The organism is Streptomyces sp. SudanB52_2052, from assembly GCF_964272415.1.
GTDB lineage: Bacteria > Actinomycetota > Actinomycetes > Streptomycetales > Streptomycetaceae > Streptomyces > Streptomyces olindensis.
Map to the genome: position 1 here is coordinate 7,894,531 of NZ_OZ186796.1, position 56,161 is coordinate 7,950,691.

Below are 56,161 nucleotides of genomic sequence, written 5' to 3' on the forward strand. Positions count from 1 at the left end.
CCTTCATCCCGTACGACCGGCTGCTGCACAACGGCCGCGTGGTCGCGGGCAAGGCCGTCCGCATCGACACCGCCGAACGACAGGTCGCCCTCGCCACCGGCGAACGGCTGCCGTACGACGTCCTCGTCATCGCCACCGGCGCCGACTACCCGGAACCGGCCCGTTTCTCCGGCACCACCACCGAGGAGGCCGCCAAGTCCTTCGCCGAGCACCAGCGCAACATCGCCACGGCCGAACACGTCCTCGTCGTCGGCGGCGGCCCCGGCGGCGTCGAACTCAGCGCCGAGATCCGCCTCGCCCGGCCGGACGCCCGGGTCACGCTCGCCCACTCCGGGCCGGCCCTGCTCCACTCCACGGGCAGCGAGCGGCCGGGCCGCAAGGCACTCGCCTGGCTGGAGTCCCACGACGTGGAGGTCCGGCTCGACTCCTTCATGTCCCCCGGCAACGACTTCGGCACCTATCGCGACGCCCGCGGCACCGTCATCGAGGCCGACCTGTCCTTCTGGGCCACCGGCACCACCCCCAACACCCTCTGGCTCCGCCTGGCCGGGCACGGCGACTGGCTCAACTCCGCCGGACACGTGAAGGTCGACCGGATGCTCCGGGTCGAGGGGAAGCTCGACGTGTTCGCCGTCGGCGACGTCAACGACGCCACCGAACTCAAGATCACCCCCGCCGCACTCGCCCAGGCGGACCTCGCCGCCCACAACATCCGCGCGTACCTGCAGAGTTCCGGCAGGCACCGCAAGGAACCGCGCCTGTACCGCCCGGTCCACCGCACCCCGCTCATCGTGCCGTTCGGCGCGGCCGACGGGCTGACCATGCTGCCCGTGCCGGGCGGCGAGTCCGCGGTCCTCGGCAGCCGCACCACCACCCTGGCCAAGGCGAAGACCCTCATGACGCCCTATATGCGGCGTCAACTCGGCTACACGGCCGCCTGATCCGCGACCGGCTCCCTCCCGCACCCACCCCCGTCGTTACCCGCGAGTTCCGCCTGGGGTAGGGTCCCCACCGTTTCCGGCTACCGACTGATGGTGTGCCGGTACAGGGCGTGTCGGAGGGTGGCAAGACGATGGAATCCCAGTGGGGTGACGGCGGATCCGTGGACCTGGACGACACGTGGCTGGAGTCGCTGAATCCCGAACCGCTGCTGACCCGCGACTACGAGACGCGGCCCGCGCTCGTGTACGAGCGGCTGCGGCAGCAGCACGGCCCGGTCGCGCCGGTCGACCTGCTGGGGGTGCCCGCCTGGCTGGTCCTCGGGTACCGCGAGGCGCTGCAGGTCCTCCAGGACGACGACGGCTGGCCCAAGGGACTGGAGAACTGGCGGGCCCGCTCCGAGGGCCGGGTGCCCGCCGACTGGCCGCTCGGACCGTCTCTGGAGGTCAACCACATCCTGATCCAGGGCGGCCCCGGCTACCGGCCGCTGCGCACCGCCTGGGACGTGGCCCTCAAGCCGTTCCAGGACCCACGCCACCCCCAGGCCAAGCGCCTGAAGTCCGCCGTCACCGCCTACGCCGACGAACTGATCACGCTGGTCGGCGAGGGCGGCAGGACCGGCGTGGCCGACCTGTCCGCGCAGTTCTCCCGGCCGCTGCCGCTGATGGTGGCCAGCCATCTGCTCGGCTTCCCCGGCTCGCAGGGCGACGACGCGCTGATGGACATGTGGCGCGTGCTCGACGCGGGCCCGGACGCCGAGGCCGCGCTGGAGCGCCTGCTGGCCACCCTGGCCGAACTCGCCGCGCTGAAGCTGGAGAAGCCCGGCGACGACTTCCCCTCCTACCTCCTGGCCGCGCACCCGGACCTGTCGCTCGACCACCTGGCCCGCGAACTGTTCATGCTGCTCGGCATGACCTCCGACCACGTCGGCATCCTCATCTCCAACACCGTCGTGGAGGTCATCTCGGGCGAGAGCAGCGTGCGCGCCAGCCTGTCCGCCGGCATGGTCCGGGAGACCATGAACCGCGTGGTCATGCGCAAGCCGCCGCTGGTGAACTTCGTCCCGCGCTTCGCCGCCCGGGACACCCCGCTCGGCAACTACACGATCCACGCCGGCGACCCGGTGTGGGTCTCCTCCGCCGCCGCGCACGCCGACCCGCTCTTCGCCGACCACGTCGCCTCCGGCACCACCATCAGCACCCGGGCCCACCTGTCCTGGGGAGCCGGTCCGCGCCAGTGCCCGGCGCGGGAACTCGCCTCGACGGTCGCGGCGGCCGGTGTGGGGCGCCTGTTCGAGCGGTTCGACCACCTCGACCTCGCCCTGCCGGCCGACCAACTGCCCTGGCGCTCCTCGCCGTTCATGCGCGGACTGCGCTCGCTGCCCGTGCGGTACTCCCTCGCCTCGGCGCCGCCCGCGCGGCCGGTGACGGACGACCCCGCGCCGGAGGTCGCCCAGGAGATCCTGCCGGACCGGTCGGCCCGCCAGCGGTCCTCGCTGTGGCGCTACCTGACGGGGCTGATCCGCGGCGGGCGCTGACCGCGGACCTGGTCGAGAACACCCGGGGCACCCCGTCGTTCCTCCCGGCCCCGGGGTGACGATCTCCCGCCGCACGCGTGACGAACGGAGGTGTTCCGCGGCAGATCGACTCTGCCCGCCCGGGCCAAAGGCCACAGCGACAGCTTCGACCAGGCCCGATGTCCGGCCCCCGACGAATGGGTACGGTCCGACCTGGAAAGCTGGGTGGTCCTCACCCCCGACGGCCTGGTGCTCCCGCCGCAGGGCTGGAAGATCCACGTGTCGGCCACACCCGGCACGGCCCGCGACGTCCTGGCCACCGTGTGGGACTACTGCGTCCCCGCCCGTATCGCCGGCTCGAAACGGTCCTCCACGAGCTGGGCCCCGTCCTGGCGGGCCGTCCGGGCCCCTACATCCTCAGCGACCTGCGCTGGGGGGACGGCCCGCTGTACGCCGGTACGGAGGCTTGGTCACCGCCGCAGGCGTGCTGCTGGGCCTGGCCGGCCTGACCTCGTGCTGGTCGCCCTCGTCCTGCCTCCGCTGCTGTTGGGGCCCGCCCTGTTCGCCGCGGCGCTGTGGGCGACGGCCGCGCGGCAGCGCGAGGTCATCCTGGCGGACGAGCGTGTCGCCGAGGCCACGGGCGCCCTGACCGGCGGGCTGCGGGACGTGGTGACCTGCGGCGCCGAGGACCGGGTCGGGGCGACGGCGGGCGCGCACGTCGACGACGCGGCACGCGCCACCCTGTCGCTGGCCCGCCTCACCGCGGTACGGACCGCGGCGCTGGGCATGAGCGGCTGGGTGCCCCTCCTGCTGATCGTGGTCGCGGCGCCCTGGCTGATCCGCAACGGCGTGACGGCGGGCGCGATCCTCGGCGCGGTGACCTATGTGTCGCAGGCCCTCCAGCCGACCCTGCAGGGCTTCGTGCAGGGGCTCGGCAGCAGCGGGCTGTGGCTCCTGGTCACGGTCGGCCGGATGGCGGAGGTAGCGGCGGAGTCCCGGCCCGAGGCGGCGCAGGGCACGGCCGGGTCCCGCCCCGAGCCGGCACAGGCCGCCATGGCGTCCCGCCCCGGGAAGCCCGCGGCCGGCCTGCCGGTGGCCCGGCCCGGTGCGTGCCGCGTGGACGTGCGCGGTCTCACCTTCGCCTACGCCCGGTCCGCGGACCCGGTGATCCGCGACCTGGACCTTCTCCTGCGACCCGGTGAGCACCTCGCCGTGGTCGGCCCGAGCGGCGCGGGGAAGTCCACCCTGGCGGCCCTGATCGCCGGGGTGCTCGAACCGCAGGCCGGGCAGGTACACCTCGATGACCTGCCCCTCCGTGCTCTGGTCGGCCGCGGCGAGGGTCCGGACCGGCACCGCGGCCTGGTCCCCCAGGAGGCGGACGTGGAGTCGGCGGTGCGCGCCGTGGGCGCCGCGCCCCTCGTCGTGCGCCTCGGCGGCTACGACGCGCCCCTGGAACCGAGGCGCCTCTCGGCCGGTGAGCGGCAGCTCGTCGCCCTGGCCCGCGCCCTGCTCCCGGCGCCTCGGCTGACGCTGCTGGACGAGGCGACCTGCCACCTCGACCCGCTCGCCGAGGCCGTCGCCGAGGACGCCTTCGCCCGCGGCCCGGGCACCCCGATCGTCGTCGCCCACCGCATCAGCTCCGCGCTGCGGGCCGACCGCGTCCTGGCCATGGACGGCACGCGGATCGCCCTCGGCACCCACGAGGAGCTGAGCCACGTCCTCGCTCTACCGCGACCTGGTCGGCCACTGGGGCGCGGCCGGCGCGTCCCCGGGCGGCGGTGCCCGGTCGTCGCGGCCGACGGCCGGGGCGGTGGCACGGGCCGGGATGGCCGCCGTGCTGCGAACGACCGCGGAGCGCATCTCGGGGCCCGCGCGAACGTCCCGTAAGGCCCGCACGTGGCCCCGGGAGACCCGCACCTGGCCCCGGGAGACCCGCACGTGGCCCCGGGAGCTCTTCCGCGTGATGGCGGTCAGATGGTTACGCACCGTCGCCACGGACAGTGACAGCCGCTCGGTGATCTCCCGCGTCCAGCGCCACCGGCGCGAACTCCGGGTCGATGAACCGCTGCCCCCTGACCAGCTTGCGGACACCGTGGACCAGGCGGTCCGCCGGGGCGTTGGTGCAGATGACGTCGGCGGCGTGCAGACCGAGCAGACGGCGCAACCGCTCGGGTGTCGTCGAGGCCATCACCAGCAGCACCCGGCGCTCCGGGAGCCGGGCCATCAGCTCCCCCCGTGCGGCGAGTTCCTCGCCCTCGCTGGAGTCCACGTCGATCACGACCACGTTCGGGCGGCACGACGGGGCGCGGGCGAGAACCTCACCGTTGCCCTCGGCTTCGGCGACGACCTCGATGTCGTCCTCACGTGACAGGAGAGCGGCGAACGCTCCCCGCACCAGGCGGGTGTTCTCGACGAGAAGAACGCGGATCAATGTCGCTCCCACTCGGCTGTGCGGCCCCCGTACCCGCTCCGACGTGCTCCGGCCCTCTGCACCTCCTAGATCGGATTATCACCTCCATGTCGGGAATTTCAGGCCCACGTTGATCGAGTGGTGACGTCGGGAGCGCGGGCATACCGTCGAACGGTGGACACCGCAGGCAGCAGCCCGCAGCCGGCCTCACCACAGACGACCACCACCAGGGAACCCGGTGGTGGCGGAAGCGCGATGGCGCTCTTCGTCCTCGCCTCGTGCCAGCTGATGGTGGTCCTCGACATCACCATCGTGAACATCGCACTGCCGCACATCCAGAGCTCGCTGGACTTCTCCACCACGAGCCTGTCGTGGGTGGTGAGCGCCTACACCCTCACCTTCGGCGGCCTGCTGCTGCTCGGCGGCCGGGCCGGCGACATCCTGGGCAGGCGGCGGGTCTTCATCTTCGGCGTGCTGCTGTTCGTGCTGGCCTCCCTGCTCGGCGGGTTCGCCCAGAACTCCGGCCAACTCCTCGGCGCCCGCGCCCTGCAGGGCGTCGGCGGCGCCATCGCGTCCCCCACCGCCCTCGCCCTGATCAGCACGACCTTCCGCGAAGGACCGGAACGCAACCGCGCCTTCGGGGTCTTCGCCGCGGTCTCGGCGGGCGGCGGCGCCATCGGCCTGCTCGCGGGCGGGATGCTGGTGGAGTGGCTGAACTGGCGGTGGGTGCTGTTCGTCAACGTGCCCATCGGCCTGCTCATCGTGCTCGCCACACCCAAGTGGATCAGGGAGTCCGAACGCCACCCCGGCCGCTTCGACCTGAGTGGCGCGCTCACGTCCACCGCGGGCATGGTGCTGCTCGTCTACGGGTTCATCAGGGCCGCGGACGACGGCTGGCGGGACGCGCTCACGCTGGCCTCGTTCGCCGGGGCGGTCGTGCTGCTCGCGGCGTTCATCCTGATCGAGCGGCGCTCCAGACAGCCCATCACGCCCCTGCACATGTTCGCCGACCGTAACCGCGCGGGCACCTACGGCATCATGCTGTGCCTGGCAGCAGCGATCTTCGGCATGTTCTTCTTCCTCACGCTCTTCGTGCAGAACGTGCTGGAGTTCAGCCCCATCGAAGCCGGCCTCGCCTTCCTGCCGGTCAGCGCGGTCATCGCGATCGGCGCCGGACTGGCCTCGCGGTTCCTGCCCGTCTACGGGCCCAAGCCGTTCATGGTGCTGGGCGCGATCCTGGCGGCGACCGGACTCGCCTGGCTCACCCTGACCGACGTGCACTCCACCTACGCGGGCAGTGTCCTCGGCCCGATGCTCGTCTTCAGCCTGGGCATGGGCATGGAGTTCGTGTCGCTGACGCTCATGGCGCTGTCCAACGTGCCCACCCCCGAGACCGGCGCGGCCTCCGGGCTCCTCAACGCCACCCAGCAGGTCGGCGGCTCCCTCGGCCTGTCCATCCTGGTCACGATGTACGGCACGGCCAGAGCCAACGAGGCGGACAAGCAGACCCCGGCCTTCCTTCAGCAGGCCACCCCGGCCGAACGCCTGCGGTTCCAACGCACCGAACAACTGCCTAAGCCTTGGTCCGACGAGGTCTTCACCGCCGGCGTCTCGGCCGCGTTCATCATGGCGGCCGTCTTCACCGTCGTCGCCGCCCTGATCGCCCTGATCGTCATCCAGGTCCGTCCCTCCGACCTGGAGCGCCTGAAGGGCGGGGCGGGCCCCGGCCCGATGTGAGGCCCGCCCCGGCCGTCCGGCCCCGCCTACCCCCCGATCCTGGCCGCGATGACCGGAGCCAGCCGGTCGGCGATGACCCGGTGCCCCCGGTCGTTGGGGTGCACCGAGTCCGTCAGGTCACCCGACCCCAGCCAGCCGGTCGTGTCGACGAAGGAGACCCGGGTGTCACCCCCGGCGACGGCGGCCCGCACGGCGGCCTCGGTCTGCGGGACGTACCGTCCGCGGAACGTCTCCAGCGCGAAGATCCACGCCTGCGGGTAGGCGGCCCGGACCTTGCGCAGCAGACTGCTGTACGCCGACTGGAACTGCGTCGAACTCACCCCGTGCCCCACGTCGTTGGTGCCGAGGTTGATGACGACCGCGTCGGCCCGGTAACGGGAAAAGTTCCAGTCGGGCGTCGCCCCGTTCGGGTTGAGCTTGGTGAACTGCCGCTCCAGCCCCACACAGCCGTCCGCCGCCACCAGGCACGCGCCACCCTGCGCGATCTGCGTGTGCTCGGCACCCAGCCGCTCCCCGATCAGCCAGCCGTACGCGGTACGGGCGTTCTGCGAGGTCGTGGTGCCCACGGTGATCGAGTCGCCGACGAACTCGATCAGCCGGGCCGGTGAGGGAGGGGCGAAGGTCGTCGCGCCGCTGTCGAGGACCAGCCCCTGGAAGACGGCGTCGCCCTTGTAGGAACCCGCCACCACCTGGTAGTTGACCTGGAGCGTGTGGTTGCCGGAGGCCAGGGGCGTCGGGGTCAGGTCCACCGTCCCCTTGACGTCGTCGTAGAACCTCACGGGCCCGTTGTCGATCCGCGCCCACAGGTCGATCGTGCCCCGCTGCTTCAGCTTGACCGTCCGTCCGGTGAAGCCGGCCCGGTAGTAGGCGCCGGCCCAGTACGGGGTGTACGCGGTGGCGGAGCCGGTGGTGTCCCAGCGGCCGACGAACTTGATGTTCGGATCGCCGGGCTGCCCGGGAGCGGCGGCCTTCGCGGTGGCGCCGCTGCCCAGCCGGGCGGCGAGGACCGGGGCCAGACGCTCGGCGAACCTGGTGTGGCCCGCCTCGTTGGGATGCCCGTCGCCGTCCTCGTAGTGGGTGCCGTCGGTGAGCCAGCCGGTGGTGTCGACGTAGTGCACCCGGGAATCGCCGGCCCCGTTGCGGGCACTGACGGCGGCCCTGGTCTCGGTGACGTAGCGCTTCTTGAGCGTCTGCACCGCGAAGAGGTGCGCGGTGGGGTACTTGGCGCGCACGTCCCGCAGGAACGCGGTGTACGCCGACCGGAAGTCCGGGCCGGGGACGCCGTGCCCGATGTCGTTGGTGCCGAGGTTGATGACGACCGCGTCGGCCCGGTAGCGGGAGAAGTCCCAGGGGGTGTCACCGGTGCTGCCCGTCCTGAAGAACTGCGCGCTCAGTCCGGTGCAACCCGATCGCGCGACCAGGCAGTACCCGGACCGGGCGATCCGCGTGTGCCGCATCCCCAGCCGCTCGCCGGTCTTCCAGGCGTACGAGTCCAGCGCCAGCCGGTCGGTGAGGGCACCCGCGGTGATGGAGTCGCCGACGAACTCCACCACCCCGGACGGGGTGTTCGCCGCGACGGTCCGCGCGCCGGAGTCCAGGACCAGGCCCTGGAAGACGGTGTCGCCGGAGCGGTAGGACAGGCGCAGGGTGTGCGTGCCGGGGGACAGCGGCTGCGGGGTGAGGTTCACCGTGCCGCGCACGCCCGCGTGGAAGACGTCGGGGCCGCCGTCGATGCTCGCGTAGAAGTTGACCGCGTTCCTGGCCCGGACCTTCACGGTGGTGCCGGTGAAGCCGGTCTGGAGATAGGCGCCGCTCCAGTGGGGCACGGCCGCGGTGCCCGAGGAGACGTCCCAGCGTCCGACGTACGTGATGTTCGGATCGGACACCGAGCCGTCCCCGGCCGCGGCGTGCGCGGGCGAGCCGCCCGTCCACGACAGCAGGCAGGCCAGGAGCACGGCCGTGAGAAGGGCGGGCAGGACGCGTCCGGGGGAGGGGTGGGGGGAGGTCTGCACGGGGTTCCCTTCACGTGGGGGTGGCTGGGAGCGCTCCCATGAGCAGCCTCTCGAGAGAAGCAGTGAAACGGTTCAGCGTCAAGTGGTCCTACAGGGGCTGGAGTTGAGGCATCAGGGCGCCGCCCGGCAGCGCGACGGGCGCGGCGGCCGACGCGCTCCGGCCGGCCCGCCCGCGGTGCTCGCCGGTCACGGCCGCGGTCGGGGAGACGTCTTCAGCGCCTCGGCCAGCCCCGCCGCGTCCGTGCCGAGCTTGCGGTACACCGAGGAGAGCAACTGCCGCACACCCTGCTCGGTCAGGTGCAGTTCCTTGGCGACCACCCCCACCGGGTGCCCCTGCGCCGCCCTCTCGGCCGCCTTGCGCTCCTGGGCCGTGAGCGTGTCCGTCTGCGGGTAGCGCAGCGGCAGCGGCCGCAGACCGGCGGCGGACAGTTCCCGCCGGGCCCGCGCCGCCAGCCCCTCCGCACCGCAGTGCACCGCGCCCTCCAGGCCCTGGTACAAGCGGTCGGCGGCGTCGTGCAGCCGGCCGTTCCGGGCCAGCGCGGCACCGTGACCGACCAGGGCGCGGGCCAGTTCGTACGCCGCCGGTGACCGCTGCAGGTGGTCGACGGCCTCCGTGTGCAGATCGAGAGCCGCCTCACCGCCCGTCACCTCCGCCCGGGCGTGCAGCGCCTGGCCGATCACGGATGCGGCACCGAAGTCCCGGGCCCGCTTCACGGCGTCCTGCGCGTGGCGTACCGCCCGGTCGGGAGCACTGCGGGACAGCGCCGAGGCCAGGCCCAACTGCCAGGTGCACCAGGCCGGATTGCGCCACTCCCGGCTCTCCAGCCACTCACCGACCTCCGACAGCAGGTCGGCGGCCTCGTCGGACCGGCCCTCCGCCAGGAGCAGTTCGGCGTACACGGTGCGGGGGTCGGGATAGATCACGGCGTTCGGGATGTCGCCCCCGTAGCCGTACTTGTCGGCGAGCCGGCGTGCCGCCAGGGTCCGGCCGCGGGCCAGCAGTGTCTGGATCAGGATGCCCACGGCGAACCACTGCGCGGGTACCGCGCCCTCCACCCGGTCGGCGATGCGCAGGCCCTCCCGCACCAGGTTCTCCGCCTCGGCCAGGCAGCCGCGGCGGTAGCGGATGTACCCGGAGAGCGCCTGCCCCAGGGCCAGGTGGGAACCGCGCCAGCCCTTCGACTCGCACTCCGCCATGCCCCGCGCGAAGAGTTCCTCGGACCGCCGCGGCTGGTCGCAGTACATGAACACCAGGGCGACCGAGACGGGGACCTCGAAACCTTGGTTCTCGTGGGTCCAGCTCAGTCCACCGCGCAGGGCCTTCTCGGCGTACGCGAGGACCTTCTGCCGGGGCTCGCCGCACATCATGGCGTCCCAGGCCCGGATCCCGAGGATGTACCGCTCCTCCAGGCCACGGCCGGGCAGACGGTCGGCCAGTCGGGCGAGCGCCCGCGAACGGCCGGACGAGTCCGGCTCGTCGGTGCGGAACGCGCTCCAGTTGAAGTGGTCGGCCTGCAGCCGCAGCCGGACCCTGGGGTGGGCGGTCCGCTGCGCCTCCTCTGCCGCCACCCTCGCGGCCTCCGCCATCCGGTCGGTGTGGGCCAGCGCCTGGGTCAGCCGGTACACCATCGGGGCCCGCAGCTCGGGTTCGATATCGGGCTCGGCCAGCGCCTCGCGCAGATGGGCGACGGTGGCGGTGGGCTTGATGAGGAAGGTCGCGGAGGCCAGTTCGTGGAGCAGCACGGCGCGCTCCTCCGGCAGCGGCGGTTCCTGCAGGGCCCGGGTGAGCAGGCGCCGGGCCGCCTCCGGGGCACCGGAGTGCAGTGCCTCACGGGCGGCCTCCCGCAGGCAGGTGACGGCCTCGGCGTTGCCCTCGCAGGGGACCTCCAGCAGATGCCGGGCCGCGGCGGCCGGACCGAGTCCGGCGGCCCGCACGGCCTCCGCGGCCGCGTTGTGCATCCCCTCCCGCAGGCTGGTCCCGATGGACCGGTAGATCGTGGTGGCGATCAGCGGGTGGACGAACTCCAGGCTGTCCCGGGACCCGTCGCCGTCGGCCAGGATCCGGGCGGCACGCAGCTTCTCCGTCGCCTCGGCCGCCGCCGTGCTGCCGATCGCCGCGATGGTGGACGCCAGCTCCGGCGAGATGGCCTGACCGAGGACGGCCGCCGCGTAGGCGAAGCGGACCGTGGTCGTGCCGAGTCCCTGCAGACGCTCGATCAGCCCGGGCCCCTTCACCGCGGCGGCCAGGTCGCGCATGGCGGGCAGGTCCTCGCTGGTGCCCTTCAACTTGCGCTCGCCGAGCCTGATGGCGAGTTCGACGGCCTCGAACGGGCTCCCTCCGGTGACCTCCCGGCATTCCTCGCAGAACGCGTCCTCGGCCTCCTCGCCCACCTCGTCCCTGACGATCCGTGCGACGGCATCCGCACTGAGCGGTGCCAGGGTGAAGGGACGCTTCCCCAGATCGGCCGCGGGCGCCTCGAGGGAGGCCGCCTCGCGCGGCAGCTCGTCGGGCCGGTAGGCCACGACGATCAGCATCGACAGGTCGACGGCCCGGGGAGCGAAAGAGGCGAGCCAGCTCAGCGACTGGACGTCCGCCCAGTGCAGGTCGTCCAGGATCAGGACCACCGGCGCCTTCTTCACGGCGAGGCGCGTCATCACCCAGTCGAGACCGTCACGCACCCCGGTCGGGTCCGGCACGTGGCCGCTCGGCATCGCGACCAGACCCAGCGCGGCGGCGACGATGTCGTACCAGCCGCCCAGGAAGGTGCGGAGTTCCTCCTCGTCCAGCGGTGCCAGCACCGGCTGGACGAGCTGGCGCACCACGTGGAGCGCCAGCTCCTGTTCCTTCTCGCCGCCCCGGCCCGACAGCACGGTGAACCCCTCCGCCGTCGCGCGGACCCGGGCCTCGGTCAGCAGGGCGGTCTTGCCCATGCCGGCCGGACCGGTGAAGGCGAGCAGACCCCCGCGCGGCGCCTGGGGCATGCCGTCGACGGTGTCGCGCAGCCGCGCCAGGGCCGAGTCGAGCGCCCGGAGCTCCTTGCGGCGCTCGAGCAACGGCCTGGACTCGGGCAGGGATTGCCGCAGCTCATTCGCCATGTGCCGTACCGCTTCCTGTCGTCGGCCATCGGGAGGCAGCGCGAGCGTACGCCTCCCGACGGGTGCCTTGACCGGATTCCGGAACGGGCACGACAAAGAAGGGTGAATGGCCTGCTATTACGGTGTGGAGCGCTGAACCGGCGGGTATCGTGGCCCGAATTGGGGCCGTCCTGCCTGCCCGCGGCCGCGGTCGCCGGGCTCCCTCACCGCAGGACCGGGGCCGTCCCCGCGTCCGCGTAGCGCGGGACGGTGCGGGACCAGTAGTAGCAGCCGCGGATCCAGCCGGCCATGCCTTCCACGTAGCCGACGCCCGAAGGGCTCAACTCCGGTTTGATCTCGTCGAAGAGCCTCTCGAACTCGTGGATGGTGTGGTTGATCTGCCGGATGGCCAGGGTGACGGCCACCGGCAGGGGGCACTGGTGCGCCCGCTGGTAGGCGAGGGCCAGGTTGATCATCTCGCCGGACCGCTGCTCCTTGACCGCGGAGAAGAGGTCCGGGATCCACACCGCCGCGTCGGCCGACAGCCGGCTCAGGCGCCGCATGAGCGGATGATGGAGCTCCGCGGCGGTCAACTCGTGGGGCTGCGCGGCCTCGCACAGCGGGTAGAAGGGCTCGACGCCCGCGGTGAGGGAACGGATCGACGTGCAGAGTCCGGACCGTATGGGCGAGGGATGGGTCTGCGCCACCGATTCGTACAGCAGCCCGTGCACGTACTCGCGGCTCTTCCACGCCCAGCGCGCGGCCTGCGCGGGCGTACACCGCTCGCGGATCTGCCGGTAGAGGTCGGACAGGGCCGCTCCCAGCGGGGTGCTGGGGAGCGCGCCGTCCCGCAGGATCGCGATGCTCTCGCACAGCATGGGCAGCAACTGGCCCGGCCGGTGCCGGCCGACCTCCTCGGCGCGGTCGTCGAACACGAACTGGTAAGCGATCTGATGGGCGACGAGCTGGAGGATCCCGGCATCGGTGTCCGGGCTGTTGTAGGACGCGAGTTCGGCGGGGCGCGTGTGGGCGATCATCGCCGGCACCCCGGGTTCGCCACTCAGGCCGGTCAGGCGCAGCCAGGCGTCGACGCCTGCCGCGGCCTCGGCCTCGTGCGGATTCCGCCGGAACGGGAAGGGCATGTACAGATGAGCGTCGATCAGCTCCCCTATGTTGGATGCCGGATTTCCGCTCTGTGCGACGGTCGCGATTTCCTCATGCGTGGTGGACACCGTTGTCACCGTCCCTCCCGGCTTTCTCGGCTCCGGACGCGGCAGCCGCGGCTTCGGGCACCTGGGCGACGGCATGCGGCGCCGTGCCGTCCGGCGCGTCCGTTCGTGGGGCGCAGATCATCGTCAGGGACCGGGGTCCCAGGGTCGCGCCGGGGCGCGGCGGTGCGACGCGCCCGGAGGGGTGACGCAGCCTCCAGCGGCCGGTGATGGCCGCGAGGGCCACCGTCATCTCGGCCATGGAGAACAGGTCACCGATGCACTTGCGGCTGCCCGCCGCGAACGGGATGAGCGCCCCGTGGGGACCGGGGGCGGCCTCGCCCTCCAGCCAGCGCTCGGGCAGGAACCGGTCGGGCTCGGGGAACGACGCCGGGTCGTGGTGCAGGAGGTACGGGCTGTAGAGGACGGTGGCTCCCCGCGGCAGCCGGCGTCCGGCGAACTCCGTCTCGCGGGTCGTGACCCGTGTGAAGAGCCAGCCGGGCGGGGAGTGGCGCAGCGTCTCGGTGACGACCGACCGCGTGTAGACCAGACGGGGCAGATCGTCGACGTCCGGCAGCCGGCCCGCGAGGACGGTGTCGACCTCGGCGTGCAGCCGCCGCTCGACCTCCGGATGCCGGCCCAGGAGGCTGAAGGTGGAGGCCAGGCACATCGAAGAGCTTTCGGAACCGGTGAGCAGGAGCGACACGAGCTGGTCGTGGACCTCCCGGTCGGTGACCGGGGGCTCGCCGTCCTCGGTGTCCGCGGCCGCCAGCAGGAGCCCCAGCAGATCGTCGCGGGGCACGCCCCGCCGGCGCTCGGCGATCGCGGCGTCGATGAGCTCGCGCACCCGCTCCACCGCACGCCGGTAGCGGCGGTTCGCCGGGGTGGGGATCCGGAACAGCACGTCGACCGGGACGATCGTGCGCACGAACAGGCCGCGCACGATGGCGGCGAGGCAGTGCCGCACCTCGTCGGCCGCGGCCGGGCTGAGCGAGTCGGACAGCAGGACCCGGCTGATCAGCCGGGTCGTCATACCCAGCATGGCCGCGCTGACGTCGACCTCCTGCCCGTCGCGCCAGTCACCGCACAGTGCCGCGGCCTCCTCGGCCATCAGAGCCGTGTGCCCGGAGACGTTGGAGGGGTGGAAGGTCGGTTGCAGCAGCCTGCGCTGACGCCGGTGCTCCGCGTGCGGGCACGTGACGACGCCGTCGCCCATCAGCGCCCGGAGCCGCTCGTACTGCGGTCCGCCCTTGTCGAACGTGCGGGAGTCCCGGAGCATGCGGTGGACCAACTCGGGGTGACACACCATCCAGGCGCGCTGGGGGCCGAGACGTATCTCGACCAGATCGCCTTGTGGGGGCAGGGATTTCAGAAACTCCAGCGGCCGACGGAACAAGGCGATACCGTGGCCGATGGATGGGAATATGCCTGGAGCAGTACCGACCGTCCATGGCTGTTCCGGTTCATGAACGCAGCCGTTCATCGAATACCACCTGCCTCAGTCGACCAGGGAATACGGTGACGTTTCACCGACTTGGCGCTTGCACCATGTCCTGCCCAGTCCAAGCTGGCCGCTGACGTGACGAACCCTTTCTCCAGGGGGCGCACGGGTGCACGGGGAAGCGCTGGGTGAATCACCTCCGGTGCACGCAAGGCGTCAGACGGCTTTCTTCCGTCACTCCGGCTTCTTTGGTTCCTCTTACGTATTTTCCGTAATTTCCGTGTACAGGGATCCGGGCAGGGGTGTCGCGAAGACCGGGTGGAGCCGGCCGTGACCCGCGGCCGGCTCCACCCGGGAAGCCCGGTTCGTGCCTCAGGGGCGGTGGTAACTCTCCGGCGGCGCCAGATAGGAGGCCGCCAGACCGCCGGTGTCGATCACGATCTGGTCGACCACCATCGCCGCGTCCACCATGAACACCCGCAGCACATGCTCACCCGGCGTCGACACGGTCATCCGGGCCGTCAGCTTCTCGACGCCCTCCTCCACGTTGCGGGCCCAGGCGTCCCCGCGGTTGCCGGTGGCGATCGCCTGGCCCGACAGCACCGTCGGCGGCTGGTCGTCGAGGGCCACCGCCAGGCGCCGCGTGCCCCGCTCGTCGAGGGAGGGCAACCGGAAGACCGTCACCGGGAAGCTGCCGGTCGTGGTGAAGCGCACCCGGTAGCGCAGTTCCGGCGACCGGCTGGTGACGTCGTCCGTGATCGCCGGCGCGGTCGTCGGGACCGCCTCGACGGCGGCCGTACGGCGACCCAGCCCGCGGACCACCCGCCAGTGCGCTCCGCCGCGGGCCACCCGGCTCTCGAAGTGCGCCGCGTCGATCGAGACGTGGCCGTGGGCCTCGACGAAGCCGCGGACCCGCCGCCGGGCCCGTTCCCCGTCGTTGACCACCCGCACCGGTACCTCGATGGTCGTGCCGGCGCCGGTGAAGGCCACCGTCGGCTCATGGGTCCCTTCCGGCACCCGGGCCCAGTCGACCTCGACCCACACTCGCGTCTGGTCGGTGAGTTCGCCGCTCGCGGTGGTCAGCCTCAGCCAGGGGTGGCTCGGCTCGGCCCGCCACGGAAGGGGGAGGAAGCCGGTGTTGAAGACGTCCACGAAGCGGCGGTCCCGGGTGTAGGAGGAGAAGGACAGCGGGCGCTCCGCTCCCGTCTCGTTGCCCTCCGTGGCCAGCCCCAGGCCCGAGGTCTCCTGCCGGGGCACCCGCGTGACGGACGGGCGGCCCGGGGCCTTCGGGATCTGGGACGGGTAGGGGTTGACGACGCCGTCCCACTTCCCGCCCGCGATCTCGGTGTTGTACCGCCGGGTGATCGCCTGTTCCTCGGCGTGCGCGGCCTCGGCCAGGTCCGCGAAGCGGTTCGTGCCCGCGCCGCGGCCCTGGCGGACGGCGAGCGCGTTGCGGTCCGCCCAGTAGTACTTCAGGTTCATCAAGTACGCGCCGTGGACCGGGTACTCGACCAGCTCGTAGTAGGCGTCCCGGTAGGTCTCCGGCAGCTTCGACCCCAGTCGGCGGACCCGTTCCAGCAACTCCTCGTAGGCCGTCATACGGCGGCCCGCCTCGTCGCCGTGGTGGACCGTCGAGAAGATCGCCTTGTCGATGAACTCCGGGCGCCGCTCCGCCGCCAGGCGGTAGTACTCGGTGCGGATGGCGGCGATCTCCGCGCCGTACCGCCGGCCGAACTGGCGCCCGGCCCACTCCACGAGGAAGTCCTCGACGTTCCCGGGACCCCAGCGGTCCACGTCCCACGCCATGTCCAGACAGAAGGACAGCCCCGTCTCGATCGACTTGATGTCACCGACGTTGAAGATCCACATCCGGTCGGCCCCGTGGTCGTGGACCCGCCGCAGCTCCTGCCACACCTTGGCCAACTGCGTGGTGTCCAGCCACAGATAGCTCCTGGGGCGGCCCCAGTAGGAGAGGTGGTAGTAGATGCCGTTGCCGCCGGCGCGGCGGCGCTCCGCCTCGTTCGGGAGCTGGCGCATGTTGCCGTGGTTGTCGTCCGGCCAGATCAGGGTGACGTCGTCGGGCACCTGGACGCCCGCGTTGTACAGCTCCAGGACCTCCTTGTACGGGATGAAGATCTGCGGCCGGGCCGCCTCGCCCACCTCCTCGGCCAGGATGCGGCGCTGGTCGGCGATGATGTCGTTCATCACCGCGACCTTCTCCGGGATCGTCGTGGCGTACTTCGTCTCCAGGGCGGAGTCGTGCAGGCCCCGCATGCCGATCGTCCAGCTGCTCTCGTAGGCGGCGTTCTCCCGGGCCCGCGCCCGCCAGTAGTCGGAGATGACGGCCGGGTTCACCGTGTAGTCGTAGAGCGGCAGGGTGCCGTCGGGGTTGCGGTGCGCCTCGGCCCACGGCTGCCACTCGTGCACGCCGTTGCGCAGCATGGCCTCGGGGTGGCTGGAGCCGACCACGATGCCGTAGCGCTCGGCCAGTTCGGGGTTCTCGCGGTGCTTGTTGAAGAAGTCGGAGTACGGGTGCATCGCGGGCCAGAGGTAGTTGGCCTTGAGGCGGAGCAGCAGCTCGAAGACCCGCTCGTACGTCCTGGGGCCGATGTGCTTGTCCGGCTCCTGGGTGCGGTGGGACCACGTGGTGAGGTTCTGCTCGTCGTTGATGAAGATGCCCCGGTAGCGGACGGCGGGTTCGAGGCGCTTGAGGGGGCCGGCCGGGACGGTCACGGTGTCGCGGCGGACGACCGGGACATCGGCCCACCAGTACCAGGGGGAGACGCCGATGCGCTCCGAGGTGTCGTAGACGCCGTAGACCGTGCCGCGCCGGTCGCTGCCCGCGATGACCAGGGCGCGGTCCACGCCGGGCAGCGGGCGCTCCACGACCTGGGTGACGGACGCCTCCCAGCGGCCCTCGACCCGGGAGACGTCCAGGCGTCCGCGGCGGACGAGCCGGTCGATGACCGGGCTCGCGCCGATCGTCCCCACCAGGACGAGGAGGCCGGCCCGTTCGGGCACGGAGTGCAGCAGGCGGGGCCGTACGCCTCCCACCCGCTCCACGTCCGCCTGGAGGTCGCCGGCCGCGCGGACGACGGCGGGATCGTCGGCGGCGTCCACGAACACGTCCACCGCGGTGCCGCCCTGGACCAGGGGGAAGTCGGGGCGGGCCGAGGGGGCGGCTGCGGCGGCGCCGGCGGGGAGGAGGGACGGGGCGAGCAGGGGAGCGGCGCCGACGGCCGCCATGCCCCTTAAGAACGACTTGCGGCTCACATGGCCAGGAGACGGTCTCTGCTGCACGGGCACTGCCTTTCCGCGCCGGACCCGCGGCCCGCGGCGGTTCCTCGTCCGGGCCGTCGGCGGGGCTGCGCACAGGTGAGGTTGGCATGGGCAGGCTAGAAAGCGCTTGCTGGGGCACCCTAGGCGAGGCCGTGCGAGGGCGTCCAGATGTGGGGCGTGGGATCGCCGCGTAGGGGGCGGGTCGCGGGGCGGGCGTGTGCGGTGCGGTCGGTGGTATGAGGGGGCTCGGTGCGCCACCCGCCAAGCGGCATCGGTAAGTTGGCGACCGCCCCCCTCGGAAGGACACCGCTGTGCGCCCTGAACGACTCCGGTCCGCTCTCACCCTGCTCGCCGCCGCGACCACCCTGGCCCTCGGAACCGCCGCCCCGGCGACCGCCGCAGCCGAACGGCCCGCTGCCGCGGCCGGCCACGCGGCCGCCGCTTCCCACGGCCTCGGCACCATCACCGAACTGATCGCGCAACGGCTGCTGCTGGCCGACAAGGTCGCCGCCGCGAAGTACGGCACGGACACGCCCATCGACGACCCGGTGCGCGAGGCGCAGATCCTGGACGACGTCCGCGCCCGGGCCACCGGCCTGGGTCTCGACCCGGACGCCGTGGCCGCCGTGTTCCGTGACCAGATCGAGGCGAACAAGCTGGTGCAGCGCGGTCTGTACGCCCGCTGGGACGCGCACCCCGACGAGCGCCCCACCGAACGCCCCGACCTGGCGAAGGAGGTCCGCCCGGCCCTGGACCGCATCACCACGCAGCTGCTGGCCGCGCTGGCGGAGACGGAGCAGGCCCGCGCCCTGCCGTCATGCGGTCCGCGCCTCGTCACCGCGGCCGGCTGGTCCGCGTTCGACCATCGGCTCGACGTCCTGCACGTGAAGGGCCTCGGGCGGGCGCTGCCGTCGGTGTGTGACGCCTCTTAGGCGATCTCGGCGGTCTCGGCGATCCCGACGGGGTCGGCGGGGCCGTCGGGCTCCGTGCACGCTTCGACGGAACCGGGCGAGGTTCTCATGATCAGGTCACGGGCGGTGCACGCGGCGGGCGGTCACCGGTCGTCCACGCCGTCCGCCCCGGTCGGCAGCGGTGGTTCCGTTTCGATGCGGCGCAGTTCCTCGTCGGTGAGGAGGCGGGAGCGGAGGAGGAAGCGGACGCCTTCCGGGGCCTCCAGGGAGAAGCCGCTGCCGCGCCCGGGAACCACGTCCACGGTGAGGTGGGTGTGCGACCAGTACGTGTACTGGTCCGCGCTCATCCAGAACGGCGTGTCCCCGGCCACGTGTCCCAGCAGGACGTCCGAGGCGCCGACCCGGAACTCGCCGCGCGGGTAGCACATGGGGGCGCTGCCGTCGCAGCAGCCGCCGGACTGGTGGAACATCACCGGCCCGTGCGTGCCGGTCAGCCGCCGCAGCAGTTCCTCGGCGGCGGGCGTCAGTTCGACACGTGCGGTGCGCGTGGTCATGCGTTGCCTCCCGACTGAACCGGTATCCCGCCCGGACGAACGTACCTCCTCGCCGCCGGAAACGGACCGGGTCGCGTGGCAGAGTCAGGCCGTCGCCGTGCCGGCGCCCCCCACCGCCTCCCGCCAGGTCGTCCCGACCGCCACGGCCTGCCGCCAGGTCCGCACGGACTTCGGCGGCATGCCCACCGCCAGGGCGCCCACCAGCCGCTCGCCCCTGCGGTAGGCGGCCACGAAGCGGCGACCGGACACGTCCCCCTCGACCACGGCGACTTCGTCGTGGCCTCGCAGGTGGCCGTACGCCTGGATCCTCATGTCGTACTGGTCGGACCAGAAGTACGGCACGGGCGCGAACGGCTTGCGGGCCTCCGGCGCGGCGAGCAGGTTGCGGGCGGCGGCCATGCCCAGCTCGGCGGCGTTGGTGCGGTGCTCGATCCGCATCGGCGTGCCGAACAGCGGGTTGTCCCAGCGGGCCACGTCACCGGCCGCGTACAACGCCCCGGCCCGCTGCGGGCGGCGGGACTCCCGAACGGCCTCGCAGTACCGGTCGCAGAGCACACCGTCGCCGACCGGCAGACCGCTGTCCGCCAGCCACTCGGTGTTGGGCAGGGAGCCGACGGCGACCAGGACCTCGTCGGGCTCGACCTGCTCGCCGTCCGCGAGCCGCACGCCCCCGTCGGTCACCTCGGACACGGAGACGCCGGTGCGCAGCCGGTTCGAGCAGGGTCACGCGGGCGCCCAGCGAGCGGGCCACGGCGGCGGCCTCGGCGCCGTCACCGGGCAGTCGGCGCGGACGTACCCCGGTGGCGATGATCAGCCCGTCGTACGGCAGTCGGGATCCGTCGGCCAGCGTCACCGTACGGTCCGTCAGGTGCAGCCCCGTCGCCGCCGTTCCCAGCCGCAGGTCGAGGCCCAGGGCGTCGAGCTCCGGGTGCGAACGCAGCGGCAGCCGCTCGGCGGACCACGCGCCCGAGAGGATCTGCTTCGAGAGCGGAGGCCGGTGAAGCTGGGCCACCGGTAGGGAACCGGAGCCGGCTGACACGTTCCGGTCAGTTCCCTGACCTCACGCTGACGTGCTGCACGTCACACGCCGAGGGCCGTCCGTCCGGCGGCTCCGGAGACGCCGTCGGACGAGCTAGAGCAGGTCGCGCGGGACCTGCTCGTTCCAGGTGCGCGAGAAGACCCGGCGGTCGGCCTCGTAGGCGTCGAGGGTCGCGTCCACGAAGAAGTCCGTCTCGTCGCAGGTGAGCCGGGTGTGGGTCACCACCCGTACGTCCCAGTCGTCGCGCCGGAAGCTCATGGTCCAGGTGGACTCGCCGCCGGCCGAGGTGAAGTCGTCGGCGACGGCCGTGTAGCGCTCGTGGGCGCGGCGGCCGGCCTCCAGGCCGATGTCCTCGAAGCGGACCGTGCCCCGGTCCTTCACGATGTCCAACTCGGCGTGGTAGCCGACCAGGTCGCGCTTGACCTCCCAGCGTTCCTCGGGCGGCGTCAGCTGGGTCGTGGCGAGCGGAGGAGTGCCCTCCGGCTCACCGAACGGGGACGACGGCACCTCGTCGGGTTCCTCCACCGGCCGCACCGGCAGGGTGAGCGTGCTGGAGCGTTCGTGGACGCTGAGCAGGGCCGGCCTGGGCGGCGGCCAGGCCAGCGGCCAGTAGGAGGTGGAGAGGGAGAGCCGGACACGGTGGCCCGGCGGGAACGCCTGCGCCACCCCGTTCAGCGGGATGGTGGCCCGGTAGCGACGGCCCGGTTCCAGCGGCTCGGGGGACTCCGTGCTGTGCAGGCGGGTGAGGTTCAGGATGCCGTAGGAGACGCGTGTCGCGGCGCCGTCGGGGCTCACGTCGGACAGCCGCGCGGCCACCAGGGCGACCGGCTCGCTGACCGACAGGTCGAGTTCCACGCTCGGCGAGCCGAGGATCTCCAGCGGCTCGGTCAGCGGCTCGCTGTCGAAGACGAGGGAGCCGCCGTCCTCCTCCCGCTGGTCGTACGGCAGGTCCGGGGGCGCGTTGTAGGAGGCCCACTTGCCCGCGAACTGGCCGACGGACAGCGGTGACTTCACGGTCATCGCCCCGCCGCCCGGGTCGTCCGGGCCCGCTGGGCCCGCCGGGTCCCGCGCGGGTTCGATCCGGTGCCGGGAGAGGGGATACGTGACCGGCCGGATGTGCGGCGAGGGCCAGTCGGGCTCGCCGACCCAGCGCCCCGGCCGCTCCTCGTACGACGTGGAGGGCGGCACGCTGTCCTGCATCCACGCCTGGAGCATCGGCCCGTCCATGACGCCGTTGTCGACGCCCTTGAGCCAGTGGTCCCACCACCGCACCAGCTCCTGGAGGTAGCCGATCGCCGGCCCGGGCTCCCCGAGGTGGGGGAACTTGTGCGACCAGGGACCGATCAGGCCCTTGCGGGGCACGTCCAGGTTGCCGAGCAGCCGGGTCACGGCGTTGGAGTAGCCGTCCGCCCAGCCGCTGGACGCCAGCACCGGGCACTGCACGCTCGTGTAGTCCTCGCACACCGAGGCGTGCCGCCAGTAGTCGTCGCGGCGCTGGTGGCGCAGCCACTGCAGGACCCAGGGCTCGGTGTTCTCCAGCCGCTCGTGCCACATCTCGCGCCAGCGGTCGCCGACCACGGCCGGGTCGGGCGGGCAGGTGCCGTAGGCGAACATCGTGCCCGCCTCGGCCAGGTTGTCCGACAGCAGGGCGCCGCCCATGTAGTGCATGTCGTCGGCGTGCCGGTCGTCGGTGAAGGAGGCGATGGCGATGGCCTTCAGGCTCGGCGGTCGGCGGGCCGCGACCTGGAGCGCGGCGAACGCGCCCCAGGAGATGCCCATCATGCCCGTGGCGCCGTCGCACCAGGGCTGCTCGGCCAGCCAGGCCAGCACCTCCTCGGCGTCCGCCTGCTCCCGCTCCAGGTACTCGTCGCGCAGCACGCCCTCGGAGTCGCCGGTGCCGCGCAGGTCGACGCGGACGCAGGCGTAGCCGTGCCCGGCGAGATACGGGTGGTGGACCGAGTCGCGGACGGCCGTCAGGTCGCGCTTGCGGTACGGGATGTACTCCAGCACCGCCGGCACCGGCTCCTGGTCCGAGGAAGTGGGGCGCCAGACGTGCGCGGAGAGCCGGACCCCGTCCGACATCGCGATCGTGACGTGCTCCTCTTCCTTCGTCGCGTACGGCAGGTTGGTCACGTAACGCATGGAACCCACGTGCTCCTCACTCTCGCGGGGTTTCGGCCTCGGGCGGGGCGTCCTCGAAGACGAGGCCCAGGGCGGCCACGCAGTGGTCGAACTTCGCCCGCAGCTCCTCCTCGTCCGCCCCGCCGGTGTAGATGTGCGCCAGCTCGAAGCTGTAGCTGTCCTGTCCGGGCAGTTCGGAGAGCCTGTCGCCCTCCTCGGGGACCACCTCGATGCGCACGCCCGGGGTCTCCCGCTCGATGCGGTCGATCTCCGCGCGGCTCGGCACCCGGCGCACCACACCGTCGGTGAACCAGCGGTGGTACCACTTCGCGGCCATCGCGTACCGGCCCTCGCGGTGCGGCATGCGCGGGTCGTCACCGAGGGCGAGGCTGACCATGCAGTGGTGGTTGGGCACGCCGTCGACGTACTGGAACAGCTCCGCGTGCGACTGCGAGTGCCGGGGGTTGATCTCCAGCAGGTTGATCTCCTGCGTGCGCGGGTCGTAGAAGTACTCGATGCTGAAGGTGGCCGAGTCCATGCCGATCTGCCGCATCACGCGCACGCTGACGTCGTGGAGCTGCGCGATGACCGGCGCGGGCAGCGTCGAGGGGTACTGGTGGCGCAGGAAGCAGGGGGAGTCCGGGTAGTTGATGGAGTCCAGGACGCCGTAGACCGTCACCTCGCCCTGGTGGACATAGCCCTCGACGGCGACCTGGACGCCGGACATCGACTCCTCGGCCAGGCACACCCGGCCGCCCACGCCGTCCATCTCCGGCGGCAGGTCGATGCGTTCGAGGATGTGCTCGAAGGGCCGGCCGATGCGGGAGATACCGTCGCGGATCTCGGCGACCGCCTTGCGGAACTCCTCCTCGTCGGCGACCCCGAAGGCGAGTTCCGACGAGTACGACAGCGCGGGCTTGACCCACATCGGGAACCGCACCCCGTCGGGCGGGCGGGGCGGCTCGGCCGACAGGTCGACCCGGCCGAACCGCGGGTGCCGGTCGGTGGCCTTCTGCTGTTCCAGCCGGCTCCAGTACTTGTGCTCGCACTTGACCACCGACTCAAGGCTCGTGCTGCGGGTGCCGTAGCGTTCGCTCAGGATCGGGACGAGGGTGCTGACCGGGAAGTCCCAGTAGCCGACGATCGCGTCGACGCTGCCGTCGAAGCCGTCCAGCACGCTCTGCGCCTTGTCGAGCAGCGTGGGCAGGTGCACCTCGCCGACCTGGAGTTCCTCGACGGTCAACAGCTGGTGAAAACGCAGCCGTTCGGCTCCGGGGACCTGCCGCAGCGTCGGCAGGTTGGCCTCGTCGAGCCCGATCACGAAGACGTTCTTCACCGTCTCGTCAGACACGGCTCTCCTTCCGCTGTCCGGCTCGAAGGCCGGGGGGTTGCAAGATCGTCGGAGTACCCCTTGTGCCTGCCGGCAATCCGGTCCGGCCCCTCGCCCGTCCTCCCGCGACGCGGAACATGGCCGCCGCTGTTGTGGGAACGCGGTGCGGGGAAGTACGGCGCGGACCGGGACGAACCGGCCGCGCCGTGGACGACACCGGAGAAGGGGAAGCCTTGTCTCACGAGGAGGAACAGTCCGCACCACAGGTCGTGTCCGAGCCCGAGCCGCCCTACGACTCCGACAAGCAGCGGCGGCCCGGCATCGAGGCCGACATGCGCACCGCGCCCCGCTACCGGGCGAGCCGCTACCGGGCCAGCGGGAAGCTGGAGGGCAAGACCGCGCTGATCACCGGCGGCGACTCCGGCATCGGACGCGCCGTCGCCCTGCTGTACGCGCGGGAGGGCGCCGACGTCGCCCTCGTGTACCTGCCCGAGGAGCAGGTGGACGCCGAGCGGGTACGGCGCGAGGTGGAGGAGCAGGGCCGGCGCTGTCTGCTGCTGCCCGGCGACCTCACCGACCCGGCGTTCTGCCGCCGGGCCGTCGAGCGGACGGCGGAGGAGCTGGGCGGGCTGAACATCCTGGTGAGCAACGCCGCCTACCTCAACAGCAAGCTGGAACTGGAGCAGTTGACCGCGGAGGACTTCGACCGGACGTTCAGGACGAACGTCTACGCGTACTTCCATCTGCTCATGGCGGCACTGCCCCACCTGGAGCCCGGCGACGCCGTCATCGCCACCGCGACCGAAGAGGCCCTCAAGGGCAGCACGACGATGATCGACTACGCGGCGTCCAAGGCCGCGCTGATCACCCTGACCAAGTCCGTCGCCGTGCACCTGGCCAAGCGGGGCGTCCGCGCGAACGTCGTGGCACCCGGTCCGACCTGGACACCGCTGAACGAGGCCGACCCGCACATGCCGCCGGACGGGCTCGCACAGATCGGCAGCGAGGCCCCGCTGGAACGCGCCGCCCAGCCGGAGGAGATCGCACCCACGTACGTCTACCTCGCCTCCGACGCCGACTCCAGCTACACGGTCGGCGAGGTCATCGCGGTGACCGGCGGCATCGTCGACACGCGGTAGCCGGGCCGGGGAGCAGTCCGGCGAAGGCCCGGGGAAGCGGGCGGGGCGATGCGGGCGGGCGGACCGTCGGGTGCCCGACGGGCGGGTGAACCGTCGGGCGCTCGGCGGGCGGGTGACCCCGGCGCTCAGGGGTACTCGCCGGGAATGATCAGGCGAGCACTGTGGCAGGGACTCCTCGCCGGCACCGCGGGCGGCGTCGTGATGACCCCCGGCGAGAAGGCCGAGCAGGCCGTCACCGGCCGGCCCGGCTCCCATGTGCCCGCACGGGTGCTGCAACGCCTGAGCGGACGGCCCGAACACCCCGGCACCCAGCCGCCGCCGATCAACTGGGCCATGCACTACGGCCAGGCGGCCCTTCTCGGCGTGCTGCGCTCGGTCATGGCCCAGGCGGGACTGCGCGGACCGGCCGCCTCCGCCCAGTTCACCGTCGTCCGCCTCACCAACGACCAGATCCTCGAGAACGCGACCGGTGTCGGCGCCCCGCCCGCCACCTGGCCTCGCGGGGAACTCGTCGTCGACGTCCTGCACAAAGCCGTCTACGCCTTCGTCACCGGAGCCGTCGCCGACGCCCTCGCGGCCCGGAAGGGTCCCGGGCCCGGGCAGCGCCACGCCGCCCTCCGCCCCGGCCGCCACCCCGACGTCGGCCCCCTGCCCCGCCGGGAGGCCTACGGCCGGTGACCCGGTCGGGCGGCGGCTGCCCGGCCCGGACGGACCTGCCCCTCGACGTGCCGGGGTCCTCAACCCGCCAGGCGTTCCGCCAGCAGAAACAGGCCGATGGCGATCATCAGCGCGCCGGAGGCGCGGGTGACCGCGCGGGCCGCTGAGGGCCTGGTCCTCAGGACCGTGCGGGCCAGGACTCCCACGGCGAGGTAGACGACGGCGCAGACGGTCATGTGCAAGGAGCCGAGCAGGCCGGTCTGTGTGGCGACCGGCCAGCCGCCCGCCGGGTCGATGAACTGCGGGAACAGCGAGAAGTACAGCAGCAGGGCCTTCGGGTTCAGCCCGCTGGTGCCCACTCCCTTGAGCATGACCCGCCCGGCGGACGAGCCGGCGGGACCCGCCCCCTGCGCGGAGGCCGTCAGGGCGGCCGGCTGCCTCAGCACGCCCCAGCCGAGCCACACCAGGTAGCCGGCCCCGGCCAGGGTCAGGGCGGTGAGCAGGGTGCCGGAGTTCGCCACGATCACCACCAGGCCCGCGACCGCGAGCAGCGTGTACCCCGCGTATCCGGCGACCAGCCCGGCGACCGCGGGAACGACCGACCGGTCCCGCAGGCCCGCGGTGATCGCGTAGGCCCAGTCCGCGCCGGGGGTGAACACCAGCAGGAGATCCACCGCCAGGAATGCCACCAGCGTCGTCGTGTTCATGGACCGGTCCCTCTCACGTGCCTTGTTGCGAGAGGAAGGTTAGGACGGATCTACCCGAAGGTGTTTTCTTCTTTCCTTCTTGATCGTGGGTTCTGGGGCAGAATCTTCTTCATGGATGCCCTGGACCGGAAAATTCTTACCGAGCTGCAGTTGGACGGCCGCCTCACCGTGACCGAGCTGGCCGCTCGCGTGAAGCTGAGCGTCTCCCCGTGCCACCGCCGGCTGCGCGACCTCGAACGCGAGGGAGCGATCCGCGGCTACCGGGCGGTGGTGGACCCGGCCGCCGTGGGCCTCGACTTCGAAGCCCTCGTCTTCGTCACCCTGCGCTGGGAGGACGCCGACACCGTCACCGCGTTCGAGGAGGCGGTGGCCGCCGTCCCGCACGTGCTCCAGGCCCAGCGCCTGTTCGGCGAGCCCGACTACCTGCTGCGCGTCGCCACCGCCGACCTGGCCGCCTTCCAGCAGCTCTACGACCAGCGACTCGCCCGGCTCCCCGGCGTGCAGCGCCTGACCTCCACCCTCGTGATGAAACACGTCGTGGACGACCGGCCGCTGCCCGCATAGACCGGCCCCGACGTGAGCACCCCTCAGCCGCCCAGGCCCCCGGCGAACGGCATCGTCCGCCACTGCTCCACGGCCGGCTTCAGCGCGTCCACGAGCAGCGGCAACTGCGGCGCGAGCGCGAGACACGCCACCGCGCGGGACATGCCCACGGCGTTGACGACCCGCAGCACTCCCTCGTCCAGCCGCCGCAGACCCCGGCGCTCGGCGGCCGCGTCGTACGCGGCCTCGCAGTCCGGGCCGAGGGCCGCCAGGTCCCACTCGACCGGCCCGAGCGTCGTCAGCTCGAAGTCGGCGTACAGCTCGCCCCGCGCGGCGGGGACGATGTTGGCCGCGGGGGAGTCCCCGTGGATCGGCTGGAACTCGATCCCGGGGAACGCCGCCTCGAACCCGGCGCGTGAGCCGACCACGGGTTCCAGGACCTCCCACTCACGCCGCGCGCGGTCCAGGTCGGCCGGGTCCAGGAGGTCCGGACGCCCGTCGAGCGCGGCGAGCCCGTCCGTGACGAACCGCGGCTCGGCCGCGGACAGGAACGGCAGCTCGCCCGGGTACGCGCGCAGCGCGGCGTGCAGATCGGCGACCAGGCCGGCGTTGCGCACGTAGTCCGGTTCGACGCTCTGGTCCACCTCGACGAACTGCCAGAACGTCATGGAGAAACCGTCGCGCCGCACCGGCTCGCGCGGCACCAGCGGACTCGGCGGGATCACCGGGTGACCCTGCTCCGCGAGCCATGCCACCACATCGAGCTCCAGCCGCTGCTGTGCCGACTGGTGGGCGGGATCGGCGTACGGGAGCAGGACGGTGGGCACCCGCACGACCACGGGCGACGGAGCGAGGTGCACCACGACGGAGAAGACGTCGTGGAGCACCCTCGCGTCGGTCACCGCGAGCCCCAGATCACGCCCCGCGGCGACGGCCGCCGAGAGAGCGCGGGACGAGCGGGCGGCCATCTGATCCGGCGTCATGAAGCCATGCATGACGGCGATCGTGTCACGCCGGACCCGGCGGCGCGACGGGTTAAAACCGGCGCCCCCCGCGCCGGCCGCGGTGCGCTCCCGGTCAAGGACCTGTGCACCGCACGGCAATCGGCCCCGGTGCCTCCGGCCTAGCGTGGCCGCGATCCCTGCACCAGCCGCCCGGAGACGAGGAAACAGCACATGCCGTACATCACCGTGGGCCAAGAGAACTCCACCGCCATCGACCTGTACTACGAGGACCACGGATCCGGGCAGCCCGTCGTCCTCATCCACGGCTTCCCGCTCGACGGGCACTCCTGGGAGCGCCAGAGCGCCGCGCTGCTGGACGCCGGGTACCGCGTGATCACCTACGACCGGCGCGGCTTCGGGCAGTCCGCCCAGCCGACCACCGGCTACGACTACGACACCTTCGCGGACGACCTGAACACCGTCATGGAGACCCTCGACCTGCGCGACGCCGTCCTCGTCGGCTTCTCCATGGGCACCGGCGAGGTCGCCCGGTACGTGTCCCGCCACGGCTCCGCCCGCGTCGCCAAGGTCGCCTTCCTCGCCTCGCTGGAGCCCTGCCTGCTCGAGACCGACGACAACCCGCAGGGCGTCGCCCCGAAGGAGTTCTTCGACGGGATCGTCGCGGCCGTCAAGGTCGACCGGTACGCGTACTACACCGGCTTCTACCAGGACTTCTACAACCTCGACGAGAACCTCGGCAGCCGGATCAGCGAGGAGGCCGTCCGCAACAGCTGGAACGTCGCCGCCGGCGGTGGCTTCTTCGCCGCGGCCGCCGCGCCCTCCACCTGGTACACCGACTTCCGCGGCGACATCCCGGCCATCGACGTGCCGGCCCTGATCCTGCACGGCACGGGCGACCGCATCCTGCCCGTGGAGGCGACCGCGAGGCCGTTCCACAAGGCGCTGCCGGCCGCGGACTACGTGGAGATCGAGGGCGCCCCGCACGGCCTGCTCTGGACCCACGCGGAGGAGGTCAACGAGGCACTGCTCGCCTTCCTGGCCAAGTGATCGGAGTCTTCCTCCGATTCTTCCTGGACCCCCTCGGGCCCGGATGGTGACATCGTCGGGTCGGCAGCCGATCGGGCACTGCCGGCCTTTCGATGCCGCCCAGGGGGAACCAGGTGTCCGTCGTCCTTTCCACCGCGTCACTGCCGGCGACCGACCGCACGGAGCGCTGGCACGACGCGGTGTCACGCGCCTTCGTACCGCTGGACGTACGACTCCTCGAGGACGATCCGTCGCCCGGGAGGATCGTCAGCGGCCGGCTGGGCTCCTTACGGGTCTCGCACGTCGAGGCGGGCCCGCAGGTCGTGACGCGCAGCCGGCGGCTGATCGCCCGGGACGGCAAGGAGATCCTCACCCTCACCCTTCAGCGGCGGGGCAGCGCCATCAAGGAGCAGGACGGCAGGGAGGCCCACTCGAGCCGGGCGACTTCTCCCTCTCCGACTCCTCCCGACCTTTCCGCAAGAAGTCGCGACCTACTTCGCGCGCCTGGCCCGTGAAGCGGCGGGCTTCGACGCCTCGGTGGGCCGCCAGTTCGCCGCCACCGCGCTCGACCTGCTGGCCCCGCTCATCGACGAGCGACGCGGCCGCTTCGTCTCCCAGGCCCCGGAGACCGCCGCGGCCACCCTCGTGCGCGTCCAGGACCACATCCGCCGCCACCTCTGCGACCCCGACATGTCCCCGGCCGGGATCGCCGCCGCGCACTTCATGTCGGTCCGCTACCCGCACAAGCTGTTCGAGCAGGAGGGCGTCACGGTCGGGGAGTGGATCCGGACGCAGCGGCTGGAGCGGTGCCGCCGGGATCTCCTGCGGTCGCCCGGGCACGCGGTCGCGACCGTCGCCCGGCGCTGGGGGTTCGTGAGCCCCAGCCACTTCAGCCGTGCCTTCCGCGCGGCCTACGGAATGCCCCCCCGCGAGTGGCGGCGGCACGGCCTGTGCGGCGAAGCGCACCAGGAGACGGCAGGGCGGGAACGTCCCGGAAGGGCGGCTCGTTGCCCATGAGTTCGCCTACGCCGTCGACCCGAGGGAGCAACGTGCCCGACACCTCGCCCGCCACTTCCACCTCCACCGCCCTCCCCGCACTCCCGGCCCTGAGCGCGCAGGCCGAGCGGCTGATCGAGCTGGGGGTGCACGAGATCGCCGGGCTGTCCGCCGAGGAGATCCGTACGTTCGCCGCCGAGGCCGACGCAGACGACGCCCTGCTGGCGGTGCACCCGGACAGAGCCCCGGCCTCCGCCCTCGCACCGCTGCTCCGCCGCGACGGCAAGCCCGGATTCGTCGTCGTCGACATGCCCGACGTCGACGCGTTCACCCCGTGCGCGCTCGACCTGCCCGACGCCCCGCTCTACCTCGTCACGGGCGTCGACCGCGGCGACCACATGGGCAACTGGTCGCCGGACGAGGCGCTGCCCGCCCTCACGGAGCAGGAGCGCACGCCGCTGGTGCTCACCGAGGGCATCCACTGGGTGCTCCAGCAGCCCGAGGCCCTGGAGCGCAACCACTGCTTCATGACCATCGGCTCCCGGTTGCGCAAGGCCGACGGCACCCTGGACGCCCGCACCCCGGCGATCTGGATCAGCAACGGCACCGGGCGGGACGGCCGTGAGCGCCGCAACGCCCCGAAGGTCGGCTGGTGCTGGTGGAACAACCGGCACACCTGGCTGGGCTTCGCCTCCGCCACGAGCCGCGCGCACTAGCCCGGGGTACCGGCCCTCCGGGCCGCGTCACCGCGTGAACCGCAGGGCCGGTGCCGACCGGCCCTCGGTCAGGGCGGCGAGGCCCGCAGGGGCGCCGTCGTGCACGTCCGCGGGGACGCCGTCTTCCAGCGCGAGCACGGCGCGGTACTCGACGGCGGCCTCGGCCGGCTCACCGAGGCGGGCGAGCGCGTGGGCCGGATGGAGGTGGACCTTGCCCGCCTGCGCGTGCCATCCGCGGGCCTCGAACTGCCCGCGGATGGTGAGCAGGGCGTCGGCCGCCTCCCGCCACCGCCGGCGGCGCTATCCCGCCGCCCTCGGCGGCCTCCCGCGCGAGGGCGCGCAGCACGGTCAGTTCCCCCCGCCGGCCGACGAAGTCACGCACGCCCCTCGGCAGCGTGTGGGGCGAGGCCCTCCCGGACTCGGCGGGCCGCGCGCCGGGACGGGCGGCGCGGGCGGCGGCCAGGAGCCGCGCGTGGGTCGCCTCGTCCAGCTCCAGACCCTGGGCGAGCGCCGTGATCGTGCCCCGGTGCGGACGCCGGCTCCGGCCCCGCTCCATGTCGCCGATGGCGCGCCCCGAGACCCCCGACGCCTCGGCCAGTTCCTCGATCGTCAGCCGACGGCTCTGCCGTAACTCGCGCAGCAGCCGGCCGAACGGCGCCGCGATCCCCACCCTGGTCTCCACCGCGTGATGACACGTCCGGCCGCCGGTGCCCTCCGCCCGCTCGGGACAGCCGCGGGAGGTGGTCCAGGACGACAGCCGGATCCACGCGGCCGCCCCGGCCGGATGAGCCCGGCCCCGGCCGTCAGGATGTGGATGAGCCCGGTGACTCAGAACCTGGGGCGCGGGGACTGGGACTGGACGAGTTCCTCGGCCTCCGCCTCCGTCTCGACGGACGGCGGGGAGCCCGCCAGGGGCTTGTTGGCGGTCTCCCGCATGCACAGGACCGCGATCACACCGACGGCCGCGGCGGCCGTGGCGTAGTAGGCCGGCATGAGGGTCGAGTCGAAGGCGCTGATCAGGGCGGTGATCACCAGGGGCGTCGTACCGCCGAAGACCGAGGTCGCCAGGTTGTAGGCGACCGACAGGGCCCCGTAGCGGACATGGGTGGGAAAGATCGCCGGGAGCGCCGCCGACATCGTGCCGAGCATCGTCACCAACGACAGCCCCATCAGCAGCAGCCCCAGCGCGATGAGGACGACGCTGCCCTGCCGGATGAGCAGGAAGGACGGCAGGGAGAGGAAGAGGAAGCCCAGCATCCCCGTCATCAGCAGCGGCCGGCGCCCGTAGCGGTCCGAGAGCCGCCCGACCTGGTTGATGAGGCACATCTGCAGGACCATCACGATGAGCAGGATCAGCAGCCCGTGGTTGGTCCCGTAGCCCAGTTCGTCGGACAGGTACGTCGGCATGTACGAGAGCAGCATGTAGTCGGTGATGTTGTACGCCGCGACGAGCGCGAGGCACAGCAGCAGCGGCCGCCAGTAGCGCGTGAAGATCTTGCCGAGGTCGGCGGCGGCCGAGGTCTCCACGGCCTCCGCGGCCTCGCTCGCCTTCACCTGACCGCCCTCCAGCTTCTGGAAGGCCGGCGTCTCGTCCAGCTTCAGCCGCAGGTAGAGGCCGATGAAGCCGAGCGGTGCCGCGATCAGGAAGGGCACGCGCCAGCCCCACGCCAGCATCTGGTCGTCACTGAGCACGCTCTGCAGGACGACGACGAGGCCGGACGCCCCGACGTAGCCCGCGAGGGTGCCCAGCTCCAGGAAGGAGCCGAAGAAGCCGCGCCGCTTGTCGGGCGCGTACTCCGCGATGAAGGTCGAAGCACCCCCGTACTCCCCGCCGGTCGAGAAGCCCTGCACCAGCCGGAAGAAGATCAGCAGGGCCGGGGCCCAGAGACCGATGACGGCGTGCGAGGGGACGAGCCCGATGGCGAAGGTCCCCACGGCCATCATGATCATGGTGAGGGAGAGGATGCGCTTGCGGCCGACCTTGTCGCCGAGCGGCCCGAAGACCATGCCGCCGAGGGGGCGGACCAGGAAGGCCACCGCGAACGTCGCGAAGGAGCTCAGCAGCTGGGCGGTGTCGTTCCCCGAGGGGAAGAAGACCTTCCCGATGGTCGAGGCCAGATAGCTGTAGATGCCGAAGTCGTACCACTCCATCGCGTTGCCGAGGGCGGCGGCCTTGGTGGCGCGCTTGACCGCCGCCTCGTCGGTCACGGTGATGTCGCTGCGGCGCAGCTTCGGGTGGCGTCGCTTCTCGATCGCCCGGAACAGCAACCGGTGTCGTCTCACAGCCGCGGGATTCACCGACTCGTCGTTGTCGGGCGCCGCCATCGCGTCGTTCCTTTCGCCGGTCGTCTTTCCAAGCACATCGCCTGCACAGTTCTCGCGCGCTCAAACGAACCCCTTCGCGCGGCGTCCGGTCGATCACGCCGAGTAGTGCACGGGTGCCCAGGGTGAGAGCCGGGTCCCGTCCGGCCCGGCCGGTGTGTGCCGGCCTCCGGCGGGGGAACTTGGTTCGCCCGAGTGCGGCTGGTGAGAGGAGCCCATGTGACCGCATCAGCGCCGGGAGGGCGGGACCAGGGCGCGCGGGCGGCCGGTGGCGCGCCGGACCCGCGTCGCTGGCGGGCCCTGTGGGTCACCCTGGTGGCCGGCTTCATGAGCCTGCTGGACGTGTCGATCGTGGCGGTGGCCCTGCCCACCGTCCAGCGTGAGCTGCACGCCTCCGCCGCACAGGTGCAGTGGGTGGTGTCCGGATACGCCCTGGCCTTCGCCCTCGCGCTCGTCACCGCCGGGCGCCTCGGCGACGCGCTGGACCGACGCCGCATCTTCCTGCTGGCCCTCAGCGGCTTCGTCCTGTTCAGCGCGGCCTGCGGAGCGGCTCCGACCATCACCCTGCTGGTGGCGGCCCGCCTCGCCCAGGGGCTGGCGGCCGGTTTCATGGCCCCCCAGAACTCCGCGCTCATCCAGCAGATGTTCCGCGGCGCCGAACGCGGTCGCGCCTTCGGCTTCTTCGGCGCCACCGTCGGCATCTCCTCCGCCGTGGGCCCCCTCACCGGCGGCACCATCCTCGCGCTGGCCGACGGTGCCCAGGGCTGGCGGTGGATCTTCTACGTCAACGTCCCCATCGGCGTCCTCGCCGTCCTCCTCGGCCGCCGGCTGCTGCCCCGCACCCCGCGCTCCGGCCGGGGACACGTGGACCTGCCCGGCGTGCTGCTCCTCGGCCTCGGCGTCCTCGCCCTCATGTACCCGCTGGTCCTGGCCGAGGCCGGCGGCCTGGGGCGCCTGTGGTGGCTGTTCCTCGTCGGCATCGCGCTGCTCGTCGTCTTCACCCGGTGGCAGCACCGCCTCGTCGCCCGGGGCACCCAGCCGCTGCTCGATCCCCGCCTGTTCACCACCGTGCGCGGCTACGCCGTCGGCGCCGGTGTCGGCACGCTCTACTTCATCGGCTTCAGCGGAATCTGGCTGGTCTTCGCGTTCTTCTACCAGAGCGGCCTGGGCTTCTCCCCGTTCCGCTCCGGCCTCGCCGTGACCCCCTTCGCCCTGGGCTCGGCGTGCGCGGCCGTGGTGTCCGGGCGGCTGGTGGACCGGCTCGGCCGCGTGCTCACCGTGGGCGGGCTCACGGCCGTGATCATCGGCCTCGGCGGCGCCGCGCTGCTGCTCCGCTTCGCGCCCCTGGACATCGCGCCCTGGCTCGCTGCCCCGGCGCTGTTCCTCGGTGGCGTCGGCAGCGGCTGCGTGGTGTCACCCAACATCACCATGACGCTGCGCGACGTTCCCGTGCGCATGGCGGGGGCGGCGGGCGGGGCCCTGCAGACCGGCCAGCGGCTCGGCGCCGCCGTGGGCACCGCCGCCCTGCCCGGGCTCTTCTACCTGGTGCTGGACGGGAGCGACGACTACCGGGGCGCCCTCGTCGCCGCGATGGGCGCGGGCCTCGTCGGCATGGCGGCGTCCCTGGCCCTCGCGACGTACGACTGGAGGCGCGACCGGCGGACGGGGGAGCCGCACCCGAAGTGCCCGGACGACGTCGCCCACAGCCCCGTGCACGCCCGGCAGACCTGACTCCTTCGACCGGCTTGCGGCCGAGGGCTGCCCGCAGGGACGGACGGCAGACCTGAGTCCCTCGACCGGTCTGCGGCTGAGGTGCCCCGTGCACGCCCGGCAGACCTGGCTCCTTCGACCGGCCTGCGGCTGACGGAGGGGTGCCCGCAGGGACGGACGGCAGGCTCACTCCCTCAGCCGGTCTGCGGCTGAGGTGTCCGCGGGGCGGAGGCCGCGTCGTCCGCGAGTTCGCCGCGGAGGGCGGCGAGGGTGAAGGCCGTCATGGACGCCAGGCCGAGCAGGGCGAGCGGCCCCCAGATCGCCGGTATCGCCCAGAGCGGCCAGTCGTTGGCCGACTGCGCCCAGAGCGTCAGGATCGCCGCGATGCCCAGGGCGACGCCGTGCCATCGCACCACGGTCGCGGCTGCCGCGTGACGCCGGCTGCCCCGGGCGAGGAGGGCCCACGCCCCTCCCACCAGGGCCGGCAGCCCGAGCGAGACGCAGGCGAGCGCGCCGCCCAGCCGGTCCTCGGGCCAGCCCACGGGGCCGGAGGAGGTCGGCTGCCGCCGTCCCTCGGCGTCCCGGACCTCGACGACCTGCCCGTGCCAGACCAGCCCGACGACCTTCTCGTCCGGCTCCATCTCGGACAGTACGGGCTCGGTGTTCCGGAACGTCACGTGCCACGGTTCGCCGGACGGCGGCACCAGCTCCGCCTCCGGCGGCTCGCGCCGCTCGTCGCGGTGCATGTCGGCGGTCCGCACGGTGAAGTCCTGCTCCCACACGCACCCCGACGCCCGCACCGGCACCGAGGCACAGGCCGGCGCGGACCGGAACTCCCGCTCCCGCTCCAGCGCGCCACGGACCTGGAGGGTCGACACCACCCCGAGGGCGAGAAGCACGACACCGGACAGCAGCCAGGCGACGGACCGCAGCCTTCCGCGCGTCGACGACCTCACCGTGCCTCACCCCCCTCGGTCGAACCCCGCGGACGGAGCCCGCCTCACCGCACCAGGGCCGACGGCCCTCCGACCGGGAGAGTGTGCCAGCGGTCGGCGTGTCCGTCGAGCCGGGGGCCTGCCGGGGGGAGTGGGGCGACTCCGTGCCCTCGGCTGCTGCAATGCGCCCCGGGCCACCGCCGCCGCGGTGGATCGCGTGCAGAGGGGCCCCGGGACGCTACCCCGTTGATACCGGTACACCGAGTAGCGCCGATCGCACATGCTGCCGGTATGCGTTTCTCCGTCAACATCCCCAACTTCGGTGACTTCGCCGACCCCCGCAACGTCGCGACCGTGGCGGTCGCCGCCGAACAGGCCGGCTGAGACGGGCTCTTCGTGTGGGACCACGTCCTGCACCGGCAGCACCAGGGGCGTCCCTTCGCGGACCCCTGGATGCTGCTGACCGCCGCCGCGCTCGCGACCTCACGGATCCGGCTGGGCACCCTGCTGACGCCGGTTCCCCGCTACCGTCCGCAGCAACTGGCCCGCCAGGTGGCCACCCTGGACCGGCTCAGCGGCGGCCGGGTGGTCTTCGCCGCCGGCCTCGGCGGTCCCGTCGAGGACGAGTACCGCAGCTTCGGCGACACCGCCGAGCCCCGCGTCCTGGCCGAGCGGCTGGACGAGGGACTGGACCTGCTGAGGCGCTTCTGGACCGGCGAACCGGTGGACCATCACGGCCGGCACTACGAGGTCCGGGACGTGGCGCTGCTGCCCGCGACCGTGCAGCGGCCCGGCCCGTCGGTGTGGATCGGCGGGTTCTGGCCGCGGCGCCCGCCCATGCGGCGGGCAGCGCGCTGGGACGGCGCGGTACCCCTGTTCGAGACGGCCCGGCACGGGCACGCGCCGGACGCGGCCGAGGTACGGGAACTGGTCGCCTATGTGCGCAAGCACCGCACGGCCGGTGCCGACCACCCCTTCGAGTTCGTGCTCGGCGGTGCCACGCCCACGGACACGGCCGGGGCCAGGGACGTGATCGGCCCGCTGCACGACGCCGGCGCCACCTGGTGGGACGAGCGGCAGATCCAGACCGGCCCCGACCTGGACCGCCTGCCGCCGGTGCTGCGCCGCGTCGAGGCGGGGCCGCCGGTCCTCTAGCCGGCCGCTCGGCCACCGTGACCCTCCGGCGAACAGGACACAACCCCAGGCTCCGGGCCTGGGGTTGTTCCGTACGACGGCCGGTGGATCACACGAAGGCGCTCTGGCCGGTGATCGACTTGCCGACGATCAGGGTGTTCATCTCGCGGGTGCCCTCGAAGGAGTAGATGGCCTCGGCGTCGGCGAAGAACCGGGCGATGTCGTGGTCCAGGAGGATGCCGTTGCCGCCGAAGATCTCCCGGCTCCACGCCACGACCTCCCGCATCCGGGAGGTGACGAACGCCTTGGCCAGGGCGGAGTGCTCGTCGCGGAAGATGCCGGCGTCCTGGAGCCGGGCCAGCTGCACCAGCATCCCCCAGGACGCGGTGATGTTGCCCAGGCTCTTCACGAGCAGGTCCTGCACCAGCTGGAAACCGCCGATCGGCCGGCCGAACTGGCGGCGCTCCCGGGCGTAGTCCAGGGCCAGTTCGTAGGCGCCGACCATCACGCCCAGCGCCTGCCAGGCCACCCCGCCGCGCGTGGCGCGCAGGATCTCGGCGACGTCCCGGAAGGAGTCGATGTTCTGCAGCCGGTCGGACTCCGGCACCCGCACGTCCGTCAGGGTGATCTCGGCGTTCTCGACGATCCGGAACGCGAGCTTCTGCTCGATCTTCACGGGGTCGAAGCCGGGCGTGCCCTGCTCCACGACGAAGCCCTTGACGTGGTTGTCGTCGACGTCCCGGGCCCAGACCACGACGAGGTCGGCGAAGGTGGCGTTGCCGATCCACTTCTTGGCGCCGTTCAGCACCCAGGTGTCGCCCTCGCGGCGCGCGGTGGTGCGCATGCCGCCGGCGACGTCGGAACCGCCGAGGGGCTCGGTCATCGCGAAGGCGCCGATCCTGTCCATCGCGGCCATCGCCGGGAGCCAGCGGTCGCGCTGCTCCTGGTCGCCGCCGGAGTGGATCGAGTACATCGCCAGGCCGTTGTGGACGCCGAAGAAGGTCGACACGGAGGCGTCGGTGCGGGTCATCTCCAGGGCGAGCAGGCCGCTCAGCAGGTTGCTGACGGCGGGGCGGTGCTCGCCGTAGCCCTCGTAGGGCAGTCCGGCCAGGCCGCTGTCGCGGAACAGGGTGATGAGCTGCTTCGGGAACTCGCCCTTGGCCCAGTGGTCGTTGACCAGCGGCTTGACCTGGTCGCGCAGGAGGGCGCGGGCCTTGAGGAGGATCTTGCGTTCCTCGTCCGGGAGCAGCGACTCGTAGTGGTAGAAGTCCGCGGTGAGTTCGTCGGTGAGGGGGGTGACGGTCGGGGTGGTCATCTCAGTTCTCCTCCTTCGTGGTCGTGCCGGTGGTGCCGGACAGGGCGTCCAGGACCGCCAGTTGCCTGCGGTCGCGCGTCTCGGCGAGCTCCGCGTACGGGGCGGAGCCGTAGGCCTGCTCCACGGCCGCGATGAGCCGTTCCCGCGCGTCGGCGTCCGGCGCCGGGCCGTCCGTGAGGCTCCGCATCGAGGCGCCGATGTGCTCGACGAGGTGCCGGTAGCCGCCGGGTCCGCCGCCCAGGTGAGCGCCGAGGAACGGCCCGACCGTGGCCCAGCGCAGCCCCAGTGAGTTCGTCACGACCTTGTCGAGGTCCCCGGGGGTCACCACGCCCTGCTCGACGAGGTGGGCCGCCTCGCGGCTGAGCGCGTTCTGCAGGCGGTTGCCGACGAAGCCGGGGATCTCCTTGCGCTCGACGACGGGGGTGCGGCCGACCGAGGTGTAGAAGTCGACGGCGGCCCGTACGGCGTCCTCGCCGGTGCGCTCGCCGGGGACGACCTCGACCAGCGGGACCAGGTGCGGCGGGTTGAAGGGGTGGCCGACGAGGACGCGTGCGGCGTCGGCGTCCGCCAGCTCCCCGGCGAACGCGGTCGACGGGATCGCCGACGAGGAGCTGAGCAGCAGCGCGTGCCCGGGCGCCTCGCGGGCGAGGGTGGCGAACAGCTCCCGCTTGAAGGCGACCCGCTCGGGGCCGTTCTCCTGGACGACGTCCGCGCCCCGCACCGCCTCGGCGACACCGCGTGCGAGGCGCACCCGGTCGGCGAGGCCGGTCACGTCCACGCCGCGGGCGGCCAGGTGCGGGCCGTACCGGTCCAGGGCGTCCGCGACGGCCTCGGCGAGGTCCTCGCGCGGGTCGCTCACCCGGACGATCAGCCCGTGCGCGGCGAACAGCGCCGTCCAGGAGAGTCCGATGGTTCCGGCGCCGATCACGGCCGCCGTACGGAAGGTGCGGGACATCAGGCGGCTCCCTTCAGGTAGTCGTGGACCGGCTCGACGCCCGCCAGCGTCAGGTCGGTGAGGATGTGGCTCGCGGAGACGACCTCCAGCACCGGCAGGTCGGCCAGCGGGGCCAGCACGTGCTGGAACAGCTGGAGGCGCGCGGGTCCGGTCCAGGCCCCCTTGACGGTGACGTCGGCGATGCGGGTGCGGACGAGCTCCTGCACGCGTGGCGGTCCGTCGTAGCCGGGGACCGTCTTGAGCATGAACGTCGGTACGGTGATCTGCGCCTCGGCCTCGCGCCGGTCCAGCTCGTGGTGCTTGTAGCCCATGGTCGCGGTGGCGACCCGCAGGGTGCCCTGGTCGAGGGTGCCGACGAGCGCGCCGGAGTCGACGTACAGCGACGGCGAGCCGATGACCTTCGGGTAGGCGGAGACCTCGCGGCCGGAGGCCGTGGCCGGGAAGTTGTCGAGGTACATCGCGTGCAGGTACTCGCCCTGCTCGCCCTCGAAGCGGACGGGGATCGCCTGCCCGGCCTCGGTGTAGGGGCCGTAGCCGCTGACGTCGCCCATCTTCATGACCTCGAACCGGACCAGCGGCTCGTCGATCCGCAGCGGTTCGGGGACGACGGCCCGCAGCGCGTCGGGGTCGGTGCGGTAGACGACGTTGAGGTACTCGCGGTCGGTGAACCGCGGGACGGTCGGCGCGTACGCCGGGCTGGTGAGCGGGGTGGTGAGGCGCTGTCGTACGTCCTCGGCCCTCATGCCGGCCTCACCGTCCCGTCCACCGCGCCGGGCGGCGCTCGGTGAAGGCGGTCATGCCCTCGCGGACGTCGGCCGAGGCCATCAGGCCGCGCGTCTCCTCGCGTTGGAAGGCGAAGGCGGCGGCCTCGGGCGCACCGTCGGCGGCGCGGGCGACCCGCTTGACGGCCGCCAGCGCGAGCGGGGCGTTCTCCGCGAGCCGTTCGGCCAGGCGGAGAGCCTCCTCGGCGGCCCGGCCGGTGACGGTGACCCGGTTGGCCAGGCCCAGTTCGCCGGCGCGGCGACCGTCGACGGGCTCGCCGGTGAGCAGGAGCTCCATGGCCAGGTGGTGCGGGATCCGCTTGGGCAGCCGGACCACGCCACCGCCCGCGGCGATCAGCCCGCGCCTGACCTCGGGCAGACCGAACCGGGCGTCCTCGGCCGCGACGATCAGGTCGCAGGCCAGGGCCAGTTCGAAGCCGCCGCCCATGGCGTGGCCCTCCACGGCGGCGATCAGCGGCTTGGCCGGCTCGGCCTCGGTCAGGCCGCCGAAGCCGCGGCCCTCGATCTCGGGTGACTCGCCGCGCAGCGCCGCCTTGAGGTCCATGCCGGCGCTGAACGTGCCGCCCTCGCCGGTCAGGACGCCGGCCCGCAGGGCGGGGTCGGCCTCCAGTGCGTCGAGTGCGCCGGCCAGGGCGGTGGCGACCGCGGCGTTCACGGCGTTGCGGGCCTCGGGGCGGTTCAGGCTGATCAGCAGGGTGGAGCCGATCCGTTCGGTGCGTACCACCGGGGTTTCCGGGTTGTTCATGGTGGTCCTCCTGTGGTGGTCAGCGGGCGGCGGCGTCGAGTTCGGCGAGGACGTCCTCGGTGTCCTGGCCGGCGACCGGGGCCAGACGGCGGATCGAGCCGGGGGTGGCGGAGAAGCGCAGCGGGATGCCGATGGTGCGGACGGTGCCCTCGGTCGGGTGCTCGACCGTGTCGAGCAGGTGCCCGTCGCGGACGTACGGGTCCTCGTGGGCGCGGTCGAGTTCCAGCGCCGGGGCCATCGGGATGCTGTGCTTGGCGCACACCTCCGCCCACTCCTCGGTGGTCAGCGCGGGGGCGCAGGCCTCGACGAGCGCGGCCAGGTCCTCGTGGTCGGCGCTGTCGACGGCGTCCGCGTTCACCCGCGGGTCCTCGGCGAGGTCCGGGCGTCCGGCGGCCGTGAAGAAGTCGCGGTAGTTGCGCGGGTTGTAGGGAATGACGCAGGCCAGGCCGTCCTTGGTGCGCACGGCCTTGTGGCCCTTGAGCATCGACAGCGGGAACCCGGTGGGACCCGTCTCGGGCACGTGCGTGTGGCCCGCGAGGTGCTCGACCAGGTTGAACGCGATCAGCGTGTCGGTCATCGGGATCTCGACGAGCTGTCCCTGGCCGGTCCTGTTCCGGTGCAGCAGGGCGGCGAGCACGCTGTAGGCGATGGTCAGCGAGGAGACCTTGTCGCCGATGATGGTCGGCAGGTACACGGGCTCGCCCAGCGCCCGGTCGGCGATGTCCACCAGCCCGGACGCGGCCTGCACGGTCTCGTCGTACGCGGCGTTGCCGGCCCGGTCCGAGTCGCCGCGGAAGCCCTGGGCGTGCGCGTAGACGAGCCCGGGGCTGCGCTCGGCGATGTCGTCGTAGGACAGGCCCAGGCGGTGCAGGGCGCCGGGCCGCATGTTGGTGATCAGCACGTCGGCGGTGTCGATCAGCCGCAGCGCCCGCTCGCGGTCGGTGTCGTCCTTGAGGTCGAGGGCGACGCTGCGCTTGTTGCGGTTGACGTTGAGGTTCAGCGGGGTCATGCCCGGCGTGGTGCGGTAGTGGCCCACCCGGACGGTGTCGGAGGGCGACTCGATCTTGATCACGTCGGCGCCCAGATCACCGAGGATCTGTGCCGCGTAGGGGCCCATCACGACGGTCGAGAGGTCGATCACCCGCACACCGTCCAGGGGACCGGCGATGGTGTTCGTCATATCCGTCATCGTTTTGCTCACTCCCGATTCGCCAGATGTGTGTATCTGCCAACTAAATTAACAAGGGGAGGTTGGAGACGGAATGACCATGATGCGAAAAGCGGTATGACCGCAGAGGTCATACCGCTTTGTCGAGCGCTGTCGGGGTCAGATCTGGAGCGGCTCGGCGAAGACCTCACGGGCGACGGCGGCGACTTCCTCCAGGTCACCGGCGTCGGCACGGTCCTTCCGCCACAGCAGCCCGGTGTCGAGGCGGGGGTCGAAATCGGAGAACGGAAGCACGGCCACATTCTCCAGGCGGTAATTCTGCATGGGACTTCTCGGGTCCAGCATGGAAACAGAGAAAGCCAGACCGCTGGAGACTATTTCGGAAACTCCATCGAAAGTGACGCTGCTCAGTCTGATGCGTTTTTTGATGCCGAGATCGGACAGCTGCTGGTCGAGTCCGCGGAAATAAGCGGTGGTCGCGGCGGCGGGAGAACCCGCGTAGGCGAGATCGGTCAACTCGGCCAGGGCGACCGACTCCCGCTCGGCGAACCGGTCCCCGGGGACGACCGCGCCGAGCCGCTCCGACATCACCGGCAGCTGCTCCAGCGCCGGGTCGCCGCCGACCGGGAGCCGGGCCAGGGTCAGCCCCAGTCTGCCGTCGCACACCGCTTCCACCAGACGCTCGCTGGCGCCCGGCCAGCGCTTGATCTCGAACCGGTCGCGCACCCGCTCGGCGAGGGCGTCGATCCGCTCGCGCAGATCCGGGTGGATGCCGCCCGGAATGCCGAGCAGCACCGTCGTCCGCCGCGGCCGGGCCGTCTCGTCCAGCCGCCACCGGATGGAGTCGACCTCGTCCAGGACGCCGCGCGCGATCGGCAGCAGCGCACCGCCGGCCGGGGTGAGCCGCACGTGATGGGTGTCGCGGTCGAACAGCCGGTGACCGAGTTCGTTCTCGAGGTCCTTGATCCGCCGGCTCAGCGGGGACGCCGCCATGTGCAGTTTGCGGGCCGCGGTGGAGAAGTTCAGTTCCTGGGCGACGGCGACGAAATAACGCAGGTGTAGAAGCTCCACGGCGCCCACCCTAAGTCACCGTTTCTGATGGCGTGATCCGCATCGCCCGCAAGGGTATCGAGTCGTCCACGGGGCTCGGCCGACACCGCTGGGTTGTCGAGAGAACGGTCTCTGGCTGGCCGGATGCCGACGCCTGCACCGCCACTACGAGCGCAAGGCCGAACACTTCCTGGCCTTCGTCGGCATAGCCGCAGCCCTCATCAGCTTGTAGGAGGCGAAGCCGGCCCCGAAGAACGCGAACCCGGCGGAGGTGATCACAGCAGCGCCAGGAAGCTACCCGGCGTGTCCAGCGGAAGCCGCGGAGCTTCGCGTTCGGCGTGGCCCAGTACAAGATCGCAATCATGATCGTGACCAGAGCGACGAGCACCGGCCACCTCGATCGACCACACGCCGGCCTTCCGAAGCCATGAGCAGATCGCGCCCGATTTGGCTGTTCTGTGTGGATATGTGGGGTACTCGCTCATGGTCGCGAATCCGGAGGCGCCGACTCCGTCGGCCGCCTCGGAGCACCGAAGGAGGAATGGCTCATGAGTGAAGATGCCGGTCGCGTTCAGCAGACGGGGCAGAAGGCGAAGGAACAGACGTCGGCTGTGGCGGCGCAGACCGGGCAGGCGGCCGGCGAGGTCGCCGGGACTGCTGCCGAGCAGGCAAAGGCCGTCGCGGGCGAAGCACGTGCGCAGGCAGGCAGTGCGGTACGCGACCTGAGGCAGCGCGTGGTCGGGGAGAGCCAGGGACAGGTGGAACGGCTGGCCGGGACGGTGCGGCAGTGGGCGGATGACCTCGCGGGGATGGCGGAGAACGCCTCGGGTGATTCGCCCGCCAGGAGCCTGGCGTCCCAGGCAGCCGATCAGGGCCACCGCGCGGCGGACTACCTGGACAAGAACGGCGCGGAGGGCCTGGTAGGCGACCTGCAGAACTTCGCGCGCCGTCGGCCGGGGGCGTTCTTGGGCGGGGCGGTGCTGGCCGGTCTGGTGGTGGGCCGCCTGGCCAAGGCCGGCACCAAGGCCGCGCAGGCCCCGTCGGCTCCGCATCCGGACGTTCGGCGACAGGGGCTGGAGCGCGAGGAGAGCAGCACGCTGCCCACGGGCACGCCGGTGTCACCGCCGGAGCTGTCCGGTTATCCGGCTCATCCGGGGGTGTGAGATGTCGTCGATCTATCCGCAGTCGCCGGGAGCCGGTGGGCAGCCGGAGGCGGATCAAGACCGCTCGGCGGGCGAGTTGCTGTCGGCGGTGACGTCGGATCTGCAGACCCTGTTCCGCCAGGAGGTGGAGCTGGCGAAGACGGAGATCCGCGAGGAGGGCGCCAAGGCGGGCAAGGCCGCCGGGATGTACGGGGGTGCCGGCTTCGGCGGATACATGGTGGCGCTCTTCCTGTCGCTCGCGGCCGTTTTCGGCCTGGCCAACGTGATGGACGCCGGCTGGGCGGCACTGATCGTCGCCGCCGTGTGGGCGGTCATCGCGGTCGTGCTGTACGTCATGGGCCGCTCCCGAATGCGGGAGGTGTCCCCCAAGCCGGAACAGACCGTGCAAACCCTGAAGGAGGACGCGCAATGGGCACGGCACCCGACCAAATAAGGTCCGAGATCGACACCACCCGGGAACGCCTGTCGGAGAACGTCAACCGGCTGGCCGACCGCGCCCGCCCCCGGCAGATGGTGCGCCGCCGCACCCGGCGGATGCGAGGCGCGGTGTCGGGGCTTCGTGACCGCGTCATGGGCACCGTCGCCGAATCGGCGGGGACGGCGCGCGACCGTACGGCGCAGGCCACGGAATCGGTGAAGGAAGGCACCGGCGGGGCCGCGGACACGGTGCGACAGACGGCCGGGCAGGCCGCCGGTCAGGTCGGTGAGGTGGCCGGACAGGCCCGTGAGGCGGTGAGCCGGGCTCCGGAGCAGGCGGTGCGGCAGACGCAGGGCAACCCGCTGGCGGCCGGGCTGATCGCCTTCGGCGCCGGACTGCTGGCCGCCTCTCTCCTGCCGATGTCCGAGGCCGAGGAACAGTCAGCCTCCCGGATCACCGAGCAGGCCGGCGAAAAGCTCGAACCGGTCAAGGAGGCAGCCGTCGAGTCCGCGCAGCAGCTGGAGCAGGACGCCACCGAGGCCGCCCAGCAGGCAGCCCAGGAGGTGAAGGACACCGCCGCCCAGGCCGCGAAGACCACCAAGGAGGAGGCCCGCGACAAGGCAGGCCAGGTCTCAGAGCAGGCCCGCGAGTCCGGGCAGCAGGTGGCCGACGAAACCCGCGGGCAGAGTTCGGGCCCTGCCTGACCCTGGGCCTCGCGGCCTCCCCTCGTGGACGGTCGTTGCGCCATGGGTGGTGGCAGGCAATGTCGATACCACAGGAACCATCGTCAGCAACCTCACCACTGGTCTGATCGCCCTGCTGCTGGCCCTTGCCGCGAGTGCAGGAGCCAGCCCCGCCCCCAGTCGCGGTGAACAGGCGCGTACGGGGGCGCCTAAGACGTTGTTTCAGTTGGTGAGTCGGCGGTAGCTGATGAGGGCTGCGGCTATGCCGACGAAGGCCAGGAAGTGCTCGGCCTTGCTCTCGTAGTGGCGGTGCAGGCGTCGGCATCCGGCCCCGGGGACGACTCGATGCCCTTGCGGGCGATGCGGATCGCGCCATCAGAAACGGTGTACAAGGCGTGCCGCGGAAGGGTTCGGGCGCGCTGTGCGGGCGGCGCCCGGACCACGGCCGCGAGGCCTGTGACAGTATCGGCGCAGGGGCGGGGCCGCGTGCCGGGTCGAAGCAGAGGAACGAGTGGAATGAACCGGCCACCAGGAATGATGGACGTGGCACGGGAGGCCGGCGTCTCGCACATCACCGTCTCCCGCGTCGTCAACGGCCACCCGTCGGTACGGCCGGAGACCCGGGCCCGCGTCGAGGCCGCGATCGACAAGCTGGGCTATCGCCGCAACAGCGTGGCCAGGGCCCTCAAGAGCCGCCGCTCCTCGACGATCGGCGTGGTGATCGTCGGCTCGGACCTGTTCGAGCTGCCCCGCATCCTGCTGGGCGTGGAGACGGCCGCCAAGCAGGCCGGTTACTGGGTGAGCCTGGCGAGCCGGCAGGGCGAGAGCACCACCGGTGACCTCGTGGAGACCCTGCGGCGGCTCACCGACCAGTCGGTGGAGGCGATCGCCGTCGTCACCGACCGGCCCGTCGCCGTGGAGGCCCTGTCCGGCCTCGCCTTCGGGGTGCCGGTGGCGGTGGTGATGTCGGGCAGCGCGCCCCACCCCGACCTGAGCTTCGTCCAGGTCGACCAGGAACTCGGCGCCCGGCTGGCGGTACGTCATCTGCTCGGCCTCGGGCACCGGCACATCGCCCATCTGACGGGAGCCCTGCGGACCTTCGACGCCCGGGCCCGCGTCGAGGGCTGGCGCGCCGAACTCGCCACCGCCGGAGCGGAGGGAGCCGAACTGGAAGGCGACTTCAGCGCGGAGAGCGGATACCGCCTCGCCCACCGGCTCTGCGCGGACGACACCGGCCTGCCCACCGCGGTCTTCGCGGGGAACGACCAGATGGCGATGGGGGTGCTGGCGGCCTTCGCCGAACGGGGCGTGAGGGTGCCGCAGGACGTGTCACTCGTCGGGTTCGACGACATGAAGGGCGCCGACTACCTCGTGCCCGCCCTGACCACGGTCCGCCAGGACTTCGTCCATCTCGGCAGCAGCGCCATCGAGTTGCTGGTCCGGATGCTGGGCGGGGAGCAGGCGTGCCGCCAGAAGCTCGCACCGGAACTCGTCGTACGGCGCAGCACCGCCGTGCCCCGGGCGGCTTCCTGACACCTGCGGACGGGAACCCTCACCGGCCCGGCGAGGAGCACCCGGCGCCGCCCCTTTGTCATGGCCGGTCAAGGCCGGCGTACTCGAACCAGTGCACGTGCGCCTCGGCCGCGTCGCTCCCGGCGTCGCCGGTGCCGTACAGGCCGATGTGGACGCCGACGAATCCGCCGGCTCGTTCCGTGCTGAAGAAGGGCCGTTCGATGCTTCCCAGGGTCGTCCGGGTGCCGTCGTCCTCGACGTGGAAGGTGTAGCCGGACTCGTCGCTGTCGACGGCGAGGACGACCTCGCTGTCCGCGACGGCGACCGCCGCGAGGCGGGTCGCGGCGCCTGCCTCGCGGGCCGTGAGCACGACCTGCGGCGTTCCGGAGGCGTCGACCGTGAGGCCCAGCGTGGCGTGCTGGTCCTGGTTCTGGAAGACGGCCAGCCCCGCTTCCTGCGTGGGCGCGGCGGCGGTGCAGCGGACACGGGCGGCGGCACGCATGCGCAGGTGCTGCTGGCGGCGTGCGAGGAACGCCGGAGTGCCGGTCGAGGTGAGCGGTTCGGGGGAGAGACGGATGGTCAGGCCGCCATCGGGAGAAGGCGAGACGAGGTCGTCCACCGGTCCGCGCAGGCTGCTCCACTCCGGGCCGAGCGGGCCGCGGAACCCGTACCGCACCGGTCCCGGAGGGGCCGGCCGCACGGATGCCGCCGTCGTTCCCGCGGGCAGCCGTTCCGACAGCATCACCCGGCCGGTGTCCGGCGCGAAGACGGGACCCCGGGCAGTCCACTCGACGGGCACCAGGAACACCTCGCGGCCCAGCGTGTGCGTGCCGTCGATCGGGCGCACGCCCAGGGCGACGGCCCAGGTCTCCCCGGCGGGGGTGTCGACGAGGTCGACGTGTCCGACGTTGTGCACCGGTTCCGCCGCACCGCGGTGGCGGTGGGTGAGCAGCGGGCTTCTCGGGTCGGTGGCGTAGGGGCCCGTGACGGTGTCGGAGCGGGCCGCGGTCACGGCGTGATGGTGCTCGGTGCCGCCCTCCGCGGCGATCAGGTGGTACACGCCGTCCCGCTTGTACACGTGCGGCGCCTCCACCCAGGCGCCGCGCATCGCGCCGTGCCACAGGACATGCGTCGGGCCGGTCAACGCCAGGGCGTCGAGGTCGAGTTCGCGCATCCACAGCTCCCCGGGGCCGCCCGCGTCCGGCTCGACCGCATCGCGGCAGGCGGTGAACCAGCAGCGCCCGTCGTCGTCGAAGAAGAGCGACGGGTCGATGCCCTCGGCCTCCAGCACGATCGGCTCCGACCAGGGCCCGGCGGGGTCCGAGGCGGTGCACAGGAACGTCACACTCCCCTGACGGCCCCTCGCCAGGGTCGCGACCACGTAGAAGGTGCCCCGGTGGTGCCGGATGGTGGCGGCCCACAGGCCGTCGGAGACGTCCAGCCCGGCGAGCGGGACCCGGGGCGACCGGTGCACCACATGCCCGAGCGGTCTCCAGTTCACCAGGTCGCGACTGTGGCAGACCGGGATCCCGGGAAAGTACGCGAACGACGACGTGACCAGGTAGAAGTCCTCCCCGGCCCGGCAGATCGACGGGTCCGGATGACTGCCGGTGAGAACGGGGTTGACGAAGGTCGGCACAGGGACGCACTCCGGGACGGGGCGGGGTATGGGACGGGAGCGGATTCGTCGGGACGGGGCCTTGACACCTTGTTAACGTTAACATCACCGTGGTTCCATGCCGAAAGCCCGGAAGGAACCCACCGAGCCCATGACCTTCCCCGCGGACTTCGTCCTCGGTTCCGCGACCGCCGCCTACCAGATCGAGGGCGCCGCCGACGACGACGGCCGCGGCCCCTCCATCTGGGACACGTTCTCCCGCACCCCGGGCCGGACCTGGAACGGCGACACCGGGGACGTCGCCGCCGACCACTACCACCGCCTGGAGGAGGACCTCGACCTCATGGCCTCGCTGGGCCTGCGGGCGTACCGGTTCTCGATCGCCTGGCCGCGCGTCCAGCCCACCGGCCGCGGCCCGGCCAACCCCAAGGGCCTGGACTTCTACGGCCGCCTGGTCGACGGCCTGCTCGACCGCGGCATCACCCCCGTGGCCACCCTCTACCACTGGGACCTGCCCCAGGCACTCGAAGACGAGGGCGGCTGGACGAACCGCGCCACCGCCTTCGCCTTCGCCGACTACGCCCGTGTCGTCGGCGAGGCCCTCGGCGACCGCGTCGCCGTCTGGACCACCCTCAACGAGCCGTGGTGCTCCGCCTATCTCGGCTACGGATCCGGCGCCCATGCCCCCGGCCGCACCGACGGCGCCGCGGCGCTGACGGCGGTGCACCACCTCAACCTCGCCCACGGCCTGGCGGTCGAGCAGCTCAGGGCGGTCACCACCAACGACCCGCAGTACTCCATCACCCTCAACTTCCATGTTCTCAGGGGCAGGGGCCACGGCGCCGAGGAGGCCGTGCGGCGCATCGACGCGCTGGCCAACCGCGCCTTCACCGAACCCCTGCTGCGCGGCCGCTACCCGCAGGACCTCATCGAGGACACCGCCGCCGTCACCGACTGGGCGTTCGTCCAGGACGGCGACGTCGCCCGGATCCACCAGCCCCTGGACCTGCTCGGCGTCAACTACTACGCCACCACCGCTGTCCGCCTCTGGGACGGCACGACCCCGCGCCAGAACCACGACGGGCACAAGGACGTGGGCGGCTCGCCCTGGCCCGGCTCGCCCCACGTCGAGTTCCTCGAACAGCCGGGCCCGCACACCGCCATGGGCTGGAACATCGACCCCGACGGACTCGAAGAACTCCTCCTCGACCTCCACCGGCAGTTCCCCGGCCAGCCCCTGGTCATCACCGAGAACGGAGCGGCCTTCGACGACCACCTCTCCGTCCGCCCCGACGGCACGCACGCCGTCCACGACCCCGAGCGCATCGACTACCTCCGCCGCCACCTCCTCGCCGCCCACCGGGCCCTCGCCGCCGGCGTCGACCTGCGCGGGTACTTCGTGTGGTCGCTGATGGACAACTTCGAATGGGGCTACGGGTACGCCAAGCGCTTCGGCATCGTCCACGTCGACTACGAGACCCAGCGCCGCACGCCGAAGGACAGCGCGCTGTGGTACCGGGAGCTGGCCCTGACGGGCAGCATCCCGCCGCCCGCCGAGCCGGCCGGCCCGCCGACGCTTCGATGAAGCGTCAACTATGTTTACACTTTTTCCATGGACGAGACGGTGCGATGGCTGACGCCCGAGGAGCAGCGCGCGTGGCGGGGCTTCATCAGGCTGCAGGAGCGGCTCGGGGGGCGTCTGGGGCGCCGGCTGCAGTCCGAGTCGAAGCTCTCGCCCGCGGACTTCGCGGTGCTGGTCCATCTGACCGACACCCCGGACGGACGTCAGCGCTACCAGGACCTGGCCCGGGCGCTGGAGTGGGAGAAGAGCCGGATGTCCCACCACATCGCGCGGATGGCAGGGCGGGGCATGGTGGTCCGGGAGGAGTGCCCGGAGGACGGGCGCGGCGCGTTCGTCGTGATCACGGAGGCGGGGCGCGCGGCGATCGAGGCCGCCGCGCCGCGCCATGTCGAGGCCGTGCGCGAACTGTTCATGGACCACGTCACCCCGGCCGAACTGCGCGTCCTGGCGGAGATCTCCGAACGGGTCGTCAGCAAGCTGGACGAGGACTCGACCGGGTGAGCCGTCGCTGACTGCGGTGCGGTGCGATGCCGTGCGGTGCCGTGTCGGTGCTCGGCAGGCGTCCCGGCGGGGTGCCGGTGCCCGGCGGGGGTCCGCCGGGCACGCGCGTCGCCTGCTGGGGCGCGTGACTATGCCCGGCGCGGGGCCTGCACGGGGTGTCCGCTCATGATCGACACGCGGTTGAACGCGCCGATGGTGATCGCCACCCGGATCACGGCCGAGATCTGGTCCTCGGTGAGGACCGCGCGGGCCGCCGCGTAGGCGGACTCCTGCGCGGCCGTGTCCGTCGGATCGTTCGTCGCCTCGGCGAGATCGAGCGCCGCGCGCTCCGCCGGGGTGAAGAGGTCGGTGTCCCGCCAGGCCGGCAGAACCCCCAGCCGCTGCGGCGACTCTCCGGCGCGCAGGGCCCTCCTGGTGTGCAGGTCGAGGCAGTAGGCGCAGCCGTTGAGCTGGGACACGCGGAGGTTGACCAGCTCCACGGTGACGCGATCGAGCCCCGCCTCGGAGGCGGTCGCACGCACCGCCTCCGACGCCCGGACCAGCGCGTCGAAGGCGTCGGGACTCCGCTTGTCGATGAAGATCCTCCGGCGCGCGGATCCGGTGGTCTGCTCGCTCACTTCACGTCTCCTTCGGTACCGCCCGGGGCCGCACGCCACGTGCCTGCTAGTCGTCGTCCTGTCGCTCATGGCATAGTAGTTGATGTAACAACTAGAGGGTGGGAGGGTGGTCCCGGTGAGCAACGTGGAAACCGAACCGGCGATGCTGAGATGTGGTGCGACGGTGGACGACGGCCGGCCGGAAGGCGAAGGCCGCGTCGAGGTGCTGTCCGCGCGGGAGGTGCCGCTGGGCGGCCCGCGGGCCCTGCTCGTGCGCCGGACCCTGCCACAGCGGGCCCGGACGCTGATCGGAGCGTGGTGCTTCGCGGATCACTACGGCCCTGTCGACGCCGGCGCGACGGGCATGAGGGTGCCCCCGCACCCGCACACCGGCCTGCAGACGGTGAGCTGGCTGTTCAGCGGGGAGATCGAACACCGGGACACCCTCGGCACGCACGCCTTCGTCCGGCCCGGCGAGATGAACCTGATGACCGGCGGGTACGGCATCGCCCACTCGGAGGTCTCCACCCCGCGCACCACCGTCCTCCACGGCGTACAGCTGTGGGTGGCGCTGCCCGAGGAACACCGGAACGCCGCCCGCGACTTCCAGCACCACGTACCCGAGTCCGTGCGGGTCGACGGTGCCGAGATCAAGGTCTTCCTGGGCACGCTCGCCGGCTCCACCTCTCCGGTGCGGACCTTCACGCCCCTGCTCGGCGCCGAGATCACGCTCGCGCCCCGCGCGACACTCACCCTTACCGTCGACACCTCCTTCGAACACGGCCTCCTCGTCGACACCGGGGAGGTGCGCCTGAACGACACCGCGCTGCACCCGGCGGAACTCGGCTACGTTCCCTGCGGCACCGACGCCGTGACGATGACGAACGACTCGGACGCCCCCGCCCGCACCATCCTGCTCGGGGGCCCGCCCTTCGAGGAGGAGATCGTCATGTGGTGGAACTTCATCGGCCGCAGCCACGATGACATCGTCCAGGCCCGGGAGGACTGGAGGGAAGGCACGCGGCGGTTCGGAGTGGTGGAGGGGTACGACGGGGACCCGCTGCCCGCGCCACCGCTGCCGAACATGCCGCTGAAGCCGCGGGGGAGGATCCCCGGCGGGGCGTGAGCGTCATGCCCTCATCAGGATGGTTTCCGCACGGGCCATGGCCGGAATTCACGGGCGCTTTGGCGGAATGCCCTGCGGGGCTCGCCCGTTTTGTGGCCTGAATTGGGCTGGGCGAGATAGCAGATTGCGTTTTCTCGAGATCCGGGTGCACGGTCCTGGCACGCTTGGGTCGGCGCGGACGGCCGTTGGGCGCAGTCGCGCCGGATTTCTCACCGTCGACCGGAAAGAGGAATACATGCGATCTTCTCTGGCCAGGGTGTTCGTCGCCGCGACTGCCGTCGTCGGCATCGCCGTCGGCGGTCTCGCGGGTGCGAGCGCGAGCGTGGCGGCCCCGCGGCAGGCAGCCCATCCCGCGGTCAGCAGCGGGCAGTTCGCCCCCCTCGCGGTGAACAACCTCGGCCTGGACACGGCGCGGGCCAAGAACTGGCAGAGCTGCCTGAATGCCTGGGGCTTCAACGCCGGTGCCGAGGACGGGCAGTTGGGCACCAATAGCTGGAAGGCGGCGCAGAGGATGCTCAACGCCTGGGGCTACAACGCCGGCACCGAGGACGGGATCGTCGGCCCCAACACGATCAGGGCGTTGCAGAAGTTCTTGAACAACGTGGGTGAGAACGCCGGAACTCCCGACGGAATCGCCGGACCGCAGACCAGGGCCGCGTTCTGGAATTACAACGCCACGGGCTGCTGATTCCCGACCCTGAGTGTCGCGTCGGGCTGGTCGAGCGGGGAGTTGACCGCTCGACCAGCCCGCATACCGCATTGCCGTCGCGGAGGATGCTCAGTCGAGACAGAACTCGTTGCCCTCGATGTCCTGCATCACGATGCACGACTCGTTTTCGCCGTCGGCAAGCAGCGTTCGTACGTGTACCGCACCGAGCGCGATCAGTCGTGCGCTTTCTGCCTGAAGCGTGGCCAGGCGCTCTTCCCCCACGAGTCCGGTGCCGACGCGCACGCAGAGATGCACGCGATTCTTCACGACCTTCCCTTCGGGAACCCGCTGGAAGAGCAGGCGCGGGCCCACACCCGAGGGATCACTGCATGCGAAGTAGGTGACCTGTTCCTCAGGCGGCAGCGAGCGGTGGTAGTCCTCCCAAGTGGCGAACCCCTCCGGGACCGGCGGCACGACATACCCCAGCACCTCGCACCAGAAACCGGCGAGGCGCGCGGGTTCCGCACAGTCGAAGGTGACTTGGAACTGCTTGATCGAAGACATCGGCGCACCATAGCAGGGGGCGGCTCCGACGTCCGGGTCACGGCGGTGCAGGTAGAGGGCTCAGCGGGATCTGCGCCAACACCCAGCGCGTGAAGGTGAGCAGAGCCTCGCCGGAGATGTCCTCAAGCCGGTCGAAGTCCTCCGGCAGCACGTCGATCAGAAAGTGCTCGACCTCCCCGTCGGCTCGCTTGATCAGGACGAGGCAGCGGTAGCAGAGCTTGGGGGGATGCTCGAGAAGGATCGCTCGCAGGGATCCCGTCGCATCGTCGGCCAAGTGGTGCTCAAGCCATCCTGGCTCACGTCCCCTGCCGAGGCCAAGGCGCCGGCCCGTCGAACTCAGCTCCACAAGGTCGTGCTTGCGCACACGCTTGATCGCTTCGGGAACCTTCTCCGGCATGAGAGCAGGTTAGCCGTCAACGGCCGGGACGCGAGGTGCTGCTCGGGGAACCTTTAGAGGGGGTTCACGAGCAACAGCCCGAGCCGCCGCCCGTGCCGGGTCGGTCGCCGTGGAGGTCGTCGTCGTGTCCGGCCGCGATGCGTGCCCATTGCGCGGTCGGCCGTCCGTCCTTGCGGAACTGCGGGCCGGAGGCGTCGTACGGCTGTGGCCAGCCGGGCGGGGAGTCCTCCCAGGTCTCCTGGCGTCCGTGGACGGTCATGTCGAGGATGCCGTAGGAGGGGGCCATGGGTTCGACGCCGCGTCCGGTGGTCCAGTACGTCTCGAAGACGCGGTCCTCGTCGCGGAGATAGATCGCTTTCATGCCGAAGTGGCGTCCGGCGAGGAGCCGTTCACGCGACGCGGCGGGGACGGAGTACCAGGGCAGGTCCCAGCCCATGAATCGGCGGTAGCGGTCGGACTCCTCGTACGGGCCCTGGCAGAAGACGGCGAAGGTGACGTCACGCTGGTGCAGATAGGACAGCTCGCGGACCTGGCCGGTGAAGAAGGTGCAGCCCTCGCACTGGTCGGCGGCGGGACGGCCGTCGTGCCACATGTGATACGACACGAACAGCTGGGTGCGGCCCTCGAAGACGTCGATCAGGGGGACTTCTCCGTCGCCGCCCGCGAGCGGGGTCGACGGGTCCACCTCGGTCATGGGCAGCCGTCGCCGCGCGGCGGCGATCGCGTCACCCTCCCGGGTGTGCGCCTTCTCCCGGACGCGCAGGGTGTCGATCGCGGTCAGCCACTCCCGACGGGAGACGACCGGTGGCTTGTTCTCAGGAGTCATGTCCGTACTGACCCGGCGGCCCGCGAGAACTCATCGGTGGATCCCGAGCCGGCCGCGGAGTCGGACACGGTCGCGTACCGGGCGGCCATCGCCGCGGCGCGGTCGCGCAGGGACGTGCGCAGCGACTCCGGCGACAGGACCTCCGCGTCCGGGCCGAGTTGCCACAGCGCCCACTCGGCGTGCCGCAGGTCCTGGAACGTCGCCTCAAGCCGCAGTCGGCCGTCCCCGTCGGGTTCCGCGGTGCGGACGGCCACCGCGGTGCTCAGCAGGTCCTCCCGCCGCTCGGGGGCCGTCCGTACCAGCACGGCGACATGGCCGCCGGACAGGAACCGCGCGCAGCGGTCCCGCCAGATCCGGTCCAGGTCGACCCGGTTCGGTCGCTGTGCCGGTTCGGGGAGTTCTTCCGCCGCCGACACCCGCGACAGGCGGTAGGTGCGGTCGGCCCCGGACCTCGTGGCCAGCAGGTAGCCCCGGTCGCGCACGGTGACCAGCCCGATCGGGTCCACCGTGCGCCACCGGGGTGCCTGGTCCGTGGCCGCGTAGTGGATGCGCAGTTTGTGTCCGGCGAGCACCGCGCGCCGGATCTCCCTCATGGTCGTGCCGGGCACTTCCTCGGTGACCACCCGGCGGGAGAGCAGGTCGGTCTCCGGCTCGACGAGGAACCGCCGGGCCGCGTCGCTCGCGGTGGCCCGATGGCTTTCGGGCAGTGCGTCGACCACCTTGCGCATGGCCGAGGCGAGCGCCGAGCCGAGGCCGAACGCCTGCTCGCCGCGCGCCGATCCGGCGGTCAGCAGGGCGAGGGCCTCCTCGTGGTTCAGCCCGGTGAGTTCCGTCCGGAAACCGGGCAGCAGGGAGAACCCGCCGTGTCGGCCACGTTCGGCGTAGACCGGGACGCCGGCCGCGGACAGCGCCTCGATGTCGCGCAGCACGGTACGGGTGGACACCTCCAGCTCGCGGGCCAGCGTGTCCGCGGTCATCCGACCGCGCTGACGCAGCAGCAGCACCAGGGAGACCAGCCGATCGGCGCGCATGCGGGGACCTTATCGAATACATGACTGAGGGTGTCGTGATTCGTTGGAAGGCTCCTCGTACGCGATTCCAGCGCATCCAAGGGAGTTCAAGTGGCAGTGGAACGAACGGCGGTCAACCCGGTGACGTGGTCGGTGGAGCTGGGCTTCAACCAGGGTGAACTCGTCTCCGGGCACACCCGGACCCTGTACTGCTCCGGACAGACCGCGATGAGCGGTGACGGCAAGCCGCAGCACGAGGGCGACATGGCCGCACAGCTGGCGCTGAGCCTCGACAACCTGGAGGCCGTGCTCGGCGAGGCCGGCATGTCCCTCGCGAACCTCGTCCGGCTCAACGTCTACACCACCGACGTCGATCTGCTGTTCCCGCACTACGGTGTGCTGGCGGCGCGGTTGGGCGCCGCCGGGGTGGCACCGGCCACCACGATGCTCGGGGTGACACGGCTCGCGATCCCCGGCCAACTGGTCGAACTCGAGGGGACCGCCGTCGCCCAGGCCGAGGATCCAGCTCAGTCCGACACCGAACACTGACGCCGGGTGCGGCCCGTTCCGCGGACGTCCCGCCGCAGCACCGTGGTCGCCCGCGCGCCCATGCCGGAGTCAGGAACGCGTCGCGGCCCGGTCGGACTCGCTGCGGAGGACGCAGAATTCATTGCCTTCGGGGTCGGCGAGTACCGCCCAGCCGGAGCCGTCGGGGTTCCGGTGATCGGCGACGAAGGTGGCGCCGATCCCCAGCAGCCGTTCCACTTCCTGGTCGCGTGAGGTCTCGGGGCGCAGGCACAGATGGATCCGGTTCTTGACCGTCTTGGGCTCGGGCACCTGGTTGAAGTGGAGCACGGGACCCTCGGTCAGCAGCACCTGAGTCTCCCGATCGCCCGGCTCGGCGTCCGGATCCAGCGGCCGGCCGGTCACCCTGCTCCAGAACCGGGCCAGCTCGTAGGCATCCGCACAGTCGATCGCCACGTTCTGCACCACCGAAACCATGAGCGCCAGCCTCCCCGACTTCCACGCCGGACGCCACCGAGTTGCACCGGCCACCTCCGCACCCGATCCCATCGGGC

48 protein-coding genes and 4 pseudogenes (1 of these 52 cut by a window edge) are annotated in these 56,161 nt (G+C 72.0%); 23 read left to right on the forward strand and 29 right to left on the reverse strand.

The genetic code is table 11. The annotated features are described in order from the left end of the window. The 3 genes from ACSUPV_RS35565 to ACSUPV_RS35575 form a co-directional block, all read left to right on the forward strand. A protein-coding gene (locus tag ACSUPV_RS35565) for an NAD(P)/FAD-dependent oxidoreductase (protein ID WP_037761860.1) crosses the window boundary here: on the forward strand, positions 1–941 show its 3' portion. 166 nt of this gene lie to the left of the window's left edge; only the last 941 of its 1,107 coding nucleotides appear in the window; the start codon falls outside the window, past its left edge; it ends in the stop codon at positions 939–941. 131 nt (positions 942–1,072) lie between these two features. Beyond that, the gene (locus ACSUPV_RS35570) at positions 1,073–2,476 is read left to right on the forward strand and encodes a cytochrome P450 (protein WP_037761968.1); all 1,404 of its coding nucleotides are present in this window, start codon (positions 1,073–1,075) and stop codon (positions 2,474–2,476) included. A gap of 492 nt (positions 2,477–2,968) precedes the next feature. Further along, positions 2,969–4,342 (forward strand): ATP-binding cassette domain-containing protein, encoded by a 1,374-nt coding sequence (locus ACSUPV_RS35575; protein WP_382611955.1) that lies wholly within the window; start codon positions 2,969–2,971, stop codon positions 4,340–4,342. 91 nt (positions 4,343–4,433) lie between these two features. Here ACSUPV_RS35575 and ACSUPV_RS35580 read toward each other — a convergent pair whose 3' ends face one another. Next, positions 4,434–4,886: a hypothetical protein gene (locus ACSUPV_RS35580; RefSeq protein ID WP_436949261.1), complete on the reverse strand. Its 453-nt coding sequence runs from the start codon at positions 4,884–4,886 to the stop codon at positions 4,434–4,436. Positions 4,887–5,120: 234 nt separating this feature from the next. On the opposite strand from ACSUPV_RS35580, the gene ACSUPV_RS35585 reads away from it, so the two are divergent. Continuing rightward, positions 5,121–6,602 carry an MFS transporter gene (locus tag ACSUPV_RS35585; RefSeq protein ID WP_382611958.1) on the forward strand — a complete coding sequence of 494 codons (1,482 nt, stop codon included), beginning with the start codon at positions 5,121–5,123 and terminating at the stop codon, positions 6,600–6,602. Positions 6,603–6,628: 26 nt separating this feature from the next. Here ACSUPV_RS35585 and ACSUPV_RS35590 read toward each other — a convergent pair whose 3' ends face one another. The 5 genes from ACSUPV_RS35590 to ACSUPV_RS35610 form a co-directional block, all read right to left on the reverse strand. Next, on the reverse strand, positions 6,629–8,614 hold the full coding sequence (locus ACSUPV_RS35590) for a GDSL-type esterase/lipase family protein (RefSeq protein ID WP_436949262.1): 1,986 nt from the start codon (positions 8,612–8,614) through the stop codon (positions 6,629–6,631). A gap of 186 nt (positions 8,615–8,800) precedes the next feature. After that, positions 8,801–11,710, reverse strand: coding sequence for an ATP-binding protein (locus ACSUPV_RS35595; RefSeq protein WP_436949263.1), 2,910 nt, complete (start codon positions 11,708–11,710; stop codon positions 8,801–8,803). A 203-nt stretch (positions 11,711–11,913) separates the two neighbouring features. After that, on the reverse strand, positions 11,914–12,921 hold the full coding sequence (locus ACSUPV_RS35600; RefSeq protein ID WP_382611966.1) for a (-)-alpha-amorphene synthase: 1,008 nt from the start codon (positions 12,919–12,921) through the stop codon (positions 11,914–11,916). Beyond that, positions 12,905–14,293 (reverse strand): cytochrome P450, encoded by a 1,389-nt coding sequence (locus ACSUPV_RS35605; protein WP_436949264.1) that lies wholly within the window; start codon positions 14,291–14,293, stop codon positions 12,905–12,907. The genes ACSUPV_RS35600 and ACSUPV_RS35605 overlap by 17 nt, the downstream gene beginning before the upstream one ends. A 417-nt stretch (positions 14,294–14,710) precedes the next feature. Then, positions 14,711–17,584: a glycosyl hydrolase 115 family protein gene (locus tag ACSUPV_RS35610; RefSeq protein WP_436949265.1), complete on the reverse strand. Its 2,874-nt coding sequence runs from the start codon at positions 17,582–17,584 to the stop codon at positions 14,711–14,713. Positions 17,585–17,928: 344 nt separating this feature from the next. Between ACSUPV_RS35610 and ACSUPV_RS35615 the strand changes: the two genes are divergently transcribed. Further along, complete coding sequence (locus ACSUPV_RS35615; RefSeq protein ID WP_359789823.1) at positions 17,929–18,549, forward strand: chorismate mutase; 621 nt, start codon at positions 17,929–17,931, stop codon at positions 18,547–18,549. Between the two features lie 122 nt (positions 18,550–18,671). Here ACSUPV_RS35615 and ACSUPV_RS35620 read toward each other — a convergent pair whose 3' ends face one another. The 4 genes and pseudogenes from ACSUPV_RS35620 to ACSUPV_RS35635 form a co-directional block, all read right to left on the reverse strand. Beyond that, positions 18,672–19,082, reverse strand: coding sequence for a DUF779 domain-containing protein (locus ACSUPV_RS35620; RefSeq protein WP_031114870.1), 411 nt, complete (start codon positions 19,080–19,082; stop codon positions 18,672–18,674). Positions 19,083–19,166: 84 nt separating this feature from the next. Then, positions 19,167–20,106: pseudogene (locus tag ACSUPV_RS35625) on the reverse strand (NAD(P)/FAD-dependent oxidoreductase); the annotation flags it as partial. Between the two features lie 108 nt (positions 20,107–20,214). After that, positions 20,215–22,263, reverse strand: a complete 2,049-nt coding sequence (locus ACSUPV_RS35630) for a CocE/NonD family hydrolase (RefSeq protein ID WP_436949267.1) — start codon at positions 22,261–22,263, stop codon at positions 20,215–20,217. 16 nt (positions 22,264–22,279) lie between these two features. Beyond that, a complete protein-coding gene (locus ACSUPV_RS35635) occupies positions 22,280–23,593 on the reverse strand; it encodes an ATP-grasp domain-containing protein (RefSeq protein ID WP_359789820.1) in 1,314 nt (437 codons plus the stop codon). Between the two features lie 212 nt (positions 23,594–23,805). Here ACSUPV_RS35635 and ACSUPV_RS35640 point away from each other — a divergent pair, with 212 nt between their 5' ends. Continuing rightward, positions 23,806–24,711, forward strand: coding sequence for an SDR family oxidoreductase (locus ACSUPV_RS35640; RefSeq protein WP_031114868.1), 906 nt, complete (start codon positions 23,806–23,808; stop codon positions 24,709–24,711). A gap of 144 nt (positions 24,712–24,855) precedes the next feature. Continuing rightward, positions 24,856–25,389, forward strand: coding sequence for a hypothetical protein (locus tag ACSUPV_RS35645; protein ID WP_436949270.1), 534 nt, complete (start codon positions 24,856–24,858; stop codon positions 25,387–25,389). 59 nt (positions 25,390–25,448) lie between these two features. Here the strand turns inward: ACSUPV_RS35645 and ACSUPV_RS35650 are convergent, their stop codons facing one another. Further along, positions 25,449–26,075 carry a LysE family translocator gene (locus ACSUPV_RS35650; RefSeq protein ID WP_359789816.1) on the reverse strand — a complete coding sequence of 209 codons (627 nt, stop codon included), beginning with the start codon at positions 26,073–26,075 and terminating at the stop codon, positions 25,449–25,451. 111 nt (positions 26,076–26,186) lie between these two features. On the opposite strand from ACSUPV_RS35650, the gene ACSUPV_RS35655 reads away from it, so the two are divergent. Next, the gene (locus tag ACSUPV_RS35655; RefSeq protein ID WP_031114865.1) at positions 26,187–26,639 is read left to right on the forward strand and encodes an Lrp/AsnC family transcriptional regulator; all 453 of its coding nucleotides are present in this window, start codon (positions 26,187–26,189) and stop codon (positions 26,637–26,639) included. 23 nt (positions 26,640–26,662) lie between these two features. On the opposite strand, the gene ACSUPV_RS35660 is transcribed toward ACSUPV_RS35655, so the two are convergent. Further along, entirely contained in the window at positions 26,663–27,613 is a 951-nt protein-coding gene (locus ACSUPV_RS35660) for an aminoglycoside phosphotransferase family protein (protein WP_359789812.1), read from the reverse strand. A gap of 180 nt (positions 27,614–27,793) precedes the next feature. On the opposite strand from ACSUPV_RS35660, the gene ACSUPV_RS35665 reads away from it, so the two are divergent. From ACSUPV_RS35665 to ACSUPV_RS35675, 3 genes and pseudogenes are all read left to right on the forward strand, one after another. Further along, a complete protein-coding gene (locus ACSUPV_RS35665) occupies positions 27,794–28,630 on the forward strand; it encodes an alpha/beta fold hydrolase (protein ID WP_436949274.1) in 837 nt (278 codons plus the stop codon). Positions 28,631–28,722: 92 nt separating this feature from the next. Beyond that, positions 28,723–29,626: pseudogene (locus tag ACSUPV_RS35670) on the forward strand (helix-turn-helix domain-containing protein). A gap of 32 nt (positions 29,627–29,658) precedes the next feature. Next, positions 29,659–30,321, forward strand: coding sequence for a DUF5701 family protein (locus ACSUPV_RS35675; RefSeq protein ID WP_031114864.1), 663 nt, complete (start codon positions 29,659–29,661; stop codon positions 30,319–30,321). Positions 30,322–30,490: 169 nt separating this feature from the next. Here ACSUPV_RS35675 and ACSUPV_RS35680 read toward each other — a convergent pair whose 3' ends face one another. Then, complete coding sequence (locus ACSUPV_RS35680) at positions 30,491–31,003, reverse strand: helix-turn-helix domain-containing protein (protein ID WP_382611984.1); 513 nt, start codon at positions 31,001–31,003, stop codon at positions 30,491–30,493. 146 nt (positions 31,004–31,149) lie between these two features. Further along, on the reverse strand, positions 31,150–32,646 hold the full coding sequence (gene proP, locus ACSUPV_RS35685) for a glycine betaine/L-proline transporter ProP (protein ID WP_436949277.1): 1,497 nt from the start codon (positions 32,644–32,646) through the stop codon (positions 31,150–31,152). 216 nt (positions 32,647–32,862) lie between these two features. Here proP and ACSUPV_RS35690 point away from each other — a divergent pair, with 216 nt between their 5' ends. Beyond that, a complete protein-coding gene (locus tag ACSUPV_RS35690) occupies positions 32,863–34,374 on the forward strand; it encodes an MFS transporter (protein ID WP_382611989.1) in 1,512 nt (503 codons plus the stop codon). A 173-nt stretch (positions 34,375–34,547) separates the two neighbouring features. On the opposite strand, the gene ACSUPV_RS35695 is transcribed toward ACSUPV_RS35690, so the two are convergent. Further along, complete coding sequence (locus tag ACSUPV_RS35695; RefSeq protein WP_382611992.1) at positions 34,548–35,309, reverse strand: hypothetical protein; 762 nt, start codon at positions 35,307–35,309, stop codon at positions 34,548–34,550. Positions 35,310–35,684: 375 nt separating this feature from the next. Here ACSUPV_RS35695 and ACSUPV_RS35700 point away from each other — a divergent pair, with 375 nt between their 5' ends. After that, positions 35,685–36,443, forward strand: a complete 759-nt coding sequence (locus tag ACSUPV_RS35700; protein WP_436949280.1) for an LLM class flavin-dependent oxidoreductase — start codon at positions 35,685–35,687, stop codon at positions 36,441–36,443. A gap of 88 nt (positions 36,444–36,531) precedes the next feature. On the opposite strand, the gene ACSUPV_RS35705 is transcribed toward ACSUPV_RS35700, so the two are convergent. From ACSUPV_RS35705 to ACSUPV_RS35730, 6 genes are all read right to left on the reverse strand, one after another. Further along, positions 36,532–37,737, reverse strand: a complete 1,206-nt coding sequence (locus ACSUPV_RS35705) for an acyl-CoA dehydrogenase family protein (protein WP_436949282.1) — start codon at positions 37,735–37,737, stop codon at positions 36,532–36,534. Between the two features lies 1 nt (position 37,738). After that, positions 37,739–38,692 (reverse strand): 3-hydroxyacyl-CoA dehydrogenase NAD-binding domain-containing protein, encoded by a 954-nt coding sequence (locus ACSUPV_RS35710; protein WP_436949284.1) that lies wholly within the window; start codon positions 38,690–38,692, stop codon positions 37,739–37,741. After that, positions 38,692–39,435, reverse strand: a complete 744-nt coding sequence (locus tag ACSUPV_RS35715; protein ID WP_436949285.1) for an acetoacetate decarboxylase — start codon at positions 39,433–39,435, stop codon at positions 38,692–38,694. Before ACSUPV_RS35715 ends, ACSUPV_RS35710 begins: the two co-directional genes overlap by 1 nt. A gap of 7 nt (positions 39,436–39,442) precedes the next feature. Continuing rightward, the gene (locus ACSUPV_RS35720; protein WP_031117288.1) at positions 39,443–40,219 is read right to left on the reverse strand and encodes a crotonase/enoyl-CoA hydratase family protein; all 777 of its coding nucleotides are present in this window, start codon (positions 40,217–40,219) and stop codon (positions 39,443–39,445) included. A 19-nt stretch (positions 40,220–40,238) separates the two neighbouring features. Next, entirely contained in the window at positions 40,239–41,408 is a 1,170-nt protein-coding gene (locus tag ACSUPV_RS35725) for a CaiB/BaiF CoA transferase family protein (protein ID WP_436949288.1), read from the reverse strand. A 138-nt stretch (positions 41,409–41,546) separates the two neighbouring features. After that, positions 41,547–42,458: a LysR family transcriptional regulator gene (locus tag ACSUPV_RS35730; RefSeq protein ID WP_436949290.1), complete on the reverse strand. Its 912-nt coding sequence runs from the start codon at positions 42,456–42,458 to the stop codon at positions 41,547–41,549. A 38-nt stretch (positions 42,459–42,496) separates the two neighbouring features. On the opposite strand from ACSUPV_RS35730, the pseudogene ACSUPV_RS35735 reads away from it, so the two are divergent. Continuing rightward, a pseudogene (locus ACSUPV_RS35735) lies at positions 42,497–42,669 on the forward strand (IS5/IS1182 family transposase); the annotation flags it as partial. Here the strand turns inward: ACSUPV_RS35735 and ACSUPV_RS35740 are convergent. Then, positions 42,666–42,837 (reverse strand): annotated as a pseudogene (locus ACSUPV_RS35740) (ribonuclease BN); the annotation flags it as partial. The pseudogenes ACSUPV_RS35735 and ACSUPV_RS35740 sit on opposite strands and share 4 nt — an antisense overlap. A gap of 148 nt (positions 42,838–42,985) precedes the next feature. Between ACSUPV_RS35740 and ACSUPV_RS35745 the strand changes: the two are divergent. From ACSUPV_RS35745 to ACSUPV_RS35760, 4 genes are all read left to right on the forward strand, one after another. Further along, positions 42,986–43,600, forward strand: coding sequence for a hypothetical protein (locus ACSUPV_RS35745; RefSeq protein WP_436949292.1), 615 nt, complete (start codon positions 42,986–42,988; stop codon positions 43,598–43,600). A 1-nt stretch (position 43,601) separates the two neighbouring features. After that, positions 43,602–44,033 (forward strand): phage holin family protein, encoded by a 432-nt coding sequence (locus ACSUPV_RS35750; protein ID WP_436949294.1) that lies wholly within the window; start codon positions 43,602–43,604, stop codon positions 44,031–44,033. Then, complete coding sequence (locus ACSUPV_RS35755; RefSeq protein ID WP_436949296.1) at positions 44,009–44,722, forward strand: DUF3618 domain-containing protein; 714 nt, start codon at positions 44,009–44,011, stop codon at positions 44,720–44,722. The genes ACSUPV_RS35750 and ACSUPV_RS35755 overlap by 25 nt, the downstream gene beginning before the upstream one ends. A gap of 495 nt (positions 44,723–45,217) precedes the next feature. Beyond that, positions 45,218–46,234: a LacI family DNA-binding transcriptional regulator gene (locus ACSUPV_RS35760; protein WP_031117284.1), complete on the forward strand. Its 1,017-nt coding sequence runs from the start codon at positions 45,218–45,220 to the stop codon at positions 46,232–46,234. 58 nt (positions 46,235–46,292) lie between these two features. Here ACSUPV_RS35760 and ACSUPV_RS35765 read toward each other — a convergent pair whose 3' ends face one another. Beyond that, on the reverse strand, positions 46,293–47,852 hold the full coding sequence (locus ACSUPV_RS35765) for a glycoside hydrolase family 43 protein (RefSeq protein ID WP_436949299.1): 1,560 nt from the start codon (positions 47,850–47,852) through the stop codon (positions 46,293–46,295). Positions 47,853–47,949: 97 nt separating this feature from the next. Here ACSUPV_RS35765 and ACSUPV_RS35770 point away from each other — a divergent pair, with 97 nt between their 5' ends. Further along, positions 47,950–49,416, forward strand: coding sequence for a GH1 family beta-glucosidase (locus ACSUPV_RS35770; RefSeq protein ID WP_436949301.1), 1,467 nt, complete (start codon positions 47,950–47,952; stop codon positions 49,414–49,416). A 27-nt stretch (positions 49,417–49,443) separates the two neighbouring features. Further along, positions 49,444–49,914, forward strand: a complete 471-nt coding sequence (locus ACSUPV_RS35775) for a MarR family winged helix-turn-helix transcriptional regulator (protein ID WP_436949303.1) — start codon at positions 49,444–49,446, stop codon at positions 49,912–49,914. A gap of 128 nt (positions 49,915–50,042) precedes the next feature. Here ACSUPV_RS35775 and ACSUPV_RS35780 read toward each other — a convergent pair whose 3' ends face one another. Further along, positions 50,043–50,531, reverse strand: a complete 489-nt coding sequence (locus tag ACSUPV_RS35780; RefSeq protein ID WP_436949305.1) for a carboxymuconolactone decarboxylase family protein — start codon at positions 50,529–50,531, stop codon at positions 50,043–50,045. A 115-nt stretch (positions 50,532–50,646) separates the two neighbouring features. Between ACSUPV_RS35780 and ACSUPV_RS35785 the strand changes: the two genes are divergently transcribed. Then, complete coding sequence (locus ACSUPV_RS35785) at positions 50,647–51,636, forward strand: pirin family protein (RefSeq protein WP_382612019.1); 990 nt, start codon at positions 50,647–50,649, stop codon at positions 51,634–51,636. A 235-nt stretch (positions 51,637–51,871) separates the two neighbouring features. Further along, positions 51,872–52,324, forward strand: coding sequence for a peptidoglycan-binding domain-containing protein (locus tag ACSUPV_RS35790; protein WP_031117277.1), 453 nt, complete (start codon positions 51,872–51,874; stop codon positions 52,322–52,324). 90 nt (positions 52,325–52,414) lie between these two features. On the opposite strand, the gene ACSUPV_RS35795 is transcribed toward ACSUPV_RS35790, so the two are convergent. From ACSUPV_RS35795 to ACSUPV_RS35810, 4 genes are all read right to left on the reverse strand, one after another. After that, positions 52,415–52,849: a VOC family protein gene (locus tag ACSUPV_RS35795; protein WP_031117276.1), complete on the reverse strand. Its 435-nt coding sequence runs from the start codon at positions 52,847–52,849 to the stop codon at positions 52,415–52,417. Between the two features lie 37 nt (positions 52,850–52,886). Continuing rightward, positions 52,887–53,246 carry a hypothetical protein gene (locus ACSUPV_RS35800; protein WP_359789785.1) on the reverse strand — a complete coding sequence of 120 codons (360 nt, stop codon included), beginning with the start codon at positions 53,244–53,246 and terminating at the stop codon, positions 52,887–52,889. Between the two features lie 64 nt (positions 53,247–53,310). After that, positions 53,311–54,072, reverse strand: coding sequence for a DUF899 family protein (locus ACSUPV_RS35805; RefSeq protein ID WP_037761801.1), 762 nt, complete (start codon positions 54,070–54,072; stop codon positions 53,311–53,313). Beyond that, positions 54,069–55,103, reverse strand: a complete 1,035-nt coding sequence (locus tag ACSUPV_RS35810; RefSeq protein WP_051648734.1) for a helix-turn-helix transcriptional regulator — start codon at positions 55,101–55,103, stop codon at positions 54,069–54,071. Before ACSUPV_RS35810 ends, ACSUPV_RS35805 begins: the two co-directional genes overlap by 4 nt. 96 nt (positions 55,104–55,199) lie before the next feature. Here ACSUPV_RS35810 and ACSUPV_RS35815 point away from each other — a divergent pair, with 96 nt between their 5' ends. Next, positions 55,200–55,631 carry a RidA family protein gene (locus ACSUPV_RS35815; RefSeq protein WP_051648732.1) on the forward strand — a complete coding sequence of 144 codons (432 nt, stop codon included), beginning with the start codon at positions 55,200–55,202 and terminating at the stop codon, positions 55,629–55,631. A 69-nt stretch (positions 55,632–55,700) separates the two neighbouring features. On the opposite strand, the gene ACSUPV_RS35820 is transcribed toward ACSUPV_RS35815, so the two are convergent. Then, positions 55,701–56,084: a VOC family protein gene (locus ACSUPV_RS35820; protein ID WP_037761800.1), complete on the reverse strand. Its 384-nt coding sequence runs from the start codon at positions 56,082–56,084 to the stop codon at positions 55,701–55,703. Positions 56,085–56,161 lie beyond the last annotated feature (77 nt).

Excerpts from the sequence above, each read along its gene's own strand:
- ACSUPV_RS35725 (WP_436949288.1), bottom strand. The coding sequence starts at position 41,408 with ATGACGGATATGACGAACACCATCGCCGGTCCCCTGGACGGTGTGCGG.
- ACSUPV_RS35710 (WP_436949284.1), bottom strand. The coding sequence starts at position 38,692 with ATGTCCCGCACCTTCCGTACGGCGGCCGTGATCGGCGCCGGAACCATC.
- proP (WP_436949277.1), bottom strand. The coding sequence starts at position 32,646 with ATGGCGGCGCCCGACAACGACGAGTCGGTGAATCCCGCGGCTGTGAGA.
- ACSUPV_RS35610 (WP_436949265.1), bottom strand. The coding sequence starts at position 17,584 with ATGGCGGCCGTCGGCGCCGCTCCCCTGCTCGCCCCGTCCCTCCTCCCC.
- ACSUPV_RS35660 (WP_359789812.1), bottom strand. The coding sequence starts at position 27,613 with ATGCATGGCTTCATGACGCCGGATCAGATGGCCGCCCGCTCGTCCCGC.
- ACSUPV_RS35770 (WP_436949301.1), top strand. The coding sequence starts at position 47,950 with ATGCCGAAAGCCCGGAAGGAACCCACCGAGCCCATGACCTTCCCCGCG.
- ACSUPV_RS35620 (WP_031114870.1), bottom strand. The coding sequence starts at position 19,082 with ATGACCACGCGCACCGCACGTGTCGAACTGACGCCCGCCGCCGAGGAA.
- ACSUPV_RS35665 (WP_436949274.1), top strand. The coding sequence starts at position 27,794 with ATGCCGTACATCACCGTGGGCCAAGAGAACTCCACCGCCATCGACCTG.
- ACSUPV_RS35760 (WP_031117284.1), top strand. The coding sequence starts at position 45,218 with ATGAACCGGCCACCAGGAATGATGGACGTGGCACGGGAGGCCGGCGTC.
- ACSUPV_RS35595 (WP_436949263.1), bottom strand. The coding sequence starts at position 11,710 with ATGGCGAATGAGCTGCGGCAATCCCTGCCCGAGTCCAGGCCGTTGCTC.
- ACSUPV_RS35650 (WP_359789816.1), bottom strand. The coding sequence starts at position 26,075 with ATGAACACGACGACGCTGGTGGCATTCCTGGCGGTGGATCTCCTGCTG.
- ACSUPV_RS35705 (WP_436949282.1), bottom strand. The coding sequence starts at position 37,737 with ATGACCACCCCGACCGTCACCCCCCTCACCGACGAACTCACCGCGGAC.
- ACSUPV_RS35745 (WP_436949292.1), top strand. The coding sequence starts at position 42,986 with ATGAGTGAAGATGCCGGTCGCGTTCAGCAGACGGGGCAGAAGGCGAAG.
- ACSUPV_RS35805 (WP_037761801.1), bottom strand. The coding sequence starts at position 54,072 with ATGACTCCTGAGAACAAGCCACCGGTCGTCTCCCGTCGGGAGTGGCTG.
- ACSUPV_RS35790 (WP_031117277.1), top strand. The coding sequence starts at position 51,872 with ATGCGATCTTCTCTGGCCAGGGTGTTCGTCGCCGCGACTGCCGTCGTC.
- ACSUPV_RS35645 (WP_436949270.1), top strand. The coding sequence starts at position 24,856 with ATGATCAGGCGAGCACTGTGGCAGGGACTCCTCGCCGGCACCGCGGGC.
- ACSUPV_RS35795 (WP_031117276.1), bottom strand. The coding sequence starts at position 52,849 with ATGTCTTCGATCAAGCAGTTCCAAGTCACCTTCGACTGTGCGGAACCC.
- ACSUPV_RS35655 (WP_031114865.1), top strand. The coding sequence starts at position 26,187 with ATGGATGCCCTGGACCGGAAAATTCTTACCGAGCTGCAGTTGGACGGC.
- ACSUPV_RS35800 (WP_359789785.1), bottom strand. The coding sequence starts at position 53,246 with ATGCCGGAGAAGGTTCCCGAAGCGATCAAGCGTGTGCGCAAGCACGAC.
- ACSUPV_RS35720 (WP_031117288.1), bottom strand. The coding sequence starts at position 40,219 with ATGAACAACCCGGAAACCCCGGTGGTACGCACCGAACGGATCGGCTCC.
- ACSUPV_RS35810 (WP_051648734.1), bottom strand. The coding sequence starts at position 55,103 with ATGCGCGCCGATCGGCTGGTCTCCCTGGTGCTGCTGCTGCGTCAGCGC.
- ACSUPV_RS35755 (WP_436949296.1), top strand. The coding sequence starts at position 44,009 with ATGGGCACGGCACCCGACCAAATAAGGTCCGAGATCGACACCACCCGG.
- ACSUPV_RS35715 (WP_436949285.1), bottom strand. The coding sequence starts at position 39,435 with ATGAGGGCCGAGGACGTACGACAGCGCCTCACCACCCCGCTCACCAGC.
- ACSUPV_RS35820 (WP_037761800.1), bottom strand. The coding sequence starts at position 56,084 with ATGGTTTCGGTGGTGCAGAACGTGGCGATCGACTGTGCGGATGCCTAC.
- ACSUPV_RS35585 (WP_382611958.1), top strand. The coding sequence starts at position 5,121 with ATGGCGCTCTTCGTCCTCGCCTCGTGCCAGCTGATGGTGGTCCTCGAC.
- ACSUPV_RS35750 (WP_436949294.1), top strand. The coding sequence starts at position 43,602 with ATGTCGTCGATCTATCCGCAGTCGCCGGGAGCCGGTGGGCAGCCGGAG.
- ACSUPV_RS35630 (WP_436949267.1), bottom strand. The coding sequence starts at position 22,263 with ATGCGTTACGTGACCAACCTGCCGTACGCGACGAAGGAAGAGGAGCAC.
- ACSUPV_RS35570 (WP_037761968.1), top strand. The coding sequence starts at position 1,073 with ATGGAATCCCAGTGGGGTGACGGCGGATCCGTGGACCTGGACGACACG.
- ACSUPV_RS35775 (WP_436949303.1), top strand. The coding sequence starts at position 49,444 with ATGGACGAGACGGTGCGATGGCTGACGCCCGAGGAGCAGCGCGCGTGG.